Origin of the sequence: Agrilactobacillus composti DSM 18527 = JCM 14202, assembly GCF_001436375.1 — a bacterium.
In the GTDB taxonomy this organism is placed as follows: domain Bacteria; phylum Bacillota; class Bacilli; order Lactobacillales; family Lactobacillaceae; genus Agrilactobacillus; species Agrilactobacillus composti.
In genome coordinates, this window is the sequence record NZ_AZGA01000041.1 from 1 (window position 1) to 41,359 (window position 41,359).

30 protein-coding genes are annotated in these 41,359 nt (G+C 45.6%); 14 read left to right on the forward strand and 16 right to left on the reverse strand.

What is annotated here, in order from left to right:
• On the reverse strand, positions 1-1,319 hold a 1,319-nt coding region (locus FC83_RS06990; protein ID WP_162260650.1), incomplete at its 3' end, for a Cna B-type domain-containing protein.
• A 237-nt stretch (positions 1,320-1,556) separates the two neighbouring features.
• On the reverse strand, positions 1,557-2,510 hold the full coding sequence (locus tag FC83_RS06995; RefSeq protein WP_057002575.1) for a DMT family transporter: 954 nt from the start codon (positions 2,508-2,510) through the stop codon (positions 1,557-1,559).
• Positions 2,511-2,756: 246 nt separating this feature from the next.
• Between FC83_RS06995 and FC83_RS07000 the strand changes: the two genes are divergently transcribed.
• Entirely contained in the window at positions 2,757-4,184 is a 1,428-nt protein-coding gene (locus FC83_RS07000; RefSeq protein ID WP_052004867.1) for an MFS transporter, read from the forward strand.
• A 98-nt stretch (positions 4,185-4,282) separates the two neighbouring features.
• Here the strand turns inward: FC83_RS07000 and FC83_RS07005 are convergent, their stop codons facing one another.
• Together FC83_RS07005 and FC83_RS07010 are read right to left on the reverse strand one after the other, a co-directional pair.
• On the reverse strand, positions 4,283-5,680 hold the full coding sequence (locus tag FC83_RS07005) for an FAD-binding oxidoreductase (RefSeq protein WP_035454524.1): 1,398 nt from the start codon (positions 5,678-5,680) through the stop codon (positions 4,283-4,285).
• A gap of 143 nt (positions 5,681-5,823) precedes the next feature.
• The gene (locus FC83_RS07010) at positions 5,824-7,842 is read right to left on the reverse strand and encodes a KUP/HAK/KT family potassium transporter (protein ID WP_035454523.1); all 2,019 of its coding nucleotides are present in this window, start codon (positions 7,840-7,842) and stop codon (positions 5,824-5,826) included.
• A gap of 305 nt (positions 7,843-8,147) precedes the next feature.
• Between FC83_RS07010 and FC83_RS07015 the strand changes: the two genes are divergently transcribed.
• From FC83_RS07015 to FC83_RS07040, 6 genes are all read left to right on the forward strand, one after another.
• On the forward strand, positions 8,148-9,170 hold the full coding sequence (locus FC83_RS07015) for a helix-turn-helix transcriptional regulator (RefSeq protein WP_057002576.1): 1,023 nt from the start codon (positions 8,148-8,150) through the stop codon (positions 9,168-9,170).
• A 198-nt stretch (positions 9,171-9,368) separates the two neighbouring features.
• Entirely contained in the window at positions 9,369-10,535 is a 1,167-nt protein-coding gene (locus FC83_RS07020) for an MFS transporter (RefSeq protein ID WP_035454521.1), read from the forward strand.
• Between the two features lie 274 nt (positions 10,536-10,809).
• Complete coding sequence (gene ttdA / locus FC83_RS07025; RefSeq protein ID WP_035454519.1) at positions 10,810-11,742, forward strand: L(+)-tartrate dehydratase subunit alpha; 933 nt, start codon at positions 10,810-10,812, stop codon at positions 11,740-11,742.
• Positions 11,739-12,350 (forward strand): L(+)-tartrate dehydratase subunit beta, encoded by a 612-nt coding sequence (gene ttdB, locus FC83_RS07030; RefSeq protein WP_035454518.1) that lies wholly within the window; start codon positions 11,739-11,741, stop codon positions 12,348-12,350. The genes ttdA and ttdB overlap by 4 nt, the downstream gene beginning before the upstream one ends.
• A gap of 22 nt (positions 12,351-12,372) precedes the next feature.
• Entirely contained in the window at positions 12,373-13,737 is a 1,365-nt protein-coding gene (locus tag FC83_RS07035; RefSeq protein ID WP_057002577.1) for a citrate:proton symporter, read from the forward strand.
• Positions 13,738-13,866: 129 nt separating this feature from the next.
• Positions 13,867-15,204 carry a gluconate:H+ symporter gene (locus FC83_RS07040; protein WP_057002578.1) on the forward strand — a complete coding sequence of 446 codons (1,338 nt, stop codon included), beginning with the start codon at positions 13,867-13,869 and terminating at the stop codon, positions 15,202-15,204.
• A gap of 4 nt (positions 15,205-15,208) precedes the next feature.
• On the opposite strand, the gene FC83_RS07045 is transcribed toward FC83_RS07040, so the two are convergent.
• Both FC83_RS07045 and FC83_RS07050 read right to left on the reverse strand, forming a co-directional pair.
• Positions 15,209-15,511, reverse strand: a complete 303-nt coding sequence (locus tag FC83_RS07045) for a CHY zinc finger protein (RefSeq protein ID WP_420805624.1) — start codon at positions 15,509-15,511, stop codon at positions 15,209-15,211.
• Positions 15,512-15,780: 269 nt separating this feature from the next.
• Entirely contained in the window at positions 15,781-16,437 is a 657-nt protein-coding gene (locus tag FC83_RS07050) for a histidine phosphatase family protein (RefSeq protein WP_052004863.1), read from the reverse strand.
• Positions 16,438-16,625: 188 nt separating this feature from the next.
• Here FC83_RS07050 and FC83_RS07055 point away from each other — a divergent pair, with 188 nt between their 5' ends.
• Positions 16,626-17,219: a MarR family winged helix-turn-helix transcriptional regulator gene (locus tag FC83_RS07055; protein ID WP_035454517.1), complete on the forward strand. Its 594-nt coding sequence runs from the start codon at positions 16,626-16,628 to the stop codon at positions 17,217-17,219.
• A 130-nt stretch (positions 17,220-17,349) separates the two neighbouring features.
• Here the strand turns inward: FC83_RS07055 and FC83_RS07060 are convergent, their stop codons facing one another.
• Positions 17,350-18,108 carry a CPBP family intramembrane glutamic endopeptidase gene (locus FC83_RS07060; protein WP_035454516.1) on the reverse strand — a complete coding sequence of 253 codons (759 nt, stop codon included), beginning with the start codon at positions 18,106-18,108 and terminating at the stop codon, positions 17,350-17,352.
• Between the two features lie 1,616 nt (positions 18,109-19,724).
• Between FC83_RS07060 and FC83_RS07070 the strand changes: the two genes are divergently transcribed.
• Both FC83_RS07070 and FC83_RS07075 read left to right on the forward strand, forming a co-directional pair.
• Positions 19,725-20,213 (forward strand): RlpA-like double-psi beta-barrel domain-containing protein, encoded by a 489-nt coding sequence (locus FC83_RS07070; RefSeq protein ID WP_420805625.1) that lies wholly within the window; start codon positions 19,725-19,727, stop codon positions 20,211-20,213.
• A 147-nt stretch (positions 20,214-20,360) separates the two neighbouring features.
• Positions 20,361-21,554: a DUF998 domain-containing protein gene (locus tag FC83_RS07075; protein WP_035454509.1), complete on the forward strand. Its 1,194-nt coding sequence runs from the start codon at positions 20,361-20,363 to the stop codon at positions 21,552-21,554.
• 88 nt (positions 21,555-21,642) lie between these two features.
• On the opposite strand, the gene FC83_RS07080 is transcribed toward FC83_RS07075, so the two are convergent.
• On the reverse strand, positions 21,643-23,625 hold the full coding sequence (locus FC83_RS07080) for a cation:proton antiporter (RefSeq protein ID WP_035454508.1): 1,983 nt from the start codon (positions 23,623-23,625) through the stop codon (positions 21,643-21,645).
• 104 nt (positions 23,626-23,729) lie between these two features.
• Here FC83_RS07080 and FC83_RS07085 point away from each other — a divergent pair, with 104 nt between their 5' ends.
• Positions 23,730-24,872 (forward strand): VanZ family protein, encoded by a 1,143-nt coding sequence (locus FC83_RS07085; RefSeq protein WP_035454505.1) that lies wholly within the window; start codon positions 23,730-23,732, stop codon positions 24,870-24,872.
• Between the two features lie 36 nt (positions 24,873-24,908).
• Here FC83_RS07085 and FC83_RS07090 read toward each other — a convergent pair whose 3' ends face one another.
• Positions 24,909-25,556, reverse strand: coding sequence for an endonuclease III domain-containing protein (locus FC83_RS07090; protein WP_035454502.1), 648 nt, complete (start codon positions 25,554-25,556; stop codon positions 24,909-24,911).
• Positions 25,557-25,697: 141 nt separating this feature from the next.
• Here FC83_RS07090 and FC83_RS07095 point away from each other — a divergent pair, with 141 nt between their 5' ends.
• Positions 25,698-26,078, forward strand: a complete 381-nt coding sequence (locus FC83_RS07095) for an iron-sulfur cluster biosynthesis family protein (protein WP_035454500.1) — start codon at positions 25,698-25,700, stop codon at positions 26,076-26,078.
• Positions 26,079-26,130: 52 nt separating this feature from the next.
• Here the strand turns inward: FC83_RS07095 and FC83_RS07100 are convergent, their stop codons facing one another.
• From FC83_RS07100 to FC83_RS07130, 7 genes are all read right to left on the reverse strand, one after another.
• On the reverse strand, positions 26,131-27,042 hold the full coding sequence (locus tag FC83_RS07100) for an alpha/beta hydrolase (RefSeq protein ID WP_052004861.1): 912 nt from the start codon (positions 27,040-27,042) through the stop codon (positions 26,131-26,133).
• Positions 27,043-27,058: 16 nt separating this feature from the next.
• Entirely contained in the window at positions 27,059-28,954 is a 1,896-nt protein-coding gene (locus FC83_RS07105; protein ID WP_035454498.1) for a M13 family metallopeptidase, read from the reverse strand.
• Positions 28,955-28,974: 20 nt separating this feature from the next.
• Complete coding sequence (locus FC83_RS07110) at positions 28,975-29,439, reverse strand: universal stress protein (RefSeq protein WP_057002579.1); 465 nt, start codon at positions 29,437-29,439, stop codon at positions 28,975-28,977.
• Between the two features lie 41 nt (positions 29,440-29,480).
• Positions 29,481-30,749, reverse strand: a complete 1,269-nt coding sequence (locus FC83_RS07115; protein WP_057002580.1) for a carboxylate--amine ligase — start codon at positions 30,747-30,749, stop codon at positions 29,481-29,483.
• Between the two features lie 173 nt (positions 30,750-30,922).
• Positions 30,923-32,749, reverse strand: coding sequence for an ABC transporter ATP-binding protein (locus tag FC83_RS07120; protein ID WP_057002581.1), 1,827 nt, complete (start codon positions 32,747-32,749; stop codon positions 30,923-30,925).
• Between the two features lie 297 nt (positions 32,750-33,046).
• Positions 33,047-34,399 (reverse strand): APC family permease, encoded by a 1,353-nt coding sequence (locus tag FC83_RS07125; RefSeq protein WP_057002582.1) that lies wholly within the window; start codon positions 34,397-34,399, stop codon positions 33,047-33,049.
• A 15-nt stretch (positions 34,400-34,414) separates the two neighbouring features.
• Complete coding sequence (locus FC83_RS07130) at positions 34,415-35,317, reverse strand: proline iminopeptidase-family hydrolase (RefSeq protein WP_057002583.1); 903 nt, start codon at positions 35,315-35,317, stop codon at positions 34,415-34,417.
• 316 nt (positions 35,318-35,633) lie between these two features.
• On the opposite strand from FC83_RS07130, the gene FC83_RS07135 reads away from it, so the two are divergent.
• On the forward strand, positions 35,634-36,710 hold the full coding sequence (locus tag FC83_RS07135; RefSeq protein WP_035454492.1) for a hypothetical protein: 1,077 nt from the start codon (positions 35,634-35,636) through the stop codon (positions 36,708-36,710).
• 312 nt (positions 36,711-37,022) lie between these two features.
• Positions 37,023-41,359 (forward strand): mucin-binding protein (locus tag FC83_RS07140; RefSeq protein WP_201782542.1); only part of this gene is annotated, 4,337 nt, incomplete at its 3' end.

The following is a 41,359-nucleotide window of genomic DNA, read 5'->3' on the forward strand; positions in this document are numbered from 1 at the left end:
TGACTGGCGGCGTTCACCGTTTTAGTCTGCACCACTTTGCCGTTGGCTAACAGGTTAACTTTAATGCTAGTCGGGCGCTGCTTGGCTTGATCATTGGCGTCGTCCCAAGTCTTCGTGCCGTTAATGGTGACGGCCTTGGCATCTTTTGCCGTAACTTTGATATTGCTATAAGTATTATTGGTTTTGGTAATGGCAAAGTTGATGGGCGTGGCATCTAACAAATAGCCGGTCGGTGCTTTGGTTTCCACAAAACTGTAATCGCCCACGTTTAAATTGGTCACCTTCAGCAAGCCTTGGGCGTCGGTGGTGAGATTAGCTTGGATAACCTTATCCCCTTGTTTCAAAGCGAACACGGCCCCAGCCAAAGGGGTATTGGTAGCGGCATCAACCTTGGTCAGTTGCGCCGAGCCGTTGTAACCCTGGGCCGAGCCATGACCGCCCCAAATCACTTGGCTCTTGGCCGTGGTGGCCACGCCCGTCCCGGCACCGCCCCCAGCACTGCTGGAAGCGACTTCGTTGGTCCAAGTATTCCCAGTATCTGGATTTAAATTGGTGATGGTGGTGCGATAAAGGACCATCACTCTAGTGGTGATATTGCCTAAATCAATGGTTAGCTGGTTGCCGTTGACCTTAACCGTGGCGGGAATCGTCGTCTTCGGATCACCATTGTCCGTGGTGGCGGACAATGAGCCGGCTTTATAAGTCTGCCCCGGTCCCAGGGTATCCGTTAACACCACATTATTAACTGTTTTATTGTCTGGATTAACGGCAATATCCCAAATGATTTCGGTGGGATCCGTCACTTTATTAGGATCATTGTCCGCTAACCAGCCATTCTTACCCACAAACCAAGGATTACTATGGCCGGAATCAGTGTGCTTCCCACTCACATTTAACACAATAGCTCCATGGCGATTATAGGCCTTAAAATTCTGGTTAAAGGTTAAAATACCTTGCTGCTGGCCATTAGCCAAGGCCACCGTACCAATCACTTTGCCGGTACTATCGGTTAAATTGATTTTCGTATCACTGGCAGTGGCCACGGTATCCGGCAAGGTGATCTGCACCGTGTCCCCGGCGTTAATGGCGACATTGTCCGGAATGGCCCAATTATAAGTGAGGGTATAATTGGTATAAAGATCCAATTGCGGCTCGTGGGTCACATCTTGGCCGCTGGCCGTGGTGATTTTGGCATCCCCCGCCCCCACACCAGTGACACTTTGGGTCACATCGGTGGCCCCAACTTGGTTTGGCGCAGTGGTTAATACAGATAAAATTGGGGCAATTAACAACAACGCCACCATAAAGAGTACTTTCACCTTATTTTTCCTAAATTTCAACAACACAATTCCCCCGTTCATTGCCACTTTATTGCTTTTATCATTAACAATATGTATCGGTCTAAATAAACACTCATTGTAATTAATTCTAGGCCACTTTGACCAAATTGTGAATAACATTATGATAATCTCAGGTTTTATGGGCTTTAAAAGAACGCTAAAAAAAGCATAAAGCCCATGGCTTTATGCTCCCTAGTGGTAAATATAACTAATTGTTTAAACTAACTTAATTAACCCAACCCCCACTAACATCACTAACAAGCCCACAAATTGAACCAGGGCGATGGGTTGCTTTTGGGCGCCAAACCAGCCGAACTGATCCACCAACAAGCTGGTGATGATCATGCCGATCAAGACAATGACCACGGCTAACCCGGTACCGATGATGGGCACCAAATAGCTGTTACCTAAGACAAACAGGCCGCCCATGACGCCGCCGACCCACAGCCACCAAGGCTGGCGCTGTTTAAAGGCCGGGGCAATGTGGTAACCATGTTCTTTGATGAGCACTAATACATATAAAATAACGGTCCCAATGAAAAATGAAATAAATGCTGCTTTAATGGGTGAATGAACCACGGTACCCACATGGCCATTAATGGCGGTTTGTGAGGCCCCTAGCATCCCCACAAAAACCCCGAACAAACGCCAAGACCATTGGTGGGCGGTGGCTAAAACTTTTTTGTCGGCGGCTTTAGCCACGTCGGCATTACGGCTTTGCAACCAATCTTTCACAGCCACGGCTAAAACCACCCCGGCAATGACTAACAACGCTCCCACGATCCGCAAGGGGGTGAGGCGATGGACTGGGGAGGCAAACCAGCCAAAGTTATCGATGATCATACTCATGATGATTTGACCCATGATGGGCATGATCACGGTCTGAACACTGCCCAACCGAGGGAACAAGATGATGTTACTGGTCAAAAAGATGACCCCGATAACCCCACCGACCCACAGCCACCAGGGTTGCGTCGCAATCAAATGGGCACTAACAAACAATGAGTGGGTAGCCAAAATAGTGGCCACGGCCAGAAAAATTGTCCCAATGGTAAACGAAATTAATGAGGACAGAAAAGGTGACTTGACCACCACCCGCAAGCGGGAATTAATGGCCGTTTGAATCGGTAAACCCACGCCGATGAGTAAACCCAGGACAATGGGAATCATGGGAGCCACTTCCTTTACAAGTATTGTTATGAGATGCCCCTATCATAAACTTATCCCCGTGATATTTCATGCAATTAAGCTCGGGATTGTGATTTGTTTCACCTTCAATTTTGAAGACACGGCCGATAACGGTTAACTATGGCAGCGCTTTAAAAAAAATAGCTGATTGAAAATGTGAAATCGTTGACGTAGCCCCTTAATGTGCGTACGCTTAAGCCAAATTCTAATCATAAAGAGGCCTTTAAAATGACAGCTCAAAACAAACCCCTGCGAATTTGGTGGATTTTTACAGCAATCTCGATTTTTTCCTTCATGTCCACTTTGACCAGCAGCGTGGTGAACATTGCCATGCCCGTCATGAGTCGGGCCATGGGGGTTTCCACCACCCAAATCAACTGGGTGGCTTCCAGTTACTTGGTGTTGACCTGTATGTTGCTCCTGCCCTTTGGCAAACTGGGGGACTTATACGGCAAAGTTCGGATTTTCAAAATTGGCACCGTTATCTTTACCCTGAGTTCATTTTTATGTGGCATTAACTTTGGCTTTATTTTCTTACTACTTTGTCGGGGCCTGCAAGCCCTGGGTGCCAGCATGACCTTGAGCAATAACGCCGGTATTATCACCGAAATCTTTCCTCCGGAAAAGCGGGGCCTGGCCTTAGGCAGTTTTTCCTCGGTGGTGGCCCTAGGCGGGGTAGTGGGTCCCGGTTTAGGGGGGCTGATTTTAGGCAATTTATCCTGGCATTATATCTTTTGGTTAAATATTCCCCTGGGTCTATTCGCTATTATTATTGGCCAAATATTCCTACCCAAAACCACCCAACGGCAAAATCAGCCCCTGGACTACCTGGGCTTAGTGAGCTTTGGCATCATGATGGGCACATTATTTGTCGGCTTATTGTGGGGCCAACAAATTGGCTTTGCCAGCTGGCCTTTTAGCTCACTCATGGGGGTGACTGTGCTGTTATTACTGACTTTCATCCGCACCGAACGGCACTTCCCCGCGCCAGCGGTGAACCTGGCCCTCTTTAAAAACGCCAATTTCTCCTTAAATCTATTGGCCACCATTTTGGTTTACGCCTTAAACTTTGTGGTGAATATCATCGAACCCCTTTATTTACAAGAAAATCGGCTGATTTCCCCGGCTGTGACGGGCTTAATCATGATGAGTTTTCCTATCATTCAAGTGATCATTGCCCCCCTGGCTGGCACTTTGTCGGACCACTTGGGGGATTGGCAGGTTTATATGGCGGGCATCGTCATCTTGATCATCGGCCAAATTGGCCTGGCCACCGTGGGCCATGCCACCGCCATCAGCTTATTATGTGTCTGGTTAGGCTTGATTGGCTTAGGCAACGGGATTTTCCAAGCCCCTAACAACGTCATGGTCATGGCCGCTGTGCCTAAAAGTCAATTGGGGGTCACCAGTGGCTTGTTAGGCCTGTCCCGGAATATTGGCATGACCGTGGGCACGATTTTTTCCAGCGTCCTGCTTTTTGCTGGGATCAACCACGCCCTGGGTTATCCGGTCCATAATTATCCTGCACATGCGCCAGCTGCCTTTATCACGGGGATGCGCTTGACCTTTGTGGTGTGCGCCGTGGTCTTCATCCTCTTTTTGATTGGCAACGTCACCGCCAGAATTCGTCAGAAACCCCAACATTTAACAGCCTAAAAACTGTCATCGTTCTTTGGCCTGCCCACCAAAAAAGCCTTAATCTGCGTCGGATTAGGGCTCTTTTTAATTGCTTGATTTAAACTGATACGTAACCTTTAATTAATTTTCCGTTTGGGATTTAAAATACCCAAAGGATCAAATAGGTTCTTAATTTGATGTTGAATACTGTCCACATCAAAGCCCAGCTCCACGTTGGTCCATTGATTCTTCGACATCCCCACGGCATGTTCTCCAGAAATGGTGCCCCCTAATGCCAGAGCTTTATGGAACATTAAGCGGGTGGCTTCAATGATCTTAGCCGGGGGTTCTGCCTGGTCTTTGGGCCATAACAAGCTAGGGTGTACATTGCCATCCCCGGCGTGGCCGGCGGTATAGACATCCACGTCTAATTTTTGAGCCACTTCCTGTACATAATTCATCATCTCGGGCAATTTGGATAAGGGCACGGCCATGTCTTCCATGATGTGATTGCCATGGGCAAAGACTGCTGGCAACATATCTTGACGCAATTTCATCAATTGGGCAGCTTCAGTGGGGTCAGCGGTAACACTGACATTTTCAGCCTGATGATCCTTTAGGATTTGTTCGGCAATGGCCAAACTGGCTTCCCCGCCAGCATCCAGTTTGAAAATCAACATAGATGCGGTGGCGGACTTGGCGTAGTGGGTGCCTTCGTACTCATCTAGGGCCTGAACCGTCTTGCCATCCAGTGCTTCTAACATCACCGGATAGATGCCGGACAAACGCAGGTCTTGAACAGTGCTGGCTAAAGCGGCCATATCCGGAAAGAAGGCTACCCCGGTGACGGCATTGCCCACGGGGATGGGGTAAAGTTTCACAGTGATTTCTGTCACAATGCCCAGGGTGCCCTCTGAGCCCACGAACAATTGGGTCAAATCATAGCCAAATGCTTGTTTTAAGGTGCGGCCCCCCACTTTGATTTCCCGACCATCGGCTAAAACTACCTTCAAGCCTAAAATGGAATCCTTGGTCACCCCATATTTGACACTGCTCATACCCCCAGCATTGGTAGCCACATTGCCCCCAATTGACGAAATGGGTTTAGAACCCGGGTCGGGGGCGTAAAACATCCCCTGTTCCCGGGCAGCTTTATCCAAGTCCCCATTGATAACCCCGGGTTGAACCACGGCCAAGAAGTCACCTTTGCTGATTTCTTGGATTTTATTCATCCGAATGGTGGACAAAATGATACTGCCATCAATGCCATCAGCCCCAATGACCGTACTGGTATCAGCACTTTGAGGAATCACGGGAATGTGATATTGCCGGGCCACCCGCAAAACTCCCTGAATATCCGCCACGTCACCTACGGCTACATAGGCTAAAATGCGCCCTTGAATAGCATCTTGGGCCCGCCCATTGGCCGAAAACTTCAAGGCCACCGCATCATCAATATGGACCTCAGCATGCGGTGTCGCCGCCTTTAAATCCGCCAAAATATCCGATCTATTAAAAGCTGGAAAAACAGCCATAATTATCCCTCATTTCACAATTTAATTGTTTAACTCACACCCTCAAAATTAGCACAATTTGCCCAGGGGTACCAACATTTATACTCGCAGCCAAAAACCGGCTAACCGCTGCATTTGCATGTCACGGTTAGCCGATTTTGTCATCACCGACGCTTATGATAAATTTTACGTTGGACTAAATATTGATCCTTTTGTTGGACGATGAATAGGGGTGAACTTTCTTGCACCACATTACTGAAGCCTAGGCCATACCAAGATACCGGAGAGGCGGTGATATTTTGCAGGTAAATGCGCCCGGCAATCAGGCGGCGGTCAAGGGGTGGAATTTGATCATTGATCGACAAATCCGCCGGCTGCTCATTGATCAGCACGAACTTGAAGCCCCCGACTTTCCGATGTTTCTGGGTGGAATACTTCGGGACCTGGGGATCCAAGACCCCCTGTTCCACCAAATGATCCACCACTTGGTGCAGATAAGCGGTGACCGTTGGGGCTTTGCGAAATCCTAAGAATAACTGCACATCCACAATATTTTTGGTATCTAACATGTCCACGGTATACGTACTTTCATAAGGGGCATTGGTCTCATTCACTGTGACGAACCAGTAAACTTTGGCTCGTTTGGGTTCTTGATCCAAAATGGAATAAACCGTACTGCGCTTAATGCGGTAATCCTTTTTAATCCGGGTCATATACACTAAGTTGGTGGTATACATGGGCACACTATCATCAGCACTTAATTCAGCCAGTTGGTCCCGATAATCCAATAAGGACACATACTCGCTTTCCCGTTCATAGTGGTCCCGGCGTTTATTGCCAAAATACCAAACCCACATGACGTATAAAATGGCCAGCATGATGAGCAGGGTAATATAGCCCCCATGGATAAATTTCACTAAACTGGCAATCAAGAAGACGGTTTCGATGGTGCCAAAGAACAGGGCCAGCACCAAGGCACAGGGATAATTGAGTTTTTGTTTCAAAAATTGGAATAATAATAAGGTAGTCATGACCATGGTGATGGTGATGGCCAAACCATAAGCGGCCTCCATTTTTTGAGAACTGCCAAAGTACCAAACCACGCCCAGGGTCACGGCACACAAGAGCCAATTCACCGTGGCAATATAGATTTGATTTTTAACATTGCTGGGATGCTTGATGATCATCCGGGGTAAAAATTTCAACCCCATGGCTTCATCCACCAGGGTATAGGACCCAGTAATCAGGGCTTGGGAGGCAATAATGGCGGCAAAGGTGGCCACAATGATGCCCACTAAGCGCCACTGCCCCGGTAACATTTCATAAAAAGGATTCAAATTGGATAGATTGCGATAAGCCGCATCGTTGGCATGGTTAATGATCCAAGCCCCTTGGCCCAGGTAGTTTAAGAACAGGGCCAGAAATACAAAGGGCCAGGTGGCATGAATATTTTTTTTACCCACATGGCCCATATCCGAATACAAGGCCTCCGCCCCGGTGGTGGCTAGAAATACACTGCCTAGGATAAAAATTCCCACTTTGTTCACCGGGCTAAATAGGATCTCCACGGCATAATAAGGGGACAGGGCTTTTAGAATAGCCGGATAGCCCAGCAGGTTTAAAATCCCAAAAACCGCCAAAAAGCCAAACCAAACCACCATCACCGGGCCAAAGGACTTGCCAATGGTCCCGGTGCCAAAGCGTTGAATCACAAATAATAGTAGCAACACCACGGTGGTGATGAGCAAGACATCGTGCTGGGAGTTGCTGAAAGTCAGGGCACCGATTTGCTGATTCTTCAGGCCCTCAATGGCTGAGGTCACCGTCACCGCCGGGGTCAGGGTCCCATCGGCTAAAATAGCCGCGCCCCCTATCAGGGCGGGGAAAATTAACCATTTACCGTGGTGGCGCACTAAGGCATAAAGGGCAAAGATGCCACCTTCCTTGTTATTATCGGCCTGCATGGCAATGATCACGTACTTCAACGTGGTGATGATCAGCAGGGTCCAAAAAATCAAAGAGACGGCACCAATGATATATTTAGGGGAAACATTGCCCATTTTACCGGCGTCGCCGATGATGGCGTTCATGACATACAAAGGGGATGTCCCAATGTCGCCGTAGACAATGCCTAAGGTCACCAACATCCCCGCCCCGGTTACCCGGTCCATTTTTTTATCCATTGCTTACCTCCGTAAAAATCCTATGTACACGTTCTCAAAAAAGCTCTTAGCGTTCATTGCTTACATCTATGTTTAACGTTTCAAATAGGCCACTGTGCCGCCATATGCGTTCTAATATATTGCAACTTAGCCGCATTTTCAAGCCTAGTTTGTACGTCTTCCGGGCGTGTCAGACTGGCCTGTTCCCGTCACGAAAATAACGGCGGCTATTTTGCGGATTTATGCAGACTAAGACTAGTTCATCATGTTACGATAGTCACAAATACAAAGCCATTTTATGAAATGGCTAAAGAGAAGTGATTATCATGCTTGATCAGCTTCAGCTCAATCCTTTAAACAACTATTTCAACCAGTTAGTCTACGCCATTGGCAGCTACCATTACAATTGGCATCCCCAAATTGAACTGCTTTGGCTGCTCCAGGGCCAAATTGAAGTCAATGTGGATGGTGCCCGGTATACACTAGGCCAAGATGGGTTAATGAGTATCAATCCTAATATTGGCCACGCCACATTTGCTTTAACCCCAGATAGCATTGCTTTAAGGTTGCACATTGATCCTAGATTTTACCATTATCAAGGCGTTAACGTTTTAAATGGCCAATTCAACTTAAATTCGGCCCAACGCCAAGTTCACCCCAATTATGACACCTTGCGCCATAGTTTAGCCCAGCTTTACTTAGGCCAGGTTTCCGAAAACCTCAGTGCTTTTGAGCAAAATGCCTTATTTTATCAAATCAGCAGCTTACTTTATCATGATTTCTTCACCCTTCAACCCGGCACTCAGGCCCCTGCGGCTTTGAACAGCGACCAGTTAAATATTGCCACGGCATATTTGGATACCCATTATCAAAGTGAGATCACCCTGGAAAGCCTGGCCAAATTCTGCAACTATTCACCGTCTTATTTATCAAAATTGTTCAAAGCACAATTAGGTATTAATTTCTACGAATATCTGGTGCGTTGCCGCTTGCAGCACGCAGTTTATGCTTTGGCTGATCACCGGCAAAAAATTGTTGATGTGGCCTTAGTCAGTGGTTTTAAAGAGGTAAAATCCTTTAACGCCATGTTCAAAAAACATTTTGGTCAAACACCCTCGGCTTATCGCAAAACCTTATCCCCGGAAATATTATCCCAGGATCAAAAATTCAAGCGGGCCTTGTCTATTCCCCAACATGATCAAATCTTGAAACACCTGGTGACCATTGTGACCCAGGATAATACCACCCAAGTTAACGACCCTTGTGCTACTTGTAACTTCAATCAAGCTGAGCAAAAATATCAGAATTTAAAAAATCGGCTACAGCAACTTCTTGATGCTGAGCCTTAACGGCATCCCTTTGGGTGACAGGCTTTACCCAGCACGATTCAGAATCCTTTGTTTACAATTGTATTACGATTGCCAAATCTCCAGAAAACCCCTTGACTTCATAGCTATTATTTTATAGATTAGTAACATTTGATTCAGAACACGCCTGCCTAAATTTCAGGCAGTCACAACTATGAAAATGGGGTAAGTTTGTAAAATATGACCAATAAAAATACTTTCGCCGCTGGAATCGGCGTTTTAACAATTTCCATGATGTTAACTAGTTCGCAGGCCATTAATGGAGTCATTCCCCAAATGCGCGCTGCCTTGCACATCACCCAAGCCCAAAGCGAGTTATTGAGCACAGCACCCAGTATCACCGTCATTTTATTTATTTTGTTATCCAGCTATTTAGCTAAGCAAATCGGAATGAAGAAGACCATTCTTGCAGGGATGCTCTTGGCCGGCGTCGGAGGTATTTTGCCGATCTTTTCCGCCCAATTTGCCACCGTATTAGCCAGCCGCATGATTTTAGGCGCCGGTTTAGGGCTCTACAACGCCTTAGCGGTGAGCTACATCAGTGCCCTGTTCACCGGCAACACCCGGGCCACTTTACTGGGTGTCCGCAATTCCATGGAGCTGATTGGTCAAACCGTGTTGATTTTTGCGGCCGGGTTATTACTGAATATTAGTTGGACCTTTTCTTTTGCTGTCTACGCCTTGGCTTTTCCAATTGCGTTATTGTTTTATGCCAAAGTGCCAGAAACTCAAAGTACGCCAACCCCGACCACCCCAAAAGTTAAGGAAAAAATACCAGCTGCCGTTTATGCGCTAGTTTTGTTCGCCATTATCATGGTGATGATCAGCAATGCTATTTCCGTCCGGTTCGCTTCAATTGCCGCCCAAATTGGTGGCAATCAGCTGAACCCCAGTAATTATTTAGCCTTGATGCCAGTTTTAGGTATCATTGCTGGTTTGACTTTTGGCGGGGTTTATAAGCATTTGAAGCAGACTACCATGCATATTGCCATGACTTGTTTCATCATTGCCAATGTATTGATTGCCATTTCCGGCCACAGTCTACCGGTTTTATTAGCGGGATTATTTTTGTCCAGCATCCCCTGTGCTTGGTGTTTCCCGATGATCTTCAACCAATTGGACCGTCTGACTACCAAAAATACCGTTAATTTAGCCACGGGATTGATATTTGTCGGCTGTAATATTGGCAATTTCTTAGCCCCCTTAGCCATGCAAGTCACCCAAAGCTTGACTGGCAGCACCAGTTTGACAGGCCCCTTTTACGTCTTCGCCGGTATTTTAGTGGTCTTGCTGTTGCTCAATATTGAAGTCAGTCGGGGCAAATTGCCTCTACTCAAGGCCGCTTAATGCCAAAATGGCCGTGAAACAGACCCACTATGACAATTATTGGGTTAGTCAATATTTGTCATCAATTTTTGTTTAATCACATTCAAATCATCGTAGTGCCACAATAACCTCCCTATTGTGGCACTACTTTTTTTATACCCCCACAGCCGCTAAACCCACCTGGGACAGCCTTGTATTCTGTTTCATCCCGAAAATTTGTTGGCAAGCAGCGGTTCGCCATTTCTAGCGCTAACAGCGATACTAAACTTGTCAACAAATCAAGGAGGTAATCAGTATGCAAGCTATCGAGAAATATACCTATACAACCCCAACGCTCTCCCCAAAAGCCCAGCAAATGCGGGACTTAATGACCAACTACATCACCATCGTCAGCCGCCGTCTACCTGACGATGTGACCAAAAAGTTAAAGGACTTAGCCCAAATTGAAGTGGATCCCTTGCAGCAACTGGTATACGACACCATGCGGGAAAATCAATTGCTGGCGGAGACATTGAAACGCCCCAGTTGCCAAGATACCGGCGCCCTCCAATTTTTCATCAAATGCGGTGCCCAATTTCCTTTACTCAGTGAGTTGAATGCTATTTTAAAAGATGCGGTTTACCAGGCTACCCAAAAAGCGCCCTTACGCCATAATGCCGTTCAAACTTTCGATGAATACAACACTGGTTTAAACATTGGTAATGGCATCCCGTCAGTCTTCTTAGAAATTGGCGATAACAGTACTGATATTGAAATCTATGTTTACATGGCCGGGGGCGGTTGTACCTTACCCGGTGCCGCCAAAGTCCTCATGCCCGGTGAAGGTTATGAAGGGGTCGTGCGCTTTGTCATGGATCAAATGACCAGTTATGGCATCAATGCTTGCCCACCACTGTTGGTAGGGGTAGGTGTGGCCACATCCGTGGAAACCGCTGCTTTCAACTCAAAACTAGCCTTGATGCGCACAGTGGATAGTGTTAGTCCCAACGCAAATGCTGCCAAAATGGAGCAGTTACTAGAAACAGGTATTAACAACATCGGTTTAGGCCCCCAAGGCTTTGGTGGTAAAAAATCGGTTATGGGGGTCAACGTGGTGAATACCGCCCGGCACCCCTCCACCATTGGCGTGGGTATCAGCACTGGTTGCTGGTCCCACCGCCGGGGTAAAATCACCTTTGATGCTGCCTTGAACTACACTTTGCCCATGAATAAAGGAGTGCAATTATGAGAACATTTCATTTAACAACACCAATTTCAGACGCCGACCTAGAAGAGATTCGCATTGGTGATATTATTTATTTAAATGGCACCATGGTCACTTGTCGCGATGTGGCCCACCGCCGTTTAGTTGAGGAAAAAATGCCCCTACCCGTGGATGTTCGTAACAAGGCCATTTTACATGCTGGTCCAATTGTGAAAGATTTAGGCAATGACCATTATGAAATGGTATCCGTGGGGCCTACCACCAGCATGCGCATGGAAAAATTTGAAGAAGAATTTGTAAAACAAACCGGTGTGAAGTTGATCATCGGTAAAGGTGGCATGGGCCCTGGGACCCAGCGGGCTTGTGAAAAATATAAGGCCTTACAACTGGTTTATCCCGCTGGCAATGCTGTTTATGCCGCCACGAAAGTTCAAAAAATCGTGGATGCCCAGTGGCGCGATCTGGGCATGCCGGAAACACTTTGGGTCTGCAAAATCGCAGACTTTGGGCCTTTAGTAGTAGCCATCGATACCACTGGTGCCAATTTATTTGAACAAAATAAAATTGAATTTAACCGCCGGAAAGAAGCAGAGATTCAAAAAATCAACGCCCAAGTACGTTTTATTAAATAACCTGTAGAAAGGGGCCGCCCCAATGATTGTCGTCCTTGCCATTTTAATGATCACTGTTTTTATTGTGCTACTGGCTAAAAATAAATTGTCTATCCTAGGTGCCCTGGTCTTAGTTCCCCTGTTCTTTGGCAGCATCATCGTTATCTTTACGAAAGCAACATTTTCAGATATGTTCCGTTGGATTTACGATGCCTTATTTTATGCAGTCAGTCCGGATAATGGGGCGGCCACCATTGGCGTCGTCTCTCCAGGGCTATTGATTCTCTTTGCGGTCATTTATTTTGACTTGATGCTCAATATTGGCCTGTTTGATCCCCTTTGTGCCTTCTTCATTCGCAAAGCCAAAGGGGACCCTTTGAAGGTCACCATGGCCACGGTTTTAACGGCAACCATCGTGACTATGAATGGGGATACCACTACCACCATCATTATTTGTGCGGCGGCTTTCTTAGAACTTTGGCGGGCCATGCATATGAAACTCATGTACCTGGCCATTTTAATCGTTACTCCCATTGGGATTTTCAACCAACTGCCTTGGGGTGGGCCCACCATTGCGGCCAGTACCGCCATGGGCGTTTCAGTCAGTCATCTCTTTAAAGCCTTGTTGCCAGGGATGTTAGCTGCTGAAGTCTTTGCCATCGGCTTAGCTTATTATTTAGGCCGCAAAGAACGCAAACGTTTGCAGTGGGCTGCAGAGATGCGCAATGAAATCGACGATGATTTTTTGGAAAAGATGGTAGATGCTATCCGCAACAAGAATCCCGAGTTAAAACGGCCCCAATATTATTGGTTCAATTTGTTATTGACCCTGTTTATTCTTTACTTATTGATCGCAGATGTTTGTCATGGGGCAATCTTGTTCATGATTGGTACCGCCATTATCTTGACTGTGAACTACCGGGATGTGAATACCATCAACCAACAATTGGAGGCTGTGGCTGGGGATGCCTTAGGACCCGCAGCGGCCACATTTGGGGCCGGGGTCTTCTCTGGTATCTTAACCGGTAGTGGCATGGCAGCGGGGTTAGCCGGTGGGATTGCCGCCATCATCCCCGCCGATTTAGGGGCCCACATCGCTCCGCTTTACGCCATCATTTCCGCACCGGCCATTGTCTTTTTACCCCAAGATGCCTTTTACTTTGGCATCGCCAAAGTTATTGCCAAGGTGATGACTGGCTTTGGCATTACCCCTCTGCAAGCCGCCGTGGCTTCTATGGTGGGCCAGTCCTTCCGCTTGATTTCCCCTGTGATTCCAGCTTTATACATGCTGACTGGTTACACTAAATTAAATTTCGTGGATTTTCAAAAGAATTACGTGAAATACTGTTGGCCGATCTTATTTATTTACATTATTGTGTATGCGCTTACAGACGTATTACCCTTTTAATCTAGCCATTAAGAGCCCTCTGATAACAATGCAGTGGGGCTCTTTTTTAATTTGATAACGTTTTCATTTTATGCTATTATTTTCTAGTATTCTAATATATTAGTTCACAAAACTTTGGAGGGATGTACTATGCCTGTAGATCTTATGGCCCTGATTTGGGTTCTCGTTGGGATCGGAATTTTAGTTTTCTTGATCGTTGGTCTGAAAATACATAATATTTTAGCCCTATTGATTTCGGGGTTATTCATCGCCTTTGCCGAGGGGATGCCCATTGATAAAATCGTCACCACCATCCAAAAGGGGGTAGGTGGGGTCTTAGCCACCTTGGCGCTGATTGTGGTCTTCGGGGCCATCATCGGGAAACTCATGACGGAATCCGGGGCCAGTCAGCGGATTGCCGACACCATTGTGGCCAAAATGGGTATTGATAAACTCCCCTTTGCCCTCTTGATTATCGGCACCATCTTTGGGATGGCCATGTTTTACGAAGTGGCCTTCCTTATTACAGTGCCATTGGTCATTAGCATTGCCAAGGAAGCCAAAATTCCTTACATGCGCCTGATTATCCCCACCGTGGCCGGGGCCACCATGGGCCATAGTATCTTCCCACCCCAACCTGGTCCCATGGCCCTAGTGACCACCTTCCATGCGGATATTTCCCAAGTCTATATCTTTGGCCTAATCGTCATCATCCCCACCATCATCTGCTCTGGGGTCTTGATTCGCCGCTTTATCCCGGGCCTGGACAAAATGCCTTTAGGCAATGTGATGAAACCCGCCGAACGCAAACCCGACGCTGAATTACCAAGTTTTGGCATTAGCATCCTGGTACCCTTGTTGCCGGCGATTTTGATGATTTGTGCTTCTGTTACCAAATTGTTTTTAAACAGTAAGAGTACCGCTTATAGCATCGCCTCATTCTTTGGTAGTGCGGAAATCAGCATGCTGTTGGCGGTCCTAGCGGCCATGTTTTTCTTCGGCTATCGCCGGGGGCAAAATGGTACGCAAATTACCGCCCAGATGACCAGCGCAATTGAAGGTATTTCCAATGTCTTGCTGGTTATCGCCGCGGGCGGTATTATGAAAGAAGTTATCATTGACGCAGGGATCGGGGCTAAAATTGTGGATCTCGTGGGCAAAATTCCCGTATCCCCATTGATTTTGGCCTGGTTGATCACCGTCTTAATTCGTATCTTAACTGGTCAAGGGGCCGTGGCGGCCATCACCGCAGCAGGCATCGTGGCTCCCATGATTGCGGCCTTCAATGTTAGCCCGGTACTAATGGTGCTGGCTTGTGCCTGTGGCAGTAACACCATCACTTTGATGTACGATGGCGGTTTCTTATTGTTCCAGCAATCCTTTGGCATCAGCCTCAAAGATACCTTTAAAACTTGGGGCGCCTTAGAATTCACCAACTCCGCAGTGGGATTAGTCATGGTGTTGCTTTTGAGCATTTTCGTCCATTAGTCCATTAGTTAAAATAGATACCTTCGTGCAAACTACACTTAGGATTGAAAGCATGCTGGCAATAGGCACAATGCCCCTGGTGGTACTGGGTAAAAGTCAACGTGTGGCCACAATTGCCGCATAAAACTGGGGCGGGGTCCGTTTTGGCCATGGCTTTAAAATGGTGGTCTTCAGCGGCGTCATGACACTGGTAACAGGCGTAATAGCGCTGGCATTGGGCACATTTTAAGGCCACCACGTCTAGGTTACTGTGGTAATGGACACAGCGGCCGGCGGTATCCACTAAGGCACCAAATAGCTTGATCACGGTCTTTTCCCCCCTGTTCAATAGTTGCGAAAGCAGCTTAACAAACAAAAATTAAGCCCACCTTAAAAAATTCTTAATTATTTCTGCATATATCTATTGATTTTTCTTCACATTCTGTTCACATCTCAAAGTTACTATAAGAACATCAAATAAATAATTCCTCCTCCCAAAATAACTATTTATTTGATTCCCAACATAATTTAATAATAGATTTCTTCATTTTCCTCCCCTGAGACATGCATCCCCCAAGTGCATGTCTTTTTTTGGCTTCAGCTAAAGTATTGTTGCAAGGCAGGTTGGCTGGCCAAAGTCTCAGCTACCACGTTGTAGCCAATTTTTTCAAAAGGCAATTGGGGCCGAGATTCTAAAACCGTCACACTGGCATTTTTGATGATGCCATTTTTACGCATATCCTTTAAATCCCCACCGGTCAATTGATTCAATAAGGCTGTCAGTAACACACCGTGACTGACAATCAACACTTTATCCAGGTCAGGGCGGTCGTAGTCTTTGATTACCGCGTTAGCCCGTTGTAACAGGCGGACATAGCCTTCGGAGTGATTAATGCTAGGGTCAAATTGATCGGGGTGATTGAAATAAGCATCAAATCCTGGGAAATGTTTAGCTTTGTCTAAAGGCTGGCCATCCCAATCCCCCAAGTCAATTTCCCGCAACCGGGGATCCACTTGAATATCACTCAAGGGATTATAATAACTGCGTTTGATAATGACCCGGGCCGTGGTCACCGCCCGGCGCAAAGGTGAGACCAAAATTTGATCAAACCGAGTTTGGGCTAACATGCGCCCAGTGGCAATGGCCCCGGCTATGCCTTCTGGGGTCAAGGGCGAATCCATGTGGCCCCCATTGAAACGTTGTTCTTGATTCAAAATCGTTCTACCATGGCGTACAAAATAAAATGTTGTCATTCCTTGATATTCTCCAATTCTGCTGGCCTAATTTTAAAGCTATCTCTATCTTAGCAAAAATTCAAAGCAAACTCGAACCAAATAGTTGACATTCGTTAGGTACCTAACTATAATAGTTTTTGTAGTTAGGTACCTAATCATTTTTTTGCTGACATAACCCTGCTCACAATTAAAGGAGATTTTTATATATGAATCCAGATAATAACGATTTATTCCGGGAAATTGGTCACTTCATGCATCTTTCCCGCCGTTTACTTTGGCAACAACAAGCCCAACCCCATCATCATGGCCAAGCGCGGCTACTACGGGCCATTGCCGATGAAGACAATTTGACCCAAGCCCGCATCGCGGAAATTTTAGATATCCGGCCTTCTTCCGTATCTGAAATCTTGGGCAAGTTGGAACAAAAAGGCTTGATCACCCGCACCCCTGATGAAAACGATGGTCGGATCACCCGGGTATCCATCACCGATGCTGGTAAAGAACGCTTGCAATCTGCTGAAGCTTCCTTTGGGGAAATCAATGACCAAATCTTCAGTGGCTTAAGCGAGGAAGAACAAACCCAATTGATCGGGTTATTGCAAAAATTAAATACCGATCTTGAAGGTAAAGTTAAACCCATGGGCCCGGACTTTGACGGTCATCCCCATGGTCCTCGGGGCTTTGGGCCTAGAGGTCCTCGGGGCTTTGGTGGGCCTCGCGGTTTTGACGGCCCCCACGGTCATCATCACCATGGCGGCGGCTTCGGCGGCCCCAACAGCATTCAAATTTTCTTCAGATAAACTAGTTCAACTCTAAAAAAGGGGTTCCCATCAGGCATGTGCCTAGTGGGAACCCCTTTTTTGCTACCTCGTAAATAAAAGCCGAGGGCCAAAATCACTGCGCAGCCTTCAAAAATAGCCCCATCCTGGCTCAATTGACGACTAACTTCGTGCGCCGTTGCCAGAAGATAACGGCTAAGACCACGAAAATAAGGGCTAAAGCTAAGTCAAAAAACCAAGGATTGCTGACCGAACTGTTGAAACTACCATAAAGCAACCCATCAAAAGTATCAATCAACCCATGGGCCATAACGGGTAACCAAATATTGGCGCTTAACAAGTAGATAACGGCAAAGAACAAGCCCATCCCCATGGCATAAATAACTTGCAGCAAGGTCGCCGTCAAGGCCGCCGGGTTATTTAAAACGTTTATCAAATGCACGCCTCCAAAGGTAGCGCCACTTAGCACCGCTGTCCAAAGCGGGGATAAATGGAAATTATCTTTGAATCCCCCGATGAATATCCCTCGGAAAACATATTCTTCCATTAAAGCCGTGCTAAAACCAAACAAAACGGCCAGGATAATATTATCAGCGGCGATGCTGAACTTAGGATGATTGGCAAAATCACTGATCATCACCAGTACGATGGGGCTGAGTAACAGCCAAGCCTTGCCTGGCGTCTTCTGATTGAACCGAATCCGAATATGCAAGTAAAAACGATTGATCCCTAACCAAACCAACAGGGGGATCACTTCACTCAATATGTTATAAGCCAAGTAAAATGTGTCTTGTCTCAAATTCAACCCCATCAACCCCAGCAACCAAGCTGCGGCAAATGGTGAAACGGTTGCTAAAACTAAAATGAGTACAACAACACCTAGAAAAAAGACGATTCGATTTTTGCGCATGTAAACCCCTTCTTCCCCTCATATAAAATGTATTCAATCTGTATGTCCAATATTAAACCATGTTCCCTATGTAAAAGGACAGTTATTTGCACGGTCCTAGGTATTTCAAGGTTAAATCTCGCCGGTATCCCATCTAAAAGCGAAAATTAGCGCAAAAAAAAAACTTTAATGATTAACATCATTAAAGCCCTCCAAAATAAAAAAGTGCCTAGATGGCACTAGTGCCCTCTAGGCAACAACAGTCTTAGTTAATCTAACGATTAAGCAAAGATTGAGCGAAGAATGCTGCTGACGAATTTAAGTGGTTGTGCAACAAAACCTTCAACGAAAGTTGCGATGTTGCCAAACGCATTAGTAATAGCAGAAATTAATTGCATGTTTGATATCCTCCTCTTATTGGTAATTTAGTACACTTACACAATACAATAGTTTGGCAGTTCTGTCACCCTTATCCGACTGATATAACGAATTTGTCATACGAATTTAATACAGTCCACCAAACAAAAATTATGATTGTGCAGTTATTTTTTCCAAATCGCTAATAATTTATAACCCAACGTTAGCCCGGTGTCATAAATTCATGCTGGCAAATGATACGGGTCAATCTACTGGCTTTGGTATCTATACCATCTACCTAGCTTCCCTTCATTTATAGCATCTCCCCCAGATCCGCTTGAAATTAACCTCAAAAATCCAATCGGGTCAATCGACTGAAATAGATATTAGAAAAACATGTTATTAAATGATTTTGCGAAAAGTTAGGCTTTAGAAACAAAATCATTAAGTTACTGCAGAAGCAGCACACTATTTGATGTTTATTTTACTATCTTTTGACTTTATTGCTTAAATTCATGACCAATTTTAGACACTTTTATCAATCTGTTCATGAACCGCATTCTTTTTGAAAAGTGACGTTTTTTTGAATAGTTGTCTGAAAAAAATCATTTTACTAAGCCACCTTTTCGGTCTATTTTCCCGACTAATTTCAATGCAACAAAATTATGTAAACATTCTCATAAGTTTATAATCCTTTTATATCAGCCATTTGCTTCAGGCCAAAATTGTCTACTTTTGTAGTCCAATTCGAAATTTTGATCAGCTTGAACCGGCAAAATTCTTCAAAATTCCCGACGAAAATTTGGGGGACTTTGAATTATTTTTGAACATTTTTCGGTTTTTTCGGGAAAAAACAGGTCATTTTTTGAAACTTTTTTTAAAAAATGCTTCTTTTTTGTAATATTTCGCCTGTGGCTCATTATGCAATGCAATGGCGTCTCTAGAAAAAAGTGACGAAAATTCGTTCCAGTATGACAAATTCGCGTTTTCTGACTTCAAACGTTAACAGTCCTGAAATGTAACTGCAATAAATAAAAGCTATTCTAGGTCTCGTGTTAAAGTTGTTCCGGCGAAAAAAAAGCCGGGGCTAAACTTTAGAGAAATTTGTTGCTAATTCGGACAAGTATAAAGGAGTTTTCTATATAATGAAAAAAAGTACACTTATTGCATTCGCATTCGCTGGTGCTCTTACTGCAGTTACAGCTTTAAACCCTGGTCACGCAAGCGCCGCTGTAGATAATGGCAATGGCACAGTTACCGTTCAAGCTGGTGATTCTTACATGAGCATTGCTAATAGCAAAGGCATGAGCGTTGCTGCTTTGGAACAATTAAATGGTCGTCAAGTTGGCGGTTATGATGTCATTTACCCTGGCGAAACTGTTAGTGTTAACACTAACAACACCGCTGCTACAACACAAACTGCTACAACACAGCAAACAGCAGCTACGACACAACAAAGTGTTAGCCAAGCCCCTGCTGCTACTACACAAACTGCCACACAATCAGCTGGCTCTTATAAGATTTCTTTCTACGATCCAGCTGTCTTAGGTTCTAACATGGGTTACAACGGTGTTGCCGCTAACTTATCTGTTTTCCCTAAGGGCACACACTTACGCATTACCTTATCTGATGGTACTGTCTTAGACCGTGTTGTTAACGATACTGGTACATTCGCTTATTCTAACCCACAACAATTAGATGTTGCTATGCCAAATGCTTCAATTCCTTCATATGGCGTAACTACTGCATCTGTTCAAGTGATCGGCTAATTTCAATTTAAATTCTGGGCTGCAGACCTTTGTCTGCAGTCTTTTTTTTTCAGGTTTTTATCACCCCATCACCCGCTAGTTGCAGGGATTACCCCTATCCCTTAGCCAATGCTTTATAATAGAAGCAAAGGGATTGGGGGAATATTTATGGCAAAAGCCAAAGCACCACAGCTCAAGGTGGTCATTCCACCGCAAATCGCTAAAGAAGTGGGCTTACGAGCCGGAGATTCAGTAAACATGCACGTTCAAGACAACAATGTGGTCCTTGAAAGTACGGACGCCGATCCAAACAAACAAGAGATCAAGATTCACTGGTTTGCCCTGCCGGCCTTCGTAGCCACCATAATTTTCTTGGCTTATTTCTTAATTCAAAAGCAGTTTTTAATTCCGTTGACTGGACGACTTTCTATCAGTGCCGCGGTAATTATTCTTGGGGGCGTCAGCGGCATCCTCGCTTTTATCACATTTTATATTCGCAATGGTAAACAAGACCGTAATCGCACCTTAAAGGGCTTATACTGGCGCAACTTCCCCGTGGTTTTACTGTCCTTCACCATTATTTTGGCCTTGGCCTTAATCGCCATCTTTTGGTTCATGGGGATCCTCTTCAAAGATGCCGCCTTTGACCCGTACACCGCTAGCGTTTTATTTCTATTATTTACGTTGACTATCAATTATTTCATGGTGTACGCAGCCTTGCATATTAACTCCGAAATGCTGGTGCGTCTGTTGATCACGGTCATCGTCAGCGGTGTACTGGCCTCTATGGTGACCAATAGCGATAATCACTGGTGGCAAACAAATCTAAGCTTTTTAGGCACGAAACATGCCAATTATAGCTGGCAGTTCAACTTAACTTTGATGGTCTCCGCCTTATTGATGGTGGGTTTGATTGACTATTTATTCGTGTGGCTGCACCGCAAATATCCCCAGAATTTGGGATTAAGTATCTTACGGGTGCTTTTAGCCATCATGGCATTTTCGCTATTTGGTGTTGGGGCCTTTGCCAATAATGGGCAAGGCCTGTTGCACTTGCTCCATGATCTCACTGCCTGGGGCTTAGTGGCCGTCTTGGGGCTCACTGTCATCCTCATTCGCTGGCTGTTGCCCAAGGGCGCCAGTTCCCGGCAGTTTCAAATTATCTCCGACGTGATCGTCGCCTTGCTGCTGGTGGACTTTATCCTCTTCAAATATGTGGGCTACTTCTCCTTGACCGCCTTTCAACTGGTGGCCTTTGATTTAGCCTTTTCTTGGATTTTACTGCTACTGAGCACCCTGCGCCGTTTATCTTTGCGCGATGACTTGTCCGTCACCGTCAAACTGGCCGCCAATGACCAGTAACGCTGCGCCTTGATGGGTGCTGAAAGTCGGCTGATCACGGCACAATAAAAGGGACCTCTGCCAAAAAAAGGCAAGGGTCCCTTTTAAATTATTTTTGAAAAATTTCAATATTTTGTAAATAAGTGATTTCATCAATGGAAATCCGTTGTTGCAGTTTCTCGGCTAGTTCCGCGGTGATATCTTTGTTGGCCACGGCAGCTTGAATTAATTCGTATTCCGCATGGAAGGCCTTCATAAACATTTGATAAATGATATCAGAATCCACGGATTTAATGCGAATGCGCCGGTGTCTGGTTTGATAGAAACGCCGGACGATACCGGCCTCCACTTCGTTATCCTTAGCCTTAGTTTTCAAAAACGCCATGATTGCATGATACCCGGCATCTTCAATGGGCAAAATATCCTCGCCGTGATTTTCAAAAGCCTGACGCCAAAAGATTTCCTCCAGGGCAATAGGCGCGGTCAAGAAGGCTTCTTGAACCCGGGACATGCTCTTATACATTTTGCCAAAGTGCAAACTAAAGCGCAGCCGCAAAATCACGTTCTTCCACACTTTTTCATCCGCGGTGAAGTTGTTCAAGCTAATGAATTCATTATAATACTTCAGTTCATCATCGGTGACTTTCCCTTGTTTATGCAGGGCTTCAATGGCTTGACGCTCCACGGCATGGCTTTCCCGCATCAATTGCCGCCGGATTCGGCCATTGGGCGTCCGGTTTAAAATCAATTGTTGTTGCAAGGCATCGATGACCACTTGGGCTTCCGCGGGATGGTCTTTTTCTTGCCGCAGGGCTTTGATAGCCGCACTGATCATCCGCCGGACCCAATCAAAGGAATGCACGGCCCCTTTTTTCGTAGGTAACAAAATGGGGATAAAAACCGTGGGCATGATCAAACTGATGAAGATGATCACTGCCGCCATGAAAATCAACGGCGCACGGTAGATGAAAGTTTTCCCGGCAATTAATACAGGAATAGAAAAAGCCAAGGATAAGGTGATGGTCCCATGGGCGCCGCTTAGGGCCATGATCAAACTATCCCGCCAACTTTGCTTTTTGGTGGTATGGGTCTTAATGAGATACTTACCCCAAATTAAGCGCAGTAAGGTTTTAGCTACATAAACGAAAGCAGCGGCCCAAAACAGATTCCAGATCAAGCGCTGGGATTGGCGCATGGAGTTGATCACATCTGGCAGGGACAACCCCAACAAGATGAACACACTCCCGGATAAGATGCCATCCACGATTTCCCAAACACTACGGCTGACCATTTGCATCCGAGAAGAGGTCAACCGCAGGCGATTACGTTCTGAACCTTGCACTAGCCCAGCGGCAACCACGGCTAAAATCCCGGATAGGTTTAAATAAGTGGCGACCAAATAAACCAAAAATGGCGTAATCAGTTGAATGGAGACCATGATCAAAGAGGTATCGTCATGATAATGAATCAAAACCATCCGGGATGTGACGATCAATAAGCCCAGTAACGCCCCTAACACCAGGCCACCTAAGAACTCTAATAAAAAAGTCCCAATGGCGCCGTTCAATGAAAATGAACCGGAAATATAGGCGGTCAAGGCCACGTCAAAGGTGACGATACCTGCCGCATCATTAAACAGCGACTCATTTTGTAGAATACCGGCTTGCTCTTGGGCAATGGGATTGGCCTGGAAAATGGAATTCACCGCTGAAGCGTCCGTTGGTGTCACGATAGCTACTAGGGCAAAAGCCAGGCTCAAAGGCAAAATGGGAAATAATGTGTACAAACTAATCCCCACTACCAAGACAGTGACAATGACCAAGCCAATCGCTAATGATATAATATTCGTAATCGAACGCCCAATCCATAACCGGGAACTATTTTGAGCTTCATTGAACAGTAATGGTGCAATGATCGCAAAGGAAAATGCGGAAGGATCTAAATGAAAATGGCTATAAACTGGTAAAACTGCCAAAATAGCCCCAATTGCGATTAGAAAAAATGGTAAAGGTACGGCACTGAGATGGCGGGCAAATACATTGCCGGCTACCACCGCCGCTAAAATAATTGTGATTAAGAATACCTGATCCATAAACCCCAGCTCCCTTGTCGTACTTTACGCTCATTTTACATCTAAGTCCCGTTTTATGTCAGGCATCGTGCACTTATTCTTATCTTAGGAGGTTTTATGGCATCGTGAGTGCTTATTTCTATCCCATTAAAATGGCTATTCTTATTTTTCCATTCTTAGCATTACTGATTTCATTACCTATCTTTGCTTATGCGTATCATAAAAATGGGGCTTTTTCTAAATTTCGGGGTTTGGTGATCTATACCTTTATTTTTTACCTGTTGGCCGCTTATTTCTTGGTGATCCTCCCCTTGCCCAGCCGGGACTATGTGGCCCAATTGACCACGCCCCGGTATAATTTGCACCCGTTGATTTTTATCCAACAGTTCATCGCCACCAATACTTGGCAGCCTTTGAATATTCATACGTACCGGCAAGGCTTGTTAGAACCAGCTATTATTCAACCCTTATTCAATATCGTCTTGACCCTACCCTTTGGGGTTTACCTGCGTTATTTTGGCAGAAGTTGGAAAAGGGTCTTAATCTACACCTTTTGCCTATCCCTATTCTTTGAACTCACCCAACTCAGTGGCCTTTATGGCATCTATCCAAGACCTTACCGGCTGTTTGATGTGGATGACCTCTTGTTGAATACTTTAGGGGGCTTGGTGGGCTTTGTCATTGCCCCGATTATCTTGGCCCTGTTTCCCACCCATGCCCAAATCAAACTTCGCGAGCAGCAGGCCGGGGCCCGGGTCAGTTATACCCGGCGTTTAGTTGCCCTTATCTTAGATTGGCTCAGTTTGCAAATCTTCAATGGCATCTTGTTGCTATTGGTGGGCTTAAGTCCCATCAAAATCACCACCCAAGTCACCATGCTGTCCTTTACCCTGCTAATCTTAGTGGTCTTTTGGCTCATCCCCCTGTTCAACCAAGGGGCGACCTTGGGTAAACGCATCGTGCGGCTGCGGGTTCAAGGCTTAAACGGACAAAAGGCCAGTGCCTGGCAATTATTTTGGCGGGTATTTTGGCAGTATTTAGTCCCGATTCCGGGTTTCATCACCGCCATGACCCTGTTAAATGGCATGTTAAGCACCGGTTATCTCAATCCTAACGATGTGGATCGCTTTTGGTTGTTGATTGGGGTTATCTTAGGGGCTGGCGCCTTGTTAGCCTTACACATGATCATCAATATTATCCGCCGCAACCCCCGCCTATATTACGATTACATCGCCAAAACCATGGTCGTCAGTTCTTTCAAAGCCTGACAAAAAGCGCGCCCGCAATTTTGCAGGTGCGCTTTTTTAAGCCAAATCTAAGGTATAGCCCGCTAGAAAACTAGCGCTAAAATTCTGGTAACGGCGCAGGTACTGCTTGCCAAAATCATCAATATGACCATGAAAATCCTGCCACTGCGTCAAGGTCAACTGGGGTTGGGTCTTTTCAACGACCTGCTTTAAGGTGTTATACTTCGCCGCACTGGCTACCCCCAGTTGGGCAAACAAGCGCCGGGCATAGCTATCGGCAATAAATTGAGGTTTGTCTAAGACATAAAGCAAAATCACATCGGCGGTTTCCGGGCCAATGCCCCTTAAGGCTAATAATGCCTGGCGCAGTTGAGCCGCCGGGTTGTTTTTGGCTTGGGTCAAGTCAAAATCATAATTTTTGAACCAGGTCAAAAAATTAATGATAGCCCGGCTTTTATTTTGGTAGAAACCACTGGGCCGAATCAAGGTTGCTAAGTCTGCCTGGGGCAAGGCTAAAATGTTCGGGCCATTGATCCCCGTGGTCTTTTTAAGGTTGGCGATGGACGGCAAGATATTTTGCCAAGTGGTATTTTGCACCAAAATGGCATCTAAGGCAATCTCTAATTTAGAATCCGCCGGCCAGGTCGTTGCCGGCATATTTTCCGCCAATAATGCAAATAATGTGTTGATAGTCAATTGTTTCATAGTCATCCCTCAACTTCGTTAAAATCGCCATGGGCATGTGTTTGTTGCGAGTCGAAATAGTTGCCTTTCTATTGGTAACCATTACAATGAGAGTGTAAATGAAGGTATTCGAACGGTACAAAAACTAGGAGGTGCATCGGTATGCATGTCACATTTGATGATCACACCGTCGCTAAGATCAAAGAAAATTGGAAAGACGGCGATCGTTTATTACTAACCTTTGAAGATGGCGTTGGCCCTTATTCCCAACATGCCATGATTCATATGCAAGTGCAATTCTCCATTAATATCATTGGACCAGATATGTCCTTAGACACTTATGACGACACCATTGATTCCAATTTAGGCAAGGTTTACGTCAAAGGCTATTCCAAGGACAGCCTAGATGAAAATATGACGGTTAAATTCAAACCCACCTATAGCACCATGGAATTATCTGGGGATATCGGTTCAATTGATGATAACGTGGGCTTCATCGATTTCACCGATCCAGAATCCATTAAAGAAAACCCTGCACGTTAAATAAAAATCTGTTGTCTCCGACTTTGGCCGGTGTGACAACAGATTTTTTTGTTTATTTTTTGAAAATAAAGTCATTGATTGCCTGGGCCACTTTGGGATTTTCCCGCAGTTGACTATGCCCGGCTTGGTTTTTCTTGATTTCTAATTCGGTATAGCTCACCGGCCGACTGCCCAGCAAGTACTGCAGGGACCGGGATGAATCATTGGTCACACTGCCATCAGAATCAGAGCCATCCTCTAAATCCCCATAGATGTTCAACACCGCGGTGGTCTTAGGGAAGTGGCTTTGCCGCTTTAACAGCTGGCGATACTGGGGCAGCTCGATCTTCGGCTGGCCCACGGGGCTCAAGCTGTTGGTGTGGGGTTTAACGCCCTTGGCATTGGGTTGATTAATATAGCCATTCACGTGATTGGCCATGACCGCTAATTTATTTAATTGCGGTTGGCCCTTGGTATTCGCTGCCGTAAAGGCATAGTTGATCCAGGCCACACTGCCGGCCGAATGTCCCACCCCATCAATTTGTTGGATGCCATATTGGCTTTTGAGTTTCTTCAAAAACCGCGTCATGATTTTAGCCGTCGTTTCTGGCATCAACTTATTGCTGCTAAAGGTCACCCGAATCAAAGGATACTGGACGTTGGGATCTGGTGCTTGGGATAATTTAAAGTCCCCATTATTTTGCACAGTGGCCACAATGTCACTGGTGTTATTATCGTGAAGCCGAGCTTGTTGGACCAGATAAGACATCCCATCGGCTGAACCACCATACCCGTGGAGGTAAATGACTGCCGTGACTTTGGGTCCGACTTTTTCTATTTTCGGGACGTTCTTTTTAACTTTTGTCGTTTTCTGTGAGCTGCTGGCCTTGTTTGAATTGGATTGGCTACTGCAAGCGCCCAACACACTGAGCAGTATCAAACAAAGTCCCAGTAACAAGAAACGCGCTTTAGCTGACTTAAACAACGCGCTTACCTCCCAATTACCAAATCTTGACCCGCTTTTCTGGTGCTAGATACATGCCATCACCGGGCACCACGCCAAAGGTGGTATAAAAATCAGCCAAATTCTTCGGTTGTTCATTAGCCCGTAACACGTTGGGGGCATGGACATCCGTGGCTAATAACAATTGGCGGTATTGCTTAGAGGCTTTCATCCGCCAAATCCGGGCCCAGTTAATGAAGAAGGCCTTTAGGTCCGTTTCTGGTTCGTTTTTAGCCGCTTCTAAAGCACAGCTTAAGCCCCCGGCATCGGCCACGTTTTCCGACACTACCAGTTTGCCGTTGACTTTGCCCCCGGCAAATGGCAAGCCATCAAATTCGGCGATCATCGCCTGGGTCAACTTTTTAAAGATACTGTAATCTTCATCAGTCCACCAGTTGTTCATATTGCCATATTCATCAAATTTGGCCCCATTGTTATCAAAGGCATGGGAAATTTCATGGGCAATGACGGCACCAATGCCCCCATAATTTTGACTGCTGGTTTGTTGCAAACTGTAAAATGGTGCTTGTAAAATTGCCGCTGGGAAAGTGATGTCATTTCTAGAAGGATCGTACATGGCATTCACCATCTGCGCAGGCATCCCCCATTCCGTGCGATCCACCGGCCTTTTGAACTTAGCCAATTGATCTGCCAAGGCCACTTGGCTAATGTCCTTTAACACGGCATATAAAGACTTATTAGGGTCTACTTGCATTTTTTCATAAATTGGTTTGATTTTATCGGGATAACCCACCTTGATGACGATCTTGCTTAATTTCAAAATTGCTTTGGTCTTCGTGGCTTCACTGAGCCAGTCATTTTGGGCCAGGCGCTTTTTATAAACCTCGATCATCTTTTGCACCATTTGGCGCACATCTTGCCTGGCCGCATCTCCAAAATAAGTTCGGCCGTAATAATCCCCTACCAATTGGCTGAAACGGTTGGTGGCGATATAATAAGCACTCTTAGTTTGCGACATGGCCACTTTGCTGCCAGATAAAGCCCGATGGTATTGGCCGCCCACTTGGCGGAATTCTTCCGAAAGACTGCCCGTGGCACTGAGCAGGGTATTCAAATACAACCAGGCCTTCAAATTGCCAAAAGTCGCTGGGGTCAAAATTTCATTGATATGTTCATAGAACTTTGGCTCAGCCACAATGACCTTGTCAGGCTTAGCGTCAACTAAATCCTGGACCAATTGGCCCAAATCTAACTGCTGGCTATAGTGACTAAACGTGTCAAAGTCCTTGGGATTGTACATGGCAGTATAATCCGCCCATTCCTCAGCACTTTTCACAAAGGGCACCAAACTGGCATCAAATTTTAAGGCTTGATCCAACAGCGCTTTGGCCTCGTCTTCAGTCTTGTCCACCATTTGTAACAGTTGCAAGGCCATTTTCTTAAAGGCCGCCAGCAACTGTTGGCCGTTTTCGTTATCCACTTCATAGTAAGGTTTGTCGGGTAAAAATAGACTAGGGGCAAAGGCATAGACCACATTTTTGGCCGTATCCTTCATATCCGCATCCACTTGAATGCCAAAGGGTGTGGGCAAAGTCTTATACCAGTCACTGAGTTGTTGTTGTAAATCCGCAAAATCCTTTAAGTCAGCTACCCGTTTTAAATCCGGGGCCAAGGGGGCAAAGTTGTCTTGATCGCGTTTGTCGAAGTCTTTGGCAATGCGGTATAACGCCACGACTTTGGCCATTAACGGATTATCATAAGCCTTGGCGCCACTTTCAAAATCAGCTAAGTCTTGCATCAGATTTTTTTCCACATCGATGGCTAAATCAGCAAAACCCCCAGTTGTGGGTTTATCATCTGGAATAACAGCTGTTTTTTCCCAAGCACCATTCACGGCAGCGTATAAATCTTGACGGTAGGTTACATCAGGCATTAAAAGACCTCCTTAAAAGCTTAATTACGGACAACAATAACAGAACATGGGGCATAGCGGACGATATGGGCCGCTTGGGACCCAATGGTACTGCGGTTATTTTTACGTTCAGAGCCCACCACCACGAGATCTGGTTTAAATTCTGGGATGATGGTATCCACGATCACATGGCCCGGCTTGCCTTCTGAAAGGTACGGGGTCACTTCTAAGACGCCGAATGCCTTGGCTTTTTCCACATAAGTGTCCACTAAATGGGCCACTTCGCTGCGGCGGTCACTTAAAGTATCTGGGGACAAGGTTTGGAAAATGTTCAAATCTCCGGTTTCTAGGACGGTGACGATGCCTAAGGGAATATCGAACAATCTGGCCGTGGTACAGGCGTATTCAAAAGCCGGCTTAGAAGATACGAAGTCATCACTATCGATAGCCACTAAAATCCGGTTGTAACGGTGGATCTTCACTTCAAAATCAGTTAATTCTTTCATCAATGGGACCTCCCAATAGGTGCCAATTGGCCAAAGTCAGCTTATTGTTCGTCAGCTTGGCCTTTATTTTCTGCAAAATATTTTTTATAACGAGGGACATAATTGTGGAACATATACTTCAATAGCACCCAGCGTTTTAAGGACATGTCTTTTTTATAAAAGACCGTGGTGCCACAACGGTTGGTGTTGATTAATTCCAAAGCTTCTTGTAAATACTCGTTATCCGCCGCATAGCGCTTAAAGACTTTGGCAGGGACACCTAACCACAGCATGCGTTTGGCTTTGTTTTGATTGCCATAAACGGTTGGTTGTTGGCTTAAATCGCCGGTCACGTAGTCTTCTACTAAATAAGTCGCCAAATTATAGCCATTTAAGGTCACGAAAAAGCTACTACGGCCTTGGCGCAAATTGATTTCAAAAATCTTGAACTGGCCGTCGCGGCGATCGTATTTCATATCGAAGTTGGCAAAACCAGTGTATTTAATATCTTCCAAGAATTTTTGGATCATTTCATAAATTTCTTGGTTGTACTCTGGCAAAATAGCCACGTAGTTCCCAATGGCTGCTGGTGTCGGGTCTTCCAATAATGGATGGCCCAGGCACATCATCTTCACTTGGTGATTTTGATCTACGTAAGCGTTTAAGACCCGCATGTTGGAATCATCCCCGGGGATGAAATCCTGCAGAATCAAATCGGAAGTATACCCATTATCGTAAATTTTGGCCACGATGTCATCATATTCGGCTTGGTCGTGGATCACAAAGGCTTTTTTACGGCCTTCAAAATGAATATCCAACCATTCCACACTGTTGGCGGGCTTTAAGGCTACCGGAAATTCAAAGGGCACGTCTAAATCGGTCTTTTGGGTATACATGTCCTTGGTGATGATCTTGGTGTTAGGGTAAGGCAAGTGGTACTGTTCACAAATCTTGTAAAAGTTTTCCTTGTTGTTCAATTGACGCAACATGTCGTAATCAATGTATGGGCAAACAAAGGTCTTCTCTAAGAAATCCTTATGTTTGGCAATCAATTCCGCATAACCATCCCCCATGGCAATCAAAATCACGGGTTCTTGGTGGTCAGCGTATTGTTTAGCCACTTCAGTCATCACATTGATAAAAACAGGATCTTCTTCAAAGCCATCGTGGAATTCCAAGTCAATGATCTTGGAATACCGGGTTGGGGCTAAAGGAACGGCCGCCAAGGCTTTGACGTTAATACCATAAGCTTCATTAAAAGAACGGGCCATGCCATATGCATTGATATCGCTGCCCAATAAAATTGGTGTGAACTCTAAATTTTGTGTCATAATTCTCCAATATTCTACATTTCGTTTTTAGTTTGATTTATTTTTGGTAAAAAAATTTACGTTCAAATTATAACATATTATCGTTTTCAGAATTAGCGTGATTTAAAAAACGTGCTGTTTTCAGGCAAACGTCCCGGCGAAGGACTGAGCGTGAAAGCGTCACGTTTTTAGTTTTAATTCGGCATTTCAGAATCGGCTAGCGGCAGATCTGAGACGGGTTGGTCGGTGGTGTTCTCCTCCGTTTTTGCGGTGGCTTCAGGGGCTGTCGGGGTGTCGCCAGGCGTGGCTTTAGCCGTGACCGGTACCAATTTTCCCCGTTCAATACGGATCACCTTGGTATAGTCCTTGATGGTATCCATATTATGGGTGGCATTGATGATGGTATGGCCCCGATCTTGATTCAGTTTTTCAATAATGTCGGTGATCCGCTGGACATTTTCTGGATCCAGGTTCGAAGTGATTTCATCCAACAACAACGTCTTAGCCTGTTTTAACAAGACTCGGGCCACGGATAAGCGTTGGACTTGGCCCCCGGAGAGCATATCCCCTTGTTCGCCAATATTGGTCTCTAATTGATCCGGCAGTTCTTTGATGGTCTGGTCTAAATCCACCTGTTTTAAAGCATCCCAAAGCTGCGCATCGGGGATATCCACTTCCCCTAAGACCAAGTTGTCTCGAACCGTGCCGGGAACGACTTTGATACTTTGGGAAGCATAACCCATGGCTTGGCGCAAAGTGACTAAATTGATATTTTCAATGGGTTCCCCGTTGATAATGATTTGACCGTCGTCTGGTAAATAAAAACCTTCCACCAGGGCCAAAATCGTACTCTTACCACTGCCACTGGGGCCAATCAAGGCCGTTTTTTCACCAATATTTACCTTAAAGGACACATCGTCCAAGGCTAATTGTTTGCTGTCGGGATAGGTGAAGGACACATGTTTGAATTCCAGGGTGCGGATGGTGCCAATCTTTAAGCCATCCAAATTCTTGCGTTCTTCGGGGACTTCTAAAATCTTTTGAATCCGGTCCGTGGCCCCAGTTACCGTCTTCAAGTTGGTGTAAAAGCCCATTAGCCCAGCGGCGGGACTGATCATTTGGAACATGAAGATGAAGTAAGCCATCAAGCCCCCGGCGGTCATTTGCCCGGTGGTAATGGTGTAGCGGCCATACAGCACAATGGTGAAGATAATGGCCAGTAGCAACACGCCAATGAGGGGAGTCAAAAAACTCATGATTTTCAATTGTTGCATGTTGGATTTAAATAAATTACGCATGCCGGTGTAACCAATTTTTTGCGAAAATTTTTCTTCGTTAAAGCTCTTGATGAGATTGTCATTTCGGGCCATTTGGGTCACGTCGTTAATGGCATTGGCCAATTGACTTTGGACCCGCTTGGAGATTTTGCTGAGCTTTTGCGCCAAGGGCACGGCGATGACGGCCATCAGTGGAATCGCCACTAACATCATCAAGGTCAAACGCCAACTTAAGACCCACATCATGATAAAGGCCCCCACTAAGGAAATGAGGCCGGTGATGTTCGAGGGTAGGCTGGTGGCAATCAAGTTATAAATCAGCTGGGTATCATTTAACACCCGACTGGCGATAACGCCACTTTCATTTTTCTTAAAGAAGGTTTGGGGCAAATTGGTGATCAACGCCCACAGACGCTTACGCAGTTTTAAAACCGCGTCACTGGCCACGTAGCCCAACATATAATTAGAGGGGACTTCCATGGCAAAATTCAATAGAAACAGTAACAATAAAATGATGATCAAGGACCCATATTTTCCTGAGGTCAAGGGGGTATCGATCAACTTCTTAATCTGGCTGGTAATGGTCAAAGACGCCCCGGTGCCGATGCCGGCCATGACCAGGCCGATAATAAATATCCCTATCTTAGGATGGGCGTAATTCATGATTAAGCGCACTAAGTCGCTAATGCGATAATTATCCTCGCGCTTTTTTTTGGTTTTCTTTTGCTTCCGTTTCTCCCGCATGTTTCTCTCCTAACGCTGCTATATCTTGTTGTCCAACGGTAATATGTATTTAACAATCATACCATATTACCAAATAACCTAGACCTAGGAAAACCGGCGAAAGTCTGAATTTATAATCGCATATCGATTAAAACTGTCCCAGCTAACTTTTGACTTAGGAAAAGGTTGAAAAATGCACTTAAAAAGCGATATAGCCTAGCTACATCGCCATGTTTTGAATAATCAAATTTTTTGACTACGGTGGCCAGTGGACTGATGGGTCACTGGTTTTTTGTCGTTTAAGTATCGCATTCAACTTTACAAATCCTGAATATTCGTATCCTTTTGAAATTTACGCAGGACAAAGTAATAAACGGCCCCAATTATCAACCAGGCCAAGCCAATTTCTTTGGCCAAAATATCTAGATTGATCATGACAAAGCCAATAATGATAAAGCCGATGACAGGGACGATCAAATGGCGCCAATAGTCTTTGGAGTGCTGGCGAATCAGATAGTGGTTCACCACAGCCACGTGGATGACCAAAAAGGCCGTTAGCGCCCCACAGTTTACGATTTGTGAGAGTACGCCACTGTTATTCATAAATAACAAACCCACGATTAAAGAAACCACCGCCACCAAAATGGTGCTGATATAAGGTGTGCGGAACTTGGGATGGACTTTGGCTAGGACACTGGGCAAATTACCATCCCGGGCCATGCCAAACAAAATCCGAGAAATCGCCGCTTGGGCCGCCAAAGCGTTGGCAAAACCCCAGGACAAAATGGTGGCAATGGTGGTGGTATACATCAACGGGGTGCCCCCCACTTGATAAGCTACGGTGTAAAAGGCCGTGTCTAAATCTTTGAATGAGTGGTAATCCGGGATGATCAAAGCCGCCACCCAGGTCTGGACGATAAACAATACCCCCACGATCAGCAACGCCCAAAGAATGGCCTTGCCCACCGTTTGATTGCCACCCTTGGTTTCTTCAGCCAAGGTGCTGATGCCGTCAAAGCCTAGAAAGCTCAAAACAGCCACGGACACGGCGGTGAGGACAAAACTTAAGTTAAACTGACTGGCATCATACAAGGGTTTGATGGTAAAGCCCTGGCCCACGCCATGGGTCAAGCCCCAAATCCCCAGCACTAAGAAAAGCAGTAAGACTAATAATTCCCCAATTAAAAAGACAATATTGGCCACCGCCGTAAATTCGATGCCCCGGACATTAATAATGGTATTAATCAAAATGAAGACCACCAGCCAAATCCATACGGGCACATTGGGCAATAGAGATTTTAAAGAATTGGCCGAAATCACATATAACAATGCTGGTACAAAGACATAATCCAGAATAATCATCCAACCCGCCAAAAAACCAACGGTCTTATTGATCCCCCGCTGGGCGTAGGCATAGACCGACCCGGCAATGGGAAAAGCTTGGGCCATTTGCCCATAACTTAAGGCCGTAAAGAACATGGCCACCATCCCGATGACATAGGTCAAAGCAATCATGCCCTTAGAAGCGGTGATCACCGACCCATAAATCCCAAAGGGGGCAATGGGTACCATGAAAATCAAGCCATAAATAATTAAATCCTTGAGAGAAAGTGTCCGTTCCAATTCCTGTTTATAGCCAAATTTTTCTAGCGAAGATTTATTTTCTGCCATATCCTCATCCCCAATTTAAAAAGTCCCTTTTTTCATGTCCACAAAATAATTGCGTAAGTTGGTAAAAAAGACCCCAGGGTTGTCCACCATATGGTTGTGCCCGCCATTTGGGGTCACCACTAACCGGGCATGGGACATTTCCCGCTGCATGCGCTGGGCCGTTTCCAAGGGCATGGTCTCGTGATCCGCAAAGGCTAACAGGGTGGGCACTTGAATCTTCTGCAATTCCTTTGAATAATCCCAGTTATCCAAATCCCCCTGAATCACAAACTCATTGTCCCCTTGGAAATTGTTGTAAACCGGTTTGGCCTGAATATCCACCAGATGGGCTAGGCGCTCAGGTTGGCGGCGATTGACATATTCTTTATAAAGATGGTCAATGTAGGTGCGATAAGTGGAGTTGGCAAAATCCCCCCGCTTTTCGATATCATCCATAAAAGCATTGACCGCTGGAGAAAATTCTCGTTGGCGGATGGCCTTGATATGGGTCACATAGTCGGGAATATTATCAATCATACTGATGATAATTAGCCCCTTTAAATGTTGGCCATACTTGTGGGCGTACATCATGGCAATCATGCCGCCCCAGGAATGGCCGGCCAGATAGAAATTGTCATACCCTAACTTTTGCCGAACTTCTTCAATTTCATCCACATAGTAATCTGCTTTTAAGAACTTGGCCCGAATCTTGGGGTCGTCCCAATTGGGTGTTTCAGAATACCAGGAGCCCAGTTGATCATACATGGTGACTTCGATATCTAAATCCTTTAACCGGGGTCCGAATTCCTCGTAGACTTCATGGGTATCCCCGGGGCCCCCGTGTAAACAGAGTAATTTATCGGCGGCACCGGCATTATTGGTATGGGACCACAGTTGGTAGCCATTAGCCAGTGAAATCATTTTTGTGTAATCTTTCAAAGAAAAGCACCCCTTTTATGAGTTTAGAACGAGTATAAATTAGGAATAAGTGGCAGTCAAACTTAATTACTCATTTATTTTTAATTTTAAACATTCATCAAGCCAAATTCCAACCAGTCGAAGTCTAGCGCTTTGAAATTTTGTTAGCAAAGCTCACCTGACTATTTAACTGCCTATCTACCAGATAAATTCTTAACACAGGACTTCAATCTTAAAATTTGCTAGAATTATCACTGAACTTGCGATGTTGCTTAAGTTAGCCACTTGGCGGTTGTCATTATTAATTTATGGGAAATTTTGGAAGGGGGATGTTCATTTGATCCGCAAAGTATTTATCCGGCTGTTACAACTGATACTAATTGTTTCATCTATCCTGGGCGTATTTATGGATAAGGCAGCTTTTATCATTCCTATGTTCATTTTGGCCATCTTATCCGGCCTGTATTTTGCCATTAACATTAAGACCCACCGCATCAAGCGACTATATCATGAGTGGCTGAAAATCAAGCACCTGGACTATATCTTTTTAACCGATACCACCCGAACCAAGGACCAACGTCAGCGGGAGCTGTTCGGCCATTATGCGGAAAAGAGCTATGCCACTGTTTGGGGCTTCTTGGCGATCACTTCCATGATTTGTGTGGGCATCAATCTATTGACCACTTCTGGGGACTTGGCCCTCAACTTATTAACCGGCTGCTATACCGTGGCTTTCTTAGGATTTATCTTTTTATATTTCCTAAGGGCCACTAAGCGTTTCAATCAGCACCTGATTGCCAGCTATTTCTTCTTGCAGGTGATCGTGTCCTTAACGCTATTTGTCTTGTTCTTCATCATGGGGGTTACCAGTGACAATATTAATTTCACCACCTTTGTAATTATTTATATCCTCACCAACGTCTTGGTCTTTGTCATGTATATCAATATCATGCCCTTTTATCAGCTGCGGAAATTGGTGAATTTTACATCGGTGATCAACGGTGTCACCACCTTGCTGCTATTTTTCGGCACGCTGTTCGGACAAACCATGAGTACTTATCTCATCCATGTGTTGTCCCAACCCAACCGAGCAGATGCCAACTTTTGGCGGGAACTGCTCCAGCAGTCTTTCTTTCCCACGGTACGCACCATCGTATCCATGATTTCCATGGTTTTCTTAATTTCTGGTAGTATCTTGCAGATTTATTTCACGTTGAAACGAACCAGGTCAGAGGCCCAATTGGAAACCTACCTACTCAACGATGACCCCAGGATGGATCAAACCACCTACGATACCTTAAAACGCATTGTTTATTGGGGCAGTCGCAGCAATAGTATTACGATTTTCACGAATGCTGACTTAATGGCCCGCATCAAAGCCTATGAAACTGCTAACCACCTCATGGATGACTGAGCCATTGGTCCCAAAAAATCGCCTCCTACTTAAAAACCAGTAGCGGGCGATTTTTTAGTTGCTTCGGCTCGTCATAATTGAGCAAGAAGCTGCGTTTTTTTAAACAAGTTGATTTTCTTGTCCAAATATAGGAAGAAAATTGTCAGAAAGTTGATTTATACGCCAATTTTGATTATATTTAACATGGAAGGAATCTGGCTGTAAACGCTATTTTTTAACGTCATTCGCTGCGTTTTACAGCTGTTTAACGCCCCAAAGTCGCGATAGGTTCCCGCCTTAGTTAGGAAACTATCACATGGAGGATTTGAGAAAATGATGAAGAATCGGCAAGGTTACAAAAAGCTCTATAAATCGGGGAAATTATGGGTCGCCGTCAGTTCTGGTTTAATTTTTTTAGGTGCTGGCGCATTAACCGATCAAACACAAGTCGTTCAAGCAGATACACTGACACCAACTCAACAAAATCAAGCACCCGCTGCGGCGGCTAATACCGCTGAACAAACCGCGGTGGCCCCACAACAAGTAGCGGCCACGGCAGCCGTTCAACAAGCACCCGTTGAACCCAGGACCGTTGCCCTACAAACAACTATCAATACATCCCTAGGTGTTAAAACCGTTGCGGTAACCGGGACAACCGGCACTACCGTCACGGTGAATGCGCCCGTTGTGGCTGGATACACAGCTGATCAGCCCACGCTGACCGCCACGATCAACGCCGCAGGCACAATCGCTACTATTAATAATAATCCTTACATTACTTATACCGCAATCGCTACCCCAGCCCAACCAACGGCAGCTGCCGCAAATACCACGACGCCCGTGGAACAAGCTGCCAAAGCAGCTACCGCGGCTGCAACACCTGCAACACCTGCAACACCTGCAACACCGCAGACTACCGCATCAACGGCCACGGCACAACCTACTGCCGCCCCAACAAGTACCCCAGCGACGACAACCGCTGCAACAACAGCCGCACCTACTGCTGCGAAAGCTGCAGTCAGCGCTGATGCTGCTAAAACTACCACGGACGCCGCCAAGCCTGACGCCACCAAAGCAGTTAGTCCGCTAGCGGCTGATCAGACCAACACCACTTTCACTGGAACAGCGACTATTGATGATAGCAAGCCAAGCGATGCCCAGGGAATTTATAACTTATCTGGCTCCTATCAAAAAGGCGACGTTGTCAGGATTTTAACACCGCAAGGCGCATTAAGCTTCATGAGCATGGGTAGCATTTCCGCTGCATCCCGGACCCAAACAACCACTACCATTGATGGCCAAACTTACGATGCCATCGTTTTGACCTTTAATAATAGCGCCCAAATCAGTGCACCTATTTATTATCAAACTAACACCAACAGCAAATATTTAAGCGATGGTCAGCCAACGACTGCATTACCTTTTGCGGTCCAAGTTAATGGCAATACAGTAACTCAGTTGGATGCCACGGTGAATAAGAGCGTCACCAGAAAACATGATATCTCGTGGAACGCATGGATTGTTCTAAGTAGTTCGGCAGCAGCCGTGGATCCAAAAGACGGCTTAACCTATACGCGAGATGCAATGACAACCATCAACTGGAGTTCTGTTAACGGTCGCCTTAGTGACTCACTTTTTAACTACCTCAAGAATTATGATGTCTTAACTAGTGATTTTACGATGACATTTTCCGCACCAGACGGGGTCAAATTTACCGGCGCTACCAAACGCAATCCTGCTGCCCCTTATACCGTCACTAATAATGGGAGCCAAATCGTGGTCACCTTTAAAGCCGGTACAACTTGGGGAGAAGTCGCCAATAGCGACCTCATGGATATTACCAGTCAATATACTAAGAAATTGACGCAAGATATCAGTCTAGATTTACCTGTCCGGTCTCAATTAGCCATCAACGGAACATCTTATAGTTTCAACCAAGTTGTTAGTTCAAAGACGCTTCAATATAAACTATTTAATACGACGATTAATTTTGCCGGTGATATTATCCCGGATAATTCGGATTTAACCACTTTTACCAATGGCCCCACCGACACAACTTCAACTGTTTATACGGCCAATGCCACCGATGTCAGTACCTATGATTACGAGGGCCATCCTGAATTGCAATTGACCATCAATCCAAGTGTTGCAAACGGGATGGGGCTTACCAGCATTACCAACGTAGGCTCTCCTAGTTATTGGAAGAGTATTGGCTTCACAGACAATGTTGAAGTCATTTTCACCACTGCTGGTGGCCAAACTGAAACTCAAAAAGTGGTTGCCGGTCAGAGCAATTATATCGCGACCATTGGTTCAGCAAGTGATCCGGTCATTTCTGCCACCATCCGTAGTGTGGATGCTGTTCGGCCAACGGGGTCTATGAATACCAGTAATGCCAATCAAAGTATTCAATACCATGCCACTTTCTATACGAAAGACCCTATAACCGTTCAATATCATTTAACCGCCACGCAAAAAGATGCATCAGATAAGGTCTTAAGTGCTGGTGAAAAGTGGAAAACCGTTAACTACGGCAGCACCTCAGCCTTAACTGTGTGGGAAAAATATTGGGGTGCCGATCCCCTTTACTTTTATTGGACGGATAACCCCATTTACTATGGCCAACCAATTAAAATGCTTAGTCCAGATAAACACCTTAAATTAGTTAGTCCTGGCCAAACTGTCTACTATATTGATGCCCTGCAGTCTGTCGCCGCACGTGTCGGAACCGATGGTAAAACTTCATCATTAATCGCTGGCCAAAATGAAAAAACCTATGCCACATACACCCAAGCACACCCGGATGCCTTTAGTGAATATGTCCGTATTCCAAAGGGTACCGCCTTTGCCGGCATAGATGCCCTACGCAAGACTTGGGGGCAACCTAATTTGCAAGCCACCACCTTTACTGACAAAAATGGCGATACAGTCGTTTATATTACCCATATTACTTATAGTGGAACTTGGTCTTTAGGCCAAGCTATGCCGGTCACGGTTGATAGCAGTTTAGCGCCAGGTACAGCAATCACCTTTAATTCAAGTGACTTCGGTATTCGGGCTGATTCATCAATTTTCCGACCTGATGGTACCCAATTAAACCGCGGGACATCTTATCAAGATGATTGGAACAATGGTAACTATTATAATAACGTCAATGAAAACAAGACTTTCACAATCACAACAGTTGGTGCTACAGAATTCTCACAAACCACTGGTATTAAGGGCTCTAGTGACACCATCACTAGTAACACTGCCAAAGTCGATGTGACCAATCCGACGGCCACCGTGACCCAAAACTTATACAACGGGTTATCCACCGCCATCAATCGCACGGATACTAACTTAAATCTTGTGGATAAGACTGGGCAACACCTTTACTTGACGGCACCAGTCAAAATCCTAGATGCTAATAACAACGACATTTCTAGCCAAGCCACTATCACCTATCTAGATGGGAATGGCAAGGCAACCGACTATACCAACGCGGCCAGTGTGAAAGTTAGCGGGATTAGCTTGGCTTCAAAAGCCCTGGCTAAATTAGTTTATGAAACTAAACTGGCTGACGTAGATATTAAGGGGTCAGTGATGAACCAGACTTATCAAGTCTTCGCCAGTGCCACCCCTTATGACGCCAACGGCAATCCCATCAGCACAACTGATCCAACAACGCTAACTGTCATCCCAACGCGCCAAGTCACTGATACTTGGCAAGTCCTGGTCAAAGATGCCAACGGTACCCTCACCCCTTACAACGCTGGTCAAGCTGATAAAACGACCAGCGGGTTAGCTGGTAGTAACTACAGTAGTGCGGCCCCTTACGACAAGGGCGATGTGATTGACAAAAACTATACGGTCGCCGATGTATTGGATGCCAAGGGCAATGCCATTGATCCCACGAAACTGCAATTCACCGACACGACCCTGGATAAAGATGGCAATCCTACGGGCAACACCTATCAAGTAATCGTCACGGCGAACACGGAAACGGTCACGAAGAAAATCACTTATACCGTGAATTTCCAAGGGGCTGGGGATCAAACACCGGCACCAATCACCAAGACGGTAACTTGGACTGGGGTTATCAACAGCGCCAGCAATGGTATTGAACTGCGCAGTGCCGATGCCACTGCCACTGGGGTTTGGACACCGGACACCACGGATATTGCGGTAGATGTGCCTGAAATTGCCGGCTATACTGCCGATAAGACCAAGGTTTTCACCGACCCATTGGCTCAGACTACCACGGAGCCAACCGATCAAACGGTAACGGTGACTTACACGAAGGTTGATACCAGCGTGACCACTAAAGTTAATTTCGTAGATGAAAACAACAGTGTTGTTGGCTCTGTAAGTAAGACTGGTGAAGCCAACACGACTGTAGATGTCGCTGCCGATGTCCCTGCCGGCTATACTGCCGTTGATTCAACCACCGTCACTTTAGTTAAAGATGGCGTGGTCAATATCAAAGTTGAGAAGAAAGCACCAGTCGAAACTGATGTGACCACCACGGTTAATTTCGTCGATGAAGCGACCAAGCAGCCAATCAAGACGGTTGAAAAAACTGGGAAAGCTGGCGAAAGTGTCGATGTTGGCGCTGATGTACCAACTGGTTACACTGCCGTTGATCCAACTACCGTTACTTTAACTGATGCCGGCATCGTCAATATCAC

Coding starts and splice junctions, on each gene's coding strand:
- FC83_RS07040 (WP_057002578.1), top strand. CDS start 13,867: ATGCCTGTAGATCTTATGGCCCTGATTTGGGTTCTCGTTGGGATCGGA.
- ttdB (WP_035454518.1), top strand. CDS start 11,739: ATGAGAACATTTCATTTAACAACACCAATTTCAGACGCCGACCTAGAA.
- FC83_RS07075 (WP_035454509.1), top strand. CDS start 20,361: ATGGCAAAAGCCAAAGCACCACAGCTCAAGGTGGTCATTCCACCGCAA.
- FC83_RS07000 (WP_052004867.1), top strand. CDS start 2,757: ATGACAGCTCAAAACAAACCCCTGCGAATTTGGTGGATTTTTACAGCA.
- FC83_RS07050 (WP_052004863.1), bottom strand. CDS start 16,437: ATGACAACATTTTATTTTGTACGCCATGGTAGAACGATTTTGAATCAA.
- FC83_RS07125 (WP_057002582.1), bottom strand. CDS start 34,399: ATGGCAGAAAATAAATCTTCGCTAGAAAAATTTGGCTATAAACAGGAA.
- FC83_RS06995 (WP_057002575.1), bottom strand. CDS start 2,510: ATGATTCCCATTGTCCTGGGTTTACTCATCGGCGTGGGTTTACCGATT.
- FC83_RS07055 (WP_035454517.1), top strand. CDS start 16,626: ATGAATCCAGATAATAACGATTTATTCCGGGAAATTGGTCACTTCATG.
- FC83_RS07020 (WP_035454521.1), top strand. CDS start 9,369: ATGACCAATAAAAATACTTTCGCCGCTGGAATCGGCGTTTTAACAATT.
- FC83_RS07095 (WP_035454500.1), top strand. CDS start 25,698: ATGCATGTCACATTTGATGATCACACCGTCGCTAAGATCAAAGAAAAT.
- FC83_RS07070 (WP_420805625.1), top strand. CDS start 19,725: ATGAGCATTGCTAATAGCAAAGGCATGAGCGTTGCTGCTTTGGAACAA.
- FC83_RS07010 (WP_035454523.1), bottom strand. CDS start 7,842: ATGGATAAAAAAATGGACCGGGTAACCGGGGCGGGGATGTTGGTGACC.
- FC83_RS07060 (WP_035454516.1), bottom strand. CDS start 18,108: ATGCGCAAAAATCGAATCGTCTTTTTTCTAGGTGTTGTTGTACTCATT.
- FC83_RS07120 (WP_057002581.1), bottom strand. CDS start 32,749: ATGCGGGAGAAACGGAAGCAAAAGAAAACCAAAAAAAAGCGCGAGGAT.
- FC83_RS07110 (WP_057002579.1), bottom strand. CDS start 29,439: ATGAAAGAATTAACTGATTTTGAAGTGAAGATCCACCGTTACAACCGG.
- ttdA (WP_035454519.1), top strand. CDS start 10,810: ATGCAAGCTATCGAGAAATATACCTATACAACCCCAACGCTCTCCCCA.
- FC83_RS07015 (WP_057002576.1), top strand. CDS start 8,148: ATGCTTGATCAGCTTCAGCTCAATCCTTTAAACAACTATTTCAACCAG.
- FC83_RS07115 (WP_057002580.1), bottom strand. CDS start 30,749: ATGACACAAAATTTAGAGTTCACACCAATTTTATTGGGCAGCGATATC.
- FC83_RS07035 (WP_057002577.1), top strand. CDS start 12,373: ATGATTGTCGTCCTTGCCATTTTAATGATCACTGTTTTTATTGTGCTA.
- FC83_RS07105 (WP_035454498.1), bottom strand. CDS start 28,954: ATGCCTGATGTAACCTACCGTCAAGATTTATACGCTGCCGTGAATGGT.
- FC83_RS07080 (WP_035454508.1), bottom strand. CDS start 23,625: ATGGATCAGGTATTCTTAATCACAATTATTTTAGCGGCGGTGGTAGCC.
- FC83_RS07090 (WP_035454502.1), bottom strand. CDS start 25,556: ATGAAACAATTGACTATCAACACATTATTTGCATTATTGGCGGAAAAT.
- FC83_RS07005 (WP_035454524.1), bottom strand. CDS start 5,680: ATGGCTGTTTTTCCAGCTTTTAATAGATCGGATATTTTGGCGGATTTA.